We start from the raw sequence: 54,366 nt of genomic DNA, 5'->3' as shown, positions 1-54,366 counted from the left end.
CCCTTTTCAAGTGGTCCCCTGGCGCATGGGTATGCGGGGGGTGGATAAGTGCAAGTTTTGAGCTAGGGTACTTTGTGAGTACATGGGTTCGTGAATATGTGGCTTGTCCTGAAAAAGTTGCTTCTCCTGGGCTTCGTATTAGGAGAATGGGGAGTAGTTCCCCACTGCCAGGGTCCCTCTGCCCTTGGGTCCGGGTCTTTAGCCCCTAAAGCCCCCACTCCCGTCTGAGCCGCTCTACCCGGGCCAGGACCGCGGGGTGCCGGGGGTCCAAGGGGGAAAGGCGCTCCAGGAGGGCCTCCCAGAGTTCCAGGTCATCCCTAAGCCGCTCTGCCAAAGCGTAGAGGGCCTCGAGGCTTCCCTGGCTGAGGGCCGCCTTCCGCAGGCTTGCCTCCAGCTCCCACCGCAACTCCTCCACCCCCGGGGCCTGGCTGTTAGGCAGGAGGGGGCCCCGGTAGAGGCGGAGGGCGCGGGAAAGGTTTCCCTGGTGCAGGGCCTCCTTGACCTCCAGGAAGTCCGCCTTTAAGGGGGAAAGCAAGCGGTAGGGGCGGCTTCCCACCACCAGGCCCCGCTCCCGCAGGCGGTGGAGCTCCATGCGCAGGGCGGGGGTGTTCCCGTCCCCGTAGAGGGCTTGGGCCAGGGCCTCCCCGCTCCACCCCTCGGGCCGGGCCAGGAGGAGGACCAGAAGCTCCGCCTGCCGCAGGGGAAGGGGCCTCCCGAAGAGCCTGGCCTCTCCCAGGGTCAGGAGGTGGGGGTCGGGGCTCGCCCTGGAGGTGGGCCAGAGGAGCCACCCTCCCCTCCCGGAAACCTCCCCCAGGGAAGAGGGCTCCTCCCCCAGGAAGAGGCGGGCCCGGAAGACCTCCTCTCCGGTGCCTTCCCTTTCCAGCAAAGGGAGGAGCTCCCTCACCCCCTGGCTATCCTCCCGCACCAGGGCCTCCCCGAGGAGGAGCAGGGCCCTGGGATAGGGGTCTTGGGCCCAGGGCCGGGCGGCTTGCAGGAGGGGAAGGGCTCCTTGGCCCAAGAGGCGCACCCCTGCGGGGGCCAGATAGGGGAGGGCTGCGGGGGGCGCTTCCTCCAGGGCTTTCTGCCAGTAGGCCCGGGCGGCCCTTTCCTCCCCCTGGAGGAGGCGGAGGTGGGCCACGAGAAAGCGGGCGTAGAGGCCGGGCCCCGGCTCCAGGGCCAAGGGCTCCACCTCCCGGAGGAGGTCGGGGAGGGATGGCTCCTCTTCGGCCAGGAGGGTGAGCCAGGCCCACTCCAGGGTGGTAAAAGCCCCCGGGGCCTTGAGGCGGGCCAGGGCGGCGTGGGCCAAGGCCTCCCGCAGGCGGCCTAGGCGCCGTTTCGTGCGGGCCAGGGCCAGGGTGAGTAGGCCTTGGTCCTTAGGGCTTTGGGTGCGGTGGAGGGCCTCCTCCAGGGCCACCACCCCTTCCCGCGGGGGCAAGGCGAGGCCCAGATGGTAGAGGGTAAGGAAGGTCTGGGCCCTCCTGGCGGCCTCGAGGGCGAGCCTCCGGTACCCCTGGAGGTCCCCCCGGCGGGCCCTGGCGAAGCCCAAGAGGGCCAGGCGCTCGGCCTCCTCAGGGCCCTTTCCCTTCCAGGCCTTTAGGAGGGCCTCCGCTTCCCCCTCCCGCCCCGCCTCCAGGAGGGCCCGGGCCTGGGCCAGGGGAGCTTCCTTCCCCCAAGGGGCCAGGGTGCCCAGGCTTTCCCCTTCCACGGAAGCAGTATATAAGTACCCGCACGCAAAGCTCGCCCCCTCGGCCAAAGCCAAAGCGGCTTGTTCATGGCCTCTTTGGGGCCACCGTAGTGGCGCAAGCCACGACGGGGTACTTAGCCTCACTCCCTGGCCTCCGCCAGCACCCGCCCCGAGGGGTCGGCGAAGACCACCCGGTTCACCCTTTCCAGCTCCAAAAGCACGTAGGGGCTGGTGAGGGCCTGGGTGACGATGGCCCCGGGCCTCGGGCTTTGCAGGTTCAGGACCACCCGCGCGGTCCCAGCCGCGTAGGTCACTCCCACCACGCTCAGGCTGTACCCTCCGGTGGGCTTCAGGCCCCAGAAGAAGGCGGCCACGCTCCTGGTGCGGAAGTCCACGGTGGGGGCAGGGGGACGGGGGAGGCGGTTTCCCACAGCCAGGTTCCACACCTCGGCGAAGCGGGTGGGGTTGTTGGCCAAGTAGGCCTTGGCCTCCGTTTCCCCGTAGGCGGCGTTGGCGCCTTGGTCCAGGATGCGGTAGGTGGGAGGGGGTGGGGTCACCACCTCCACTCTAAGCCCGTACTGCACCTGCAGGGCCCCCACCCGGTAGCCGTCGGGGATGGGCTCCAAGGCCAGGGGCTTCAGGACGGGCTCGGAAAGCTCAAACAGCACCACTTGCCTCCCCCCCCGCCGGGCCAGGACCTCCCGGAGGAGCACCTGGGTTTCCGCAGAGGTGAAGGCGTAGAAGTCCGGGGTCAAGTAGCCCGTGGGCTGGACCAGGGCGCGGCGTTCCCCTTCCCGTAGGCTTCCCGTGAGCCTCACCCAACCCACCCCGTCGTAGAGCCAGGTAGCCCGGAGGGTGGCCTGGGCCCGGACCTCGAGGAGGCTCCCCTGGATTCCCCGCACCGCCTCGGCCAGGGGTCTTAAGGCCGGTCCCACTTCGCGCAAAACAGGGTTTCCGTCCACCCAAAGCGCTCCCGGCACCGCCCAGAGGCTTTCTCCAGCGGCTTTTTCCAGGCGCAGGGTTTTCTCCCCCAGCCGCACCTCCCGGGGCTCCCCGTAGAAGTAGGTCCAGCGCTCCCTGGCCTCGGGGAAGAGGAGCTGGGCCTCGGCTACCCGGTAACCCGTGCCTTCCAAAAGCTCGCAAGCGCTCAGGAGAGGAAGGAGCAAGAGGGGAAAGAGGAGGCCTTTTCTCATGGTTCCATGATACCCCTTTGGGACCTGCCCCCTTCTTAAGGCCACCTTTAGCCTTCACCGGCTTCTCGGGTCCAGGGCGTCCCTGAGTCCATCCCCCAGGAGGTTGAAGGCCAAAACGGTGAGCATGATGAAAAGCCCCGGGAAGATCATGGTCCAGGGGGCGTTTATGGCGTAGCCTCCCTTGAAGCTGTCGGCGATCATGGCCCCCCATTCGGGAGCAGGGGGCTGGGCCCCAAGGCCTAGGAAGCCCAAGGCAGCGGCCTCGAGGGTGGCGGTGCCGATGGACAAGGTGGCCTGCACCACCAGGGGGGCCAGGGTACCCGGGAGGATGTGGCGGAAGAGGATCCGCCCATTCCCCGCTCCCAGGGCGATGGCCGCCTGCACGAAGTCCAGCTCCCTTAAGGAGAGGACCATGGAGCGGGCCAGGCGGATGTAGACGGGCACCTGCACGATGCCGATGGCCAGCATGGCGTTTTGCAGGCTGGGGCCGGAAACCGCCACGATGGCGATGGCCAAAAGGGTTCCGGGAAAAGCCAGGAGCAGGTCGGCCAGCCAGCCTACGAGAAGCTCGGTCCTTCCCCGGTAGAACCCGGCCAAGAGGCCCAGGAGGGTACCCAGGAAAAGGCCGATGCTCACCGAGATCACGCCCACCTGCAAGGAGATGCGGCTACCGTGGAGGACCCGGGTGAAGACGTCCCGCCCCAGGTGGTCGGTGCCGAAGGGGTGTTCCAGGGTGGGGGGCTTGAGCCGGTTCAGGTAGTCCCGGTCCGTGGTGGGGTCATAGGGCTTCAGCAAGGGGATGAACAGGGCCAGGAGGACCAGGAAGAGGGTCAGGACCAGGCCCACCTTGCCGGAGGGGGATTTGAGAAAGCGCCTTAGGGCTTGACGGGTGGGGGTTTCCATGGGTTCACCTGTACTGGATGCGGGGGTCCAAAAGGGCATACGAGAGGTCCACCAGGAGGTTCACCAGGACGAAGACCGTGGCCACCACCAGCACCCCAGCCTGGACCACGGGGTAGTCGCGGTTGAGGATGCCCTCGTAGATGTAGGAGCCGATGCCCGGCCAGGAGAAGATGGTCTCGGTGAGGATGGCCCCGCCCAAAAGGGTGCCGAACTGGAGGCCGACGATGGTGACCACGGGCAGGAGGGCGTTCTTAAGGGCATGCTTTAGGATCACCTGCCGTTCCGCCAAACCCTTGGCCCTGGCGGTGCGCACGTAATCCTGGGAGAGCACCTCCAGCATGGCGCTACGGGTGATGCGGGTGAGGATGGCCAAGGGGATGGTGCCCAGGGTTAGGGCGGGGAGGATCAGGTGCCTGAGGGCATCCATCAGGACCTCGGGTTTCAGGGCCAGCATTCCGTCCAGGACCAGGAAACCGGTGATGGGCCGGAAATCGATGGCCAAGTCGGTGGAAAGCCTTCCCCCCGTGGGCAGCCAGTGCAGGTTCACCGCGAAGAGGTAGACCAGGAGGAGGCCCAGCCAGAAGACCGGCATGGACACCCCCACCAGGGAGAGGCTCATGGAAAGCGTGTCCAAAAGGCTGTTTTTCCTCACCGCCGCCAGGATGCCCACGGGGATTCCAAAGACCACCGCCACCAAGGTGGCCGCCAGGGCTAGCTCAAAGGTGGCGGGCCAGCGCCTTTTCAGCTCCTCAGCCACGGGGATGGTGGACACGGCGCTGGTGCCCAGGTCCCCGGTGAGGATGTTTCTCACGAAGGTGAGGTATTGGACGTATAGGGGCTTGTTGAGCCCGAGCTTTTCCCGAAGGGCGGCAAGCTGCTCCGGGGTGCCCCGCTCCCCCAGGATGGCCTGGGCAGGGTCGCCGGGGATGAGCTGCAGGAACAGGAAGACCAAAAGGGTGATCCCGAAGAGGACGGGAACCAGGCCCAGCAGGCGTCGCAAAACGTAGCTCCACATTTGTCCGCCTCAAAAAGCCCGGACCCCCCGCAGGGGGTCCGGGGCGGAAGCGCTTAGCGCTTCTCTATGCTCTCAAAGGACTCGGAGCCCAAGGGGCTCGGCACCCAGCCGGAGATGTTCTTGCGCTTGGCCAGGAGGGGCTGGGAGTGGACGATGGGGATGCGCAGGGCCAGGTTGAAGGTGATCTCGTCCGCCTGCTGGTAGAGGCGCTTGCGCTCCTCGAGGTTCGGCGTGGTGGCAGCCTTGGTGAGGATGTCGCCCAGCTCCTTCACGCAAAGGGGCTTGCCTGCGCCGTCGAAGAGGTCGGCGATGGGGCAGGCGAAGTGGGGGTCGAAGAAGTTCTGGGGATCGCCGTAGTCCCCGGTCCAGCCCAGCATGTAGGCCTGGAAGCCCGGGGCCTTCTTCCGGTCCGCCAGGTAGCTGGCCCAGTCCTTGGTCTGGAGCTTCACCCGGATACCGATGGCGGAAAGGTCGGCGGCCATGGCCTCGGCGATCTCCTTGGGGGTGGGGAAGTAGGGGCGGGAGACGGGCATGTACCAGAGCTCCAGGTCAAACCCGTTGGGGTAGCCCGCCTCGGCCAGAAGAGCCTTGGCCTTCTGCGGGTTGAACTCGTAGTCCGTGACCTTAGAGGATTGGAAGGCCTTCATGGAGGGCGGGGTGAAGTGGCCGTCGGTGACGCCCAGCTTGCCCCAGAAGGCCTGGACGATGGCCTTCTTGTTGATGGTCATGGCGATGGCCTGCCGCACCCTGGGGTCGGAGAGGGGTTTGTGGGCGGGGTTCAGGGCCAAATAGCCCACGTTGAAGGAGGGGCGGAAGACCGCGGCCAGGTTCTTGTCGGCCTCGAGGTCCTTCAGGTTGGCGGGCGGGATGTCGGTGGTGAAGTCGATGGTTCCCGCCTTAAGGGCCGCCAGGCGCGCGGCGGGGTCCTTGATGACCCGGAAGACCACCCGGTCCACCTTGGGGAAGCCCTTCTTCCAGTAGGTGGGGTTCTTTTCCAGGACCACCTGCTCCCCGGGGCGCCACTCCACCAGGCGGAAAGGCCCGGTGCCCACGGCGCTTCCCGTAGGGGAGCCGTACTTGGCCCCATCCTTCTTGATGGCGGCGGGGCTGGCGATGCCGAAGTAGCCCGAGCCGATGGCGGCAGGGAAGGCGGGGAAGGGCTGGTTAAGGACGAAGCGGATGGTGTACTTGTCCACCACCTGGATTTCCTTCAGGATGGAGCCGGGATCCCCCTTGAAGCCCCCAAAGAGCTCCGGCCAGATCTCGTACCGGGCGGCGGCGTCGATGCGGGTGGGGTTCTTGGGGTCCCACCAGCGCTCGATGTTGAACTTGACGGCCTCCGCATCCAGCTCGGTGCCGTCCTGGAACTTGACCCCTTGGCGCAGGCGGAAGGTCCAGACCTTGCCGTCTTGGGAGCTAAACCAGCTGGTGGCCAGCCCAGCGGTCACCTCGGTGGAGCCGGGCTTAAAGTCCACCAGGGTGTCGTAGATCTGCCGTTGCACGTAGATGGAGATGCCGTCGGTGATGTTGCCGGGCTCGAGGCTCACCGGCTCCCCGTTGGAGCCGAAGACCAGGGTCTTTTGGGCAAGCCCCAGGCCTAGGGCGACCACAAGACCGAGAAGGATTTTCCTCTTCATAGTACTCCTTTCTGGGGTATTCCCCTTTGATCCAGGCCAAGTATAAAGCGCTCCCATGAGGGAGCGCAAGCCCGGGTATAAGGAGGGGTCCAGGCTATCCCTCCCCCAGGTAGGCCTTCTGCACCTCGGGGTTTTGCGCCAGGTCGCGGGCCGGGCCTTCCAGGGTGATCTCCCCCGTGGCCAAGACGTAGCCCCGGTGGGCGATCTGCAGGGCCAGGCGGGCGTTTTGCTCCACCAAGAGGATGGTCTTGCCCTCCCGGTTCAGCTTCTGGATGGTTTCAAAGATGAAATCCACCAGCACCGGGGCCAAGCCCATGGAAGGCTCGTCCATGAGGAGGATCCTGGGGTTTTGCATCAGGGCCCGGCCGATGGCCAGCATCTGCTGCTCCCCGCCCGACAGGGTGCCCCCCTTCTGCGCCCGGCGCTCGTAGAGGCGGGGAAAGAGGCTGAAGACCTCCTCCTTGCGCTTCTGCACCACCTTGCGGTCGTTTTCCAGGTAGGCGCCGATCTCCAGGTTCTCCTCCACGGTGAGGCGGGGGAAGATCTTCCGCCCCTCGGGCACGTGGCCTACCCCCAGGGCCACGATCTGGTGGGCGGGGAGGCGGTGGATGGGTCTGCCCTGGAAGAGGACCTCCCCCTGCCGGGGCTTGACCAGGCCGCTGATGGTGCGCAGGGTGGTGCTCTTGCCCGCCCCGTTGGAGCCGATGAGGGTCACGATCTCCCCCTCCTCCACCCTTAAGGAGATGCCCTTGAGGGCGTGGATGTGGCCGTAGTAGGTGTGGACGTCCCTAAGTTCCAGAAGGCTCATGCCGCACCTCCCGCAGCCCCCTTGCCCAGGTAGGCCTCGATGACCCGGGGGTTGGTACGCACCTCTTCCGGGGAACCCTCGGCGATCTTGGAGCCGTACTCCAAGACGGCGATGCGGTCGGAGATGCGCATGACGAGGCGCATGTCGTGCTCGATGAGGACGATGGTGATGCCGAGCTCGTCCCTGAGCTTCTGGATGAAGGCCTGGAGTTCCTCCGTTTCCTTAGGGTTCATGCCCGCGGCGGGCTCGTCCAGGAGGAGGAGCCTGGGTTTTAGGGCCAGGGCCCGGGCGATCTCCAGCTTTCGTTGTTCCCCATAGGGCAGGTTCTTGGCCAGCTCGTCCTTGCGGTGGAGGAGGCTCACGTACTCCAATAGCCTCTTGGCCTCCTCCTCGGCCCTTTTTTCCTCCCTCCGGGCCAGGGGGGTGCGGAATACCGCATGGAAGTAGGGGACGTGGATGTGGATGTGCATGCCCACCAGGAGGTTTTCCAGCACGGTCATGGCCCCGAAGAGGCGGATGTTCTGGAAGGTGCGCCCTACCCCTTCCTTGGCGATCCGGTCCGGGGGTAGGCCGGTCACATCCTTCCCGAATAGGAGGATCCTTCCCTCATCGGGAGGGTAGATGCCGGTTAGGAGGTTGAAGAAGGTGGTCTTGCCTGCTCCGTTGGGGCCGATGACGGAGAAGATCTCCCCCTGGTTCACGCTGAGGCTCACGTCGTTCACCGCCACCAGACCGCCAAAGCGCTTGGTGGCTTGGGTGACCTCGAGGGCCTTCATGCTTCCTCCATCTCTGCCCGGTGCCGCTTCTCAGGGATGAGGCCTTCCGGGCGGAAGATCATCATCAGCACCAGGATAAGGCCGAAGACCAGCCGCTCGTACTTGGCGGGATCCACCTGGTTGGGGATCTGGGGCAGGCTGATGCGCACGAACTCGCTGAAGGTTTTGAGCACGTCCAGGTTGAGGATGGTGAGGGCCGCAGCGCCCAGGATGGCCCCGGGGATGGATCCCATCCCTCCCAGGATCACCATGCCCAGGATGGTGATGGAGGCTAAGAGGGTGAAGGACTCGGGGGATACGAAGGTGCGCTGGGCGGCGAAGATCACCCCCATTACCCCGGAGAAGGCGGCCCCGGTCATGAAGGCCAGGAGCTTGGTGGGTAGGAGGGGGATGCCCATGGAGCGAGCGGCCACCTCGTCCTCGCGGATGGCCACCCAGGCCCGGCCGAAGCGGGAGTTGGCCAGGTTTACGTTCACCAGCACCACCAGCCCGATCATGAGGAGGACCAGGAAGTAGAAGAAGAGCTGGTAATCCGTGGTCCGGTCCAGGTGCACCCCCAGGGTGGCCATCAGCTGCCGGAACCAGTCGATGGGGGGGCGTTGCACGGGGGTGATCCCCTGGGGGCCATTGGTAAAGTTGATGGGGTGGTCCAGGTTGTTAGCGAGGATCCGCACCACCTCCCCCAGGCCCAGGGTGACGATGGCCAGGTAATCCCCGCGAAGCCTAAGGGCGGGAAGGCCGATGAGAAGACCCGTAAGCGCCGTGGTGACGATGGCGATGCCCATGAAGAGGTACATGTACTCCCCGGGTAGGGGGAAGTTTCCCTGAAGGAAGTTCTTGGCCTGCTCGCTGCCGAAGATGGCCCAGGTGTAGGCCCCCACGGCGAAGAAAGCGGCGTAGCCCAGGTCCAGAAGCCCCGCCATCCCCACCACCACGTTGAGCCCCAGGGCCATGGCGGCGTAGATGCCGATCTGGATGCCGAGCTCAAAGACGAAGGTGTTGGCGAAGCCCGCCAGGGGCACGGAAAGGAGGAGGATGGCCAGGGCCAGGAGTACGCGGATTCCCGTGGGGATGCGGGGCAGGGTGGTGAGGGCCACCAGGATGCCCACCAGGCCGATGAGGCCCAGGGTGTTCCCCGAGCGCATGAGGCCCACGGTGAAGGCCAGGGTGAGAAGGGCCAGGCTCAGGGTCCGCCAGGTGGGGGAAAGCCTCAGGAAAGCGGTAACCCCTAAGGCCGCCAGGCCGAAGAGGTGGCTTACCGGGCTTGGAGCCAGGAAGGCGAGGCCTAGGTAGGCCAGGCTGAGAAGGGAGGAGAGGGCGTTCATACTTTCTCCTTGACCACCTGTCCCAGAAGGCCTTGGGGCCTGACCAGAAGGATGAAGATCAGGATGAGGAAGGCCACCACGTCCTTATACTCGGTGCCGAAGTTGCCGTTCGTGAGGATGGGAAGGTAGGTGCCGAAGAAGTTTTCCAGCTGCCCCAGCACGAGCCCGCCCAGCATGGCCCCCGGGATGTTGCCGATACCCCCCAGCACCGCTGCGGTGAAGGCCTTGATGCCGGGCAGGAACCCCACATAGGGGGTGATGGTGGTGTATTGCAGAGCGAAGAGCACCCCGGCCACACCCCCCAAGGATCCCCCGATGAGGAAGGTGCGGGAGATGATGCGGTCCGGGTCTATGCCCATGAGGCTTGCGGTGTGGAGGTCCTGGGCCACGGCGCGGATGGCCACTCCCAGCTTGGTGCGGTTCACCAGGTAGGTGAGGCCCACCAGCATGAGGATGGAAACCCCCATGAGGATGAAGGACTTGGTCTGGGCGAAGATGGCCCCCCCGAAGAGGCTTACCGAGCCCTCGAGGTCCTCCACGGTGCGCATGCGTAGGAAGAACTCGTTGTGCCAAAGGCCCTCGATGAGGCGCACCAGGTCCTGGAGGATGAAGGAAACCCCGATGGCGGTGATGAGGGGTACCAGGCGGTTGGTGGTGCCTCGGGCCCGCAAGGGGCGGTAGGCGAAGCGCTCCACCAGGATGGCGGTGATCCCTGCCACCACCCCGCCCAGGATTAGGGCGAGGAGGAGGAGCAGGAAGCCGCTTTCCACCTGGGGGGCCAAGTAGCGGAAGACCTCCACCCCTACCACCGCTCCAATCATGAAGATCTCGGAGTGGGCGAAGTTGATGAGCTCCAAGACGCCATAGACCATGGTGTACCCCAGGGCCACCATGGCGTAGACGAAGCCCAGGATGAACCCGTCGAAGATCACCTGGGGCAGTAGGGCTAGGATTTGCTCCAGCAAGGTGCCTCCTTTCTCCGGGCCAAGGGGGTGGCCTGAAGGCCACCCCCTTGGGTTGGAGTCCCAGTTTACTTGGCCCCTGGAGCGGCCATCTCGATGACGCGGATCAGCTTGTTGTCAGCCCAGTTGCCGGTGGAGGCCACCTGCATGACGAAGTACTTGGCCTTTTTGTTGTCGCCCTTGTCGTCAAACTCGATGGTGCCGGTGAGGCCCTCCATCTTCACCTGGCGCACCGCTTGAGCCACCTGCTCCCGGGTGGGCTTCTTGTTGCCCGCGGCCTTGATGGCATTTTCCAGAGCGGTCAAGATCACGTTGGCGGCGTCGTAGGCGTAGATGCCGAAGCCCTCCATGTCCTTGCCGTACTTCTGCTTGAAGCGCTGGGCCACGGCCCTGGCCTTGGGGAAGGCGGAAACCGGGCCGGCCACCGTGGTGTAGAAGGTGCCTGCGGCGTTCTCCTTACCCGCCAGGCGGACGAACTCGCTGGAGTCCAACCCGTCCCCGCCCATGAGCCGGGTCTTGACCCCCCGTTCGCGAAGCTGCTTCACAAAGGGGCCGATCTGGCTGTAGATGCCCCCGAAGTAGATGAGCTCGGGCACGGGCCGGGCCGCCCGGATCTGGTTGATAATGGGCACGAAGTTGGAGGTCTCCTCGGTGCCCACGAAGGCCACCGCCTTGCCACCCAGGGCCTCGAGGCGCTTCTTGAACTCCTCCGCCAGGCCCTGGCCGTAGGCGGTTTTGTCGTGGATGATGAAGACGTTCTTCACCTTCAGGTTGTTGAAGGCGTACTCCGCCCCCACAGGCCCCTGGACGTCGTCACGCCCGCAGATGCGGTTCACGTTGGGGAGTTTGCGGTCGGTGACCCGGGGGTTGGTGTTGGCGGGGGAGACCATGACCAGGTTCACCCTGGCGTACACCTCGCTGGAGGGGATGGCCACGCCGGAGTTCAGGTGGCCCACCACCCCCAGGATGTCGGGGTCGTTGATGATGCGGTTGGCGTTGGCCACGCCCACGTCGGGGTTAGCCTGGTCGTCGTAGGGCACCAGGACCAGATCAAAGCCCAGGGCCTTGAACTTGGCCTTGGCCTCCTCGATGGCCAGCTCCGCCCCCAGCTTGATCTGCTCCCCCAAGGCCGCCTGGGGGCCGGAGAGGGGGGACTGGGTGGCGATCTTGATGACGTTGGCCTGGCCCAGGGCCATGCCCAGGGCGGCTACACCTGCTACCAAAAAGCCGATTTTCCTCATAAGCACCTCCTTAAGCGCACGCGTTCACGTTGCGGCCCCATTCTAAGGGGGGGGTACCGGTTCTTGTCAATGCCCCCTCGTAAGTTTATGCCTGACCCATGGGTCAACCCCTCCCCCCGAAGGGGGAGGGACGCCATACCCACCCTCAGTACGTGGCCAGGTACTGGTCCAGCTCCCACTGGTGGACCGTGACCCGGTAGTCGTCCCACTCCATCTGCTTGGCCTGGAGGAAGTGGGTATACACGTGTTCGCCGAGGGCCTCGCGGATCACCGGGTCTTTCCTGAGGGCCTCGAGGGCCTCCCTTAGGGTTCCCGGGAGCTCGCGGATCTTGTGCTTGCGCCGTTCCCGCACGCTCATCTGGTAGATGTTGCGCTGGATGGGGGGCGGGGGGAGGAGCTTTCGCTCGATCCCATCCGCTGCCGCTGCAGCCATGACTGCCAGGGCCAGGTAGGGGTTGGAGGAGGGATCGGGCATCCGGAGCTCGGCCCGGGTGCCCACGCCCCGGCGGGCGGGGATGCGGATCATGGCGGAGCGGTTGGCTGCCGACCAGGCGATGTTGGTGGGGGCTTCGTACCCGGGGGTGAGGCGCTTGTAGGAGTTCACCAAGGGGTTGGTGATGGCCACCATGCCCTCCGCGTGTTCCAGAAGCCCAGCGATGAAGTGCAACGCCGTCTGGGAAAGCTGGTACTCGGCCTCGGGGTCAAAGAAGGCGTTCTCCCCGTTCTTGAAGAGGGAAAGGTGGGTGTGCATGCCGCTGCCGTTGATGCCCCGGATGGGCTTAGGGAGGAAGGTGGCGTGGAGGCCGTGGTTTAGGGCCACCTTCTTCACCACCCACTTGAAGGTGGCGATGTTGTCGGCGGTGGTGAGGGCATCGGCGTACTTGAAGTCGATCTCGTGCTGACCCGGGGCCACCTCGTGGTGGGAGGCCTCGATCTCAAAACCCATGGCCACCAGGACATTCACCATGTCCCGCCGGGCCTCCTCCCCCTTGTCGATGGGGGCCAGGTCGAAGTAGCCCGCCCGGTCGTGGGTTTCCACGGTGGGAAGGCCCTCGAGGGTCCTGAGGAAGAGGAAGAACTCCGGTTCGGGGCCCGCATACATGTTGTCAAAGCCAAGCTTTTGCAACCGTTCCACTTGGCGCTTCAGCACGTACCGGGGGTCCCCCTCGAAGGGACGGCCGTCGGGGTAGGTCACATCGCAGATGAGCCGGGCCACCCGGCCACGGGCGGGGTCTTCCAGGCCATCGGGGAGGATGACGAAGGTGTTGTAGTCAGGCTTGAGGAGCATGTCAGACTCCTCGATGCGGGTGAAGCCCTCGATGGAGGAGCCGTCGAACATGATCTCCCCGTCCAGGGCCTTCTCAAACTGGGACTCAGGGACCTCCACGTTCTTCACCACGCCCAGGATGTCGGTGATCTGGAGCCTGAGGAACCTGACCTTCTCCTCTCGGAGCGCCTTGAGGATTTCCGCCTTGGTGTACGCCATTTTTAACCTCCTTGACCTGCCGAGGTTGCGGATTCGCCCCTTTCCCCCCAGCAGATTGCGCAAAGTGTACAGCAAAGATATGCACACTGTCAAGTTGGTGCCTGTCACCCGTCAAGGAGGGCCTGGCCTCGAGGTCCTTGACCCTGAGCTGACCCGGCCTTGGGTAGACTGAAGCCTGGAGGTCGGGTATGTATAAGCGGCGCGAGATATTGAAGGCAGGAGCGGCTTTAGGTTTGGCGGGCCTGGGCTTGGGGCGGGCCCAGGGGGGGTTTACCCTCACCCTGGTGCACACCAACGACACCCACGCTCACCTGGAGCCCATGGAGCTCACCCTTTCCGGCAAGAAGGTGAGGGTGGGGGGTGTGGCCCAGCGGATTGCCTTTTTTGACCGGCTGAGGGCGGGCCGGAAGAACCTCCTCTTCTTGGATGCTGGGGACGTCTTCCAGGGCACCCTGTACTTCAACCAGTACCGGGGCCTGGCGGACCGGTACTTCATGCACCGGGCCCTTTACCGGGTGATGGCCCTGGGCAACCACGAGTTTGACCTGGGGCCGGGTCCCCTGGCGGAGTTTTTGAAGGGAGCCCGGTTTAAGGTGGTGTCCGCCAACGTGGGGGTGGAGCGGGAGCCCAGGCTCAAGGGGCTCTTTACCCCCTATGCCGTGGTTTTGGTGGGCGGGGAAAAGGTGGGGGTGATCGGCCTCACCACCCCGGACACCCGGGAGATCGCCAACCCCGGGCCCACCGTGGACTTCCTGGACCCCTACGAGACCGCCCAGAAAGCGGTATACGAGCTCCTGCAAAAGGGAGTGAACAAGATCATCGTCCTCTCCCACCTGGGCTACGCCGAGGACCTGAAGCTGGCCCGGAGGCTCGTGGGGGCCCAGGTGATCGTGGGCGGGCACTCCCACACCCTCTTGGGGAGCTTCCCCCACAAGGAGCTTAACCCGGCGGGCCCCTACCCCACGGTGGTGAAGAACCCCGAGGGCAAGGACGTCTTGGTGGTGCAGGCCTGGGAGTGGGGGAAGGTGGTGGGCCTCTTGGAGGTCACCTTTGACGCCAAGGGGGAGCTCCTTGCCTACAAGGGTGAGCCCTTCCTCATGACCCCTGAGGTGGCCCCTGAGGACTTCTTCGCCAAGGAGGCCCTCCTGGCCTACGCCCAGCCGGTCATGGCCCTGATGGGCCAGGTGATCGCCCAGGCCAAGGTGGACCTCATCGGCGAAAGGGCCATCGTGCGCAAGCGGGAGAGCAACCTGGGCAACCTCATCGCCGACGGCATGGTCTGGAAGACCCGGAATGCCGGGGTGCAGATCGCCCTGCAAAACGGCGGCGGCATCCGGGCCACCATCCCCAAGGGGCCCATCACCGTGGGCAAGGTCTACGAGGTCCTGCCCTTCGGCAACACCCTGGTGGTCATGGACCTGAAGGGCAAGGAGATCAAGGCCGCACTGGAAAACGGCGTGTCCCAGTGGGAGCAGGGGGCGGGCCGCTTCCTCCAGGTTTCCGGCCTGCGCTACGCCTTTGACCTTGCCCGCCCCGCAGGGGACCGGGTGGTGCGGGTGGAGGTGAGGACGGAGAAGGGCTATGTGCCCCTGGACCTCGAGGCCACCTACCGGGTGGCGGTGAACAACTTCATCGCCGCCGGGGGGGACGGCTTCACCGTTTTGAAGGAGGCCCAGGGTTACCGGGTGGACACCGGCTTCAGCGATGCGGAAAGCTTCATGGACTACCTCAAGGAGCTCAAGGAGGTGGAGGCGAGCCTCGAGGGGCGGATTGAGGTGCTGAACGAACCCAAAGGGGAAAAGCCTGCCTACTGGGCTTTTGGACTTCCCATAGGAGTGGGCGTTTAAACCGCTGTGGGCCCACTGGGAAAGCAAATGGGGCCCGGGGAACGCTTCCCCCGGGCCCCCTGGTTTCACGGTTAAACGGCTAAAAGCACCTGGACGGGGTCCCCCACCCGCACCAGCCCCCCCTCGAGGACCCGGGCGTAAAGCCCCCGGCCCCCATAGAGGAGCTTGGGAAGCCTCAGGTCAAACTGGGAAAGGCTGGAGCAGACCGTGCATACGTAGGAGAACTCCAAAAGGGCTTCCCCTACCCTTAGGCGGGTACCTGGGGGGAGGTCGTGGGGGTCGAGATCCAAAAGGAGGTTCTCCCCTAAGGCTCCAAAGGGAAGCTCGATGCCGGCCCCGTTGGCCTTTTCGTAGGAGGGAAGGCCGGCCACCAGGACCGCCCGGTCGGGGTCCTTACCCGCATGCCGGTCCCCTTTGGCCCCGAAGCCGGCCACCAGCTCCAAGACCTCCACCCGGGGCTTGGGTAACCCCGAGCCCAGCCCCAGGTGGAGGGAGACGACCTTCCCGCTCATGGCAGTTTAAGCCCCTGCCGAAGTTTCAGAACCTCCTCTGGGGTAAAGGGCTTGGCCCGGGCCGCCTTCACCTCGTCTGGTGTGAAGGGCCTGAACCCTTGAGGGGCCCCCCAGGCCGCCAGATGGTTGAGGACCAGGGCCAGCTCCTCGTCGGAAAGCCAGGCGAAGCCCGGCATGATGCCCGTGTACTTCTGGCCTTCGATCTGGACTTCCCCTTGCACGCCATAAAGCACGGCCAGGAGGAGATACTCCCGACCGCCTTCCGCCTTGAGCAGGCTTTCCACGTGCCCTTTGAGGGGGGGAAAGGTGGGCGGGTTGCCTTCGCCTTGGGGTCCGTGGCACCCCTGGCAGTTGGCGTAGACCTGGGCTCCGGTCTTTGGGGCGGCGGCCTGGGCTGGCGGCGGGGCAGGTGGGGGTTCGGTGCCCAGGTAGGTGGCCAGGTAGTCCAGGATTACGGCGCGTTCCTCTGGGGTCACCTGCAGGCCCCGCATGACCATCTCGTTGATGACGGCGTCCCAGCGTTCCCGCGAAAGCCGCTCGCGGGCCACGAAGCCGATGTCGTGGCAAGCCTGGCACTTGGCCAGCACCACTTCTTGGCCGGGACCCTCGGGTAGGGTGAACTGGCTCAAGGCCAGGTATCCCGTCAGGCCAAAAGCAGCGATTGTCAAGGTCGGGAGAAGTTTTCTCATGCTGTCACTTTAAGTCTCAGTCCTTGTAAGGTTTGGGGGTGACCCCACACATAGGCCCACGGATTCCCCCAGGGTCTTTCCCAAGCCTCAGGTCACGACGAACTTTACCCGCATCACCCCGCTGTACTCGTAGCCCCTCTCGTTCCAGGCGATGTTGCCGTCCAGGGGCTGGCTGCGGCCTGCAGCGTCCCAGGCCCGGGCCATGATCTCGTGCTCCCCGGGGCGGAGGTAGAGGGTGTTCCGCCAGCGGATCCAGCCGAAGCTCTTTTCCTGGCGTTCCAGTTGGGCTTGGTGCCAGGTGCGGCCGCCGTTGGTGGACACCTCCACGCTCACGATGGGGACGATGCCGTCGTTAAAGGCGACTCCCTCCACCCGCACGTAGGGGCCTTCTACCGTCTGGCCCTCGAGGGGGGCAAAGATGAAGCTGTTGAGGGTGACCAGCCAGTTGGGGCGGGAGTTTTGGAAGGTATAGGGGTAAGTTTTCCCAGGCTCTTGGGGCAGGAAGGGGATGGCGGCGTTGGGAATGGTGGGTACCCGGTAGCGGGGGATCTGTTCCGCGGTGGTGTTCTCAGCCTCAGTAAATTCGATCTTCTCCACCCACTTTACGTTGTTGACCCCGAAGTACCCGGGGAAGACCAGGCGAATGGGGCCTCCATGAACGGCGGGCAGCGGTTCCCCGTTCATGGAGAGGGCCAGAAGGGCATTTTCCAGGGCATGGATGGGCACGGAGCGCACGAACTCTGGGGCGTTGCCCTGACGGCTGGCGTGAGCGGTGATGTAATAGGCCTTTTCTCCCAGCTTGACCCCTTTGGCGGCCAGGAGGTCCTTAAGGCGCACGCCCCGGAAGGTGACGTTGCCCACACCCCCCCGCTTCCAGGGGTTGCCGGAGGCGCGCGGCTGGTAGAGGGAACGGCCGTTGCCCGAGCATTGCAGGACCATAGTGACCTCGTGCTGGGGCAAGGAGAGGAGTTCTTTGGCCTCAAAGCTGAAGGGTTTGTCTACCAGGCCGCCCACCTCCACCTTCCATCCCTCAAGGTTCCCCCCCTCCACGGTGTTGTAGCCAGGAAGGTCCACGTTGTTGCGGATGTAGAGGATTTCCTTGGGGGTGCGCTCGGGGTTGCTCACCAAGAGGTCATAGGGGGTTTCCAGAACAATGGGACGCTGGGAGAGGACAATCATCTTGGGGTTCTTGCCCTTCACCAGCTGGTCAGCGGTGGGAGCTTGCTGGGCCAGCCCCCGCCCCCCTGCGGCCAACAAGGCAGCTCCCATGCCCATGAGCTTCAACGTGGTGCGCCGGTTTAACTTCTCCATCCTGCTCCTCCTCGTTGGGAAATCTTGGACTTTTGTCCCTTGCGATTTGAGCCCTATACTAAGGGCTACACCTTACCCATGTCAAGTTCGGGTAGGGCCTGATTTATTGCGATATGGATGGGTATATTTGGTGTAGCTTATACGGGGGTATACGGGAGAATTATGATAGGGGCTATGCTCAAGGGCGAAGGTCCAGGTCCCCTCCCCCCTCTCCTGCAGCAGTACGTGGAGCTTAGGGACCGCTACCCGGACTACCTCCTCCTCTTCCAGGTGGGGGACTTTTACGAGTGCTTCGGCGAGGACGCGGAAAAGCTGGCCCGCGCCCTGGGCCTGGCCCTCACCCATAAGTCCAGCAAGGACTTCACCACCCCCATGGCGGGGATCCCCATCCGGGCGTTTGACGCCTACGCGGAAAGGCTTCTCAAGATGGGCTTCCGCCTGGCGGTGGCCGACCAGGTGGAACCGGCGGAGGAAGCCGAGGGCCTGGTGCGACGGGAGGTGACCCAGCTCCTTACCCCCGGCACCCTGGTGCAGGAAACCCTCCTTTCCAAGGAGGCTAACTACCTGGCGGCCATCGCCACAGGGGATGGGTTCGGGGTGGCCTTTCTGGACGTTTCCACAGGGGAGTTCAAGGGGACGCTTTTGAAGAGCAAGAGCGCCCTCTACGACGAGCTGTTCCGTCACCGTCCCGCCGAGGTGCTCCTGGCCCCGGAGCTCAGGGAAAACCAAGAATTTGTGGAAGAATTCCAGAAGCGATTCCCCGTTATGCTTTCGGAGGCTCCCTTTGAACCGGTAGGGGAGGGGCCCCTGGCCCTGCGCCGGGCCCAGGGAGCGCTTCTTTGGTACGCCCGCTGGACCCAAGGGGAGGGGTTCACCCCCAGGCCCTTCCGCCCCTATGACCCGGGGGCCTTCATGCACCTGCCCGAGGCCACCTTGAGGGCCCTCGAGGTCTTCGAGCCCATCCGGGGCCAGGACACCCTCTTCGGGGTTCTGGACGAAACCCGTACGGCTTTTGGCCGCAGGTTGTTGCAAAGCTGGCTGCGCCATCCCTTGCTGGAGGCGGGTCCCCTGGAAGCCAGGCTGGACCGGGTGGAGCGCTTTGTGCGGGAAGGGGCCCTAAGGGAGGGGGTGAGGCGGCTTCTTTTCCGCCTGGCGGACCTGGAAAGGCTGGCCACCCGGCTGGAGATGGGGCGGGCATCCCCGCGGGACCTGGGCTCCTTGCGCCGTAGCCTGGAGATCCTGCCCGAGCTCCGGGCCCTTTTGGGGGAGGAGGTGGCCCTGCCCGACCTGGGTTCCCTTCTGGAGGAGCTGAGGGCGGCCTTGGTGGAGGATCCCTCCCTAAAGCTTTCCGAAGGGGGGCTCATCCGTGAGGGGTACGATCCCCATCTGGATGCCCTGCGCCAGGCCCACCGGGAGGGGGTGGCCTACTTCCTGGAGCTGGAGGAGCGGGAGAAGGCCAGAACCGGCATCCCCACCCTGAAGGTGGGCTATAACGCCGTCTTCGGCTACTACCTGGAGGTTACCCGACCCTACTACGAGAGGGTGCCCTCGGAGTACAAGGCCATCCAGACCCTGAAGGACCGGCAACGCTACACCCTGCCGGAGATCAAGGAGAGGGAAAGGGAGCTCTACCGCCTCGAGGCCCAGATCCGCCGCCGGGAGGAGGAGGTCTTTCTGGAACTTAGGGAGAAGGCCAAAGGGGAGGCGGAGGCCCTCAGGGAGGCGGCCAGGGTCCTGGCGGAGCTGGACGTCTATGCCGCCTTGGCGGAGGTGGCGGTGCGCTACGGCTACGTGAGGCCCCGTTTTGGCGATCGGCTTCAGATCCGCGGGGGGCGCCACCCGGTGGTGGAGCGGCGCACCAGCTTTGTCCCCAACGACCTGGAGGCAGCCCACCACCTGGTGTTGGTCACCGGGCCCAACATGGCGGGGAAGAGCACCTACCTTCGCCAGACGGCCCTTATCGCCCTCCTGGCCCAGATCGGAAGCTTTGTGCCCGCGGAGGAGGCCATCCTTCCCCTCTTTGACCGCATCCTCACCCGCATCGGGGCCTCCGACGACCTGGCGGGGGGCAGGAGCACCTTCATGGTGGAGATGGAGGAGGTGGCCCTGATCCTCAAGGAGGCCACGGAGAGAAGTCTGGTCCTTCTGGACGAGGTGGGCCGCGGGACGAGTTCCTTGGACGGGGTGGCCATCGCCACCGCCGTGGCCGAAGCCCTTCACGAGAGGTGGTGCTACACCCTCTTCGCTACCCACTACTTCGAGCTCACCGCCCTGCCTCTTCCCCGGCTTAAAAACCTCCACGTGGCCGCCAAGGAGGAGGAAGGGGGTTTGGTGTTCTACCACCAGGTCCTGCCCGGTCCCGCCTCCAAGAGCTACGGGGTGGAGGTGGCCAGGATGGCGGGGCTTCCCAAGGAGGTGGTGGAACGGGCCAAGTCCCTCCTCCAGGTCCTCACCGCCCGCAGGGAGGGAGCGGCAGAGGCGGTTTTGGAGAAGCTCATCTCCCTGGATCCCAACACCCTGACCCCCCTCGAGGCCCTCCACCTCCTGCATGAGCTCAAGGCCTTGGCCCTGGGGGCTCCCCTGGATACCATAAAGGGGTGATCCGCGCCCTTCCTGAGGAGCTCCGGGGGCTTTTGGCCCGGGGGGAGGTGGTCTTTTCCCTCAGAGACGCGGTGCGGGAGCTTTTGGAAAACGCCTTGGACGCGGGGGCCAAAAGGGTGCGGGTGGAACTTTTCGGCGGGGGGCGGGAGAGGATCGTGGTGGAGGACGATGGCGAGGGAATCCCCTTTGCGGAGCTTCCCTTGGCGGTGGAACCCTTCGCCACCAGCAAGCTTCTGGACCCCAAGAGGATCACCACCCTGGGCTTCCGCGGCCAGGCCCTTTATGCGTTAAGGCAAGCCGCCCTCCTCAGGATCCGTTCCCGGCCCCGCAGGCAGGTGGGGGGAGGGCTCCTGGTGGCCAGGAAGGAAGGGGTGGAGCTCAAAGAGGTGCCCGCCCCCCCGGGGACCCGGGTGGAGGTGGTGGGGTGGGAAGGGGAAGGCTCGGAGCGGGAGGTGGCGGAGCTTTTAAGGCGCTACCTCCTCCACTACCCCTGGCTTTCCCTGGCCTTTTTCGCAGAGGGGGAGGCCCGGCTCCTCTTCCCGGGTGCGGGGCTTAAGGAAGCAGCCCGGCTGGCCTTTGGCCGGGTTTTGGCGGAAAGGCTTTTGCCCGTGGAGCGGGAGGCCAAGGGCATGCGGCTTCAGGGCTTGCTTTCCGGACCCCAGGCCTCCCGTACCCGGCCTGACCTCCTCTTCCTGGCCATCAACGGCCGTCCCGTGGCCTGGCCGGAGGGTTTGCTGAAAACCGTGCGCCGGGCCTACCGGGAGCTTCTTCCCGAGGGGCATTTTCCCGTGGGTGTCCTGAACCTTACCCTGCCCCTCGAGGCCTTCCGCCTCCGGCTGGATGCCCGGAAGGAGGAGGTGGCGGTCTTGGAGGAGGTGGAGGCCTTTGTGGAGGAAGGTCTGAGGGAGGCCTTCCAAAGGCATAACCTGGCCCGTAGCCTCCCTGAACCCAGGCCCCTCATGCCCTTAAGCCCGCCTAGCCCATCGGGGCTTCCCCCTTTGCGGTACCTGGGGCAGTTCCGGGGTAGCTATCTTCTGGCGGAGGCGGGGGATACCCTCTACCTGGTGGACCAGCATGCCGCCCACGAGCGGGTCCTCTACGAGGAGTTTCAAAGGCGCCTTAAGGAGGAGGGGTTAAGGAAGCTTCCCTATCCGGTTCTGGTGGAGCTTTCCCCTGCGGAGGAGGTCCTTTTGCCGGAAAGGCAGGAGGCCTTGGCCTCCCTCTTTGCCCTCGAGGCCTTTGGCCCAGGCAGGGTCAGGCTCCTGAAGGCTCCCCCCTTCCTCCATCCCTATCCCCTCCTCCTTCCGGAGATCTTCCGCGAGGCCCTTAGGGGAGAGGGGAAAAGCCTCACGGAGCTTCTGGCCCGCCTGGCCTGCCTGCCGGCGGTGAAGGCAGGGCACCCCCTGTCCTGGGCCGAGGGCCAGGCCCTCCTGGATGCCCTCCTCCAGTGCCAAACCCCCTGGGTCTGCCCTCACGGGCGGCCCACCCTGCTGGCCCTTAAGGAGGAGGACCTCATCCGGCGCTTTGGCCGCCGCTCTGGGGCGAGGGCAGGAGAAGAACCCCGTCCTCGTCGGCCAGAAGAAGGTCTCCCGGAAGAACTCTGGCCCAGGGGAGGTTAAGGGGTACGTCCACCTCTCCCGGGCCCTCCTTGGCGCTTTTCCTGGGAGTGGCCGCCAGGGCCAGGATGCCGATGGGCACTTCCCTGAGCTCCTCGGTATCCCGCACGGCCCCGTGGATCACCACCCCAGCCCAGCCCCGCTCCCAGGCCAGTCGGGCCAGGTTGCCCCCCAAAAGGGCGGTCTTCAGGGAGCCTCCCCCGTCCACCACCAGCACCTGGCCTCGGCCTTCCTCCTCCAGCACCCTTCGCACCAGGGCGTTATCCTGGAAGACCTTCAGGGTGCGCACCCACCCTTGGAAGCGGGTCTTGCCCCCGAAGCTCCTAAAGACCATGGGCAGGGTTTCCGCCTCGGGATGGGCGTCCGATAGGTCGGTGGTCCGCCAGTCCATGGGGATATAGTAGCGCCTATGGAAGAGGCGCGGCTCCTCATCACCTGCCCGGACCGGCCCGGGATCGTGGCTGCGGTTTCCGGGTTCCTGTACGCCCATGGGGCCAACATCACCGATCTGCAGCAGTATTCCACCGATCCCGAAGGGGGAACCTTTTTCATGCGCCTGGCCTTCACCACCCCCCACCTGGACCTTTCCCGCCCTGCCTTGGAAAGAGCCTTCCAGGACGTGGTGGCCAGCCGCTTCCAGATGGAGTGGCGCCTGGCCTATGCCTCGGAAAAGAAGCGGGTGGCCATTTTAGTCTCCAAGCCAGCCCATGCCCTTTTGGAACTCCTCTGGCGCTACCGGGTGGGGGAGCTTTCCATGGACCTCCGGATGGTGATCTCCAACCACCCCCACCACCAGGAGGAGGTGGAGCGCTTCGGTATCCCCTACCACCACGTGCCGGTGGAGAAGGGAAGGAAAGAGGAGGCGGAGGAAAGGATCCTGGCCCTTCTGGAGGAGGAAAGGGTGGAGCTGGTGGTTCTGGCCCGTTACATGCAGATCCTATCCCCTGGTTTCGTGGCCCGCTACCCCATGCGCATCATCAACATCCACCATTCCTTCCTGCCGGCCTTTGCCGGGGCCGACCCCTACCGCCAGGCTCACGAGCGGGGGGTAAAGCTGATCGGGGCCACCGCCCACTACGTCACCGAGGAGCTGGACCAGGGGCCCATCATCGAGCAGGATGTGGTGCGGGTATCCCACCGCCACACGGTGGCGGAGATGCGCAGGCTGGGGCAGGAGCTGGAGCGCACCGTTTTGGCCCGGGCGGTGCGCTGGCACCTCGAGGACCGCATCCTCGTCCACGGCAACAAGACCGTGGTCTTCGTCTAATCGGTGCCTAACCGGGAAAGCGTAAGGTGAGTTCGGGAGGTGGCGCATGAACCTGGGCCGTTCCTTCTTAGGTTTTCTGGTGCTTTCCCTGATGGCGGGGGCCGTGCTTTGGTGGGGTTTGAGCAACGGCCAGACCCAGCGTTCCCAACCCGCTCCTGCTCCTGCCGAGGCAGGGCTTTTGGAGTACGAGCGCAACACGGTGGAGATCGTGGAAAAGTACGGGGACGGGGTGGTCTACGTGGGGGTGGTGACCCGTCCCCAAAGTGTCCAGCTTCCCCCCGGATTTGAGTTCTTTGCTCCATTTTTGCAGATGCCCCCGCAAGAGGGCACGGGCTCGGGCTTCGTCATCGATAGGGAGGGGTACATCCTCACCAACTACCACGTGGTAGAGGGGGCGAGCCAGATCACCGTGAAGTTCCACAACGACCCCAAGGAGTATCGGGCCAAGCTGGTGGGGGCGGCCCCGCCTCTGGACCTGGCCCTCCTCAAGGTGGAGGCTCCCAAGGAGAAGCTGGTACCCTTGGTTCTGGGGGACTCGGACCGCATCCGCGTGGGCCAGAAGGCCATCGCCATGGGGAACCCCTTCGGCCTGGAGTTCACCGTGACCCAGGGGATCGTCTCCGCCATCCGGGAAAACCCCGGGGCCATCGGGGACGAGTCGGGTCTGGTGCCCCAGGTGATCCAGACGGATGCCGCCATCAACCCTGGAAACTCCGGCGGTCCTCTTCTCAACTCCCGCGGGGAGGTGATCGGCATCAACACCGCCATCTTCACCCCCACGGGCCAGTTCGGGGCCGCCCAGTTCGCCGGGGTGGGGTTTGCCCTGCCCATCAACCTGGTGAAGCAGTACTTGCCCGAGCTGAAGGCGGGAAAAACCCTGACCACGGAGGAGATCATAAGGAACCGCCCTCGTCTTGGCGTGTCCCTCATCCCTCTCTCCGTCTACCCGGACAGGCTCCGGCAGCAGTACAACCTACCCAGCACTGGCCTCATGGTGCAGGAGGTGGAGCGGAATAGCCCCGCCCAGCGGGCAGGTCTTCGCCCCCCAAGCCGCTTTGCCTACATCCAGCTTCCCACGGGGGAGGCCCTCCAGGTGGGGGTAGACGGGGATGTCCTCCTGAAGGCGGATGGGGTGCCCCTTGGCTCCATCGCCCAGCTCCGCCAGGTGCTCTACGGCAAGAAGCCGGGGGAGGCGGTGAGCCTCGAGGTCTGGCGCCAGGGCCGCACCCTCACCCTGAAGGTAGTCCCCCAGATCCTCCGTTAAGGGGGCCAGAGGAGGCGGAGGCGAAGGCATCCCTTTTCCACGCGGAACCAGGTGCTACCCAGCCTTAAGGCCAGTCCCACCTCGGAGCAGTAGGCCAGGGTTTTCCGCCTCTCCCTGGCCAGCGCCTGGTTCCACGGGTATTCACCTGCGGTGTAATAGGCTTCCGTTTCCGGGTCGGTGAAGGCCCGAAAGCCCTGGAAGGCCCAGGGCAGGTGGAACTCCAAGAGGACGGGCTTCCCCGTCACCGAGTTGACGAACTCCACCCGTCCTTGCTCCCAGGCGCTCAGGAAGAGATACCGCTTTTGCTGTCCGTCCTCCACCACCACCACCCGGACCAGGCCGAGAAGGGCCAGGGTCAGCCAAAAGGCCCAGCTCCTAGGGAGCTGGGCCAGCTTGTTGCGGAAAATGGTGGGCTTCACCGGCCTACTTCAGGGCCCCGGCTTCCCGGAAGTAGCGCAAGGCCCCCTCGTGGTAGGGGATGGTGCCCCCCACGAAGCGAACCGCGTTTTCCAGGGTGGTATCCCGGGCAGCGGCCACCGCCTGGCGCAGGGTGGCCAGGTTCTCAAAGGTGGCCTTGGTGAGGGCGTAGGCGGCCTCCTCCGGCAGGCTTTGCGGACAGACGAAGAGGTTCCAGAAGGTGAGGGTGGGGGTGTCGCTCCGGGCCCCGTAGACCGCCTTGGGGATCACCCCAGGGCCGGCGAGGCCGGGAAAGCGCTTCTGGAAGGTCTGCACCACGGTGCTCTTGGGATCCAGGGGCACCAGGTGGATCCTCTGCCCTTTCCGGGCCAGGGCGGCGGAAAGCTCGGTGATGGCCCCGGTGGGGAGGCCTCCCGACCAGAAGAAGGCATCGATGTTGCCCTCGGCCAGGGCGTTGGCGCTTTCCTGGGCCCCCAGGCGCTCCTGCTTGGCGAAGTCCTTGGGGGAAAGCCCTGCCGCCTGGAGCACCAAGAGCGCTTCCACCTCGGTACCCGAGCCCGGGGCTCCGGTGGACACCCGCTTCCCCTTCAGATCCTGCACCACCCGGATGCCCGTTCCCTCCCGGGTGACGATGTGCAGGAAGTTGGGGTACATGGCGAAGAGGATGCGGGTGTTCTTGGCGGGTTTGTCCTTAAAGCGATCGTGCTGACCGGTGTAGGCCAAATAGGCGGAATCGGGCAACACGGTGCCGCAGTAGTAGGTGCCCCCGCCTGTGCGGTTTTCCAGAAGGAGCAGGTTGTCAATGGAAGCCGCGGTCTGGATGGCCTGGGCCTCGGCTACCCCGGCTTTGCTCCAAATCTCCGCCAGGGTGGTGCCGTAGTAGAAGTAAACCCCCCCCACACCCCCGGTGGCGATCACCACCCTGGGCTTCTGGGCAAGACCCAAACCCGCCAAGGCCAAGAGGATCAACAGGGCTCTCTTCATAGCCTTACCCCCTTTCCTTCGGCCTTACCCTAAGGCTTCCCGCGTGCTCCCGTCAACCCTTTGCGGAAGAAGGGAAGCCCGAGCAGGAAAGCTGCCAGGTTCAGGGGTCCGTAGGGCGCGAAGAGGAAGACCGCCAGGATGCCCAAAGCCCAGGCCTCCCAACGGGCAAGGGGTCTTCGGGTGTAGCCCGCTGCGGAGGCCGAGAGGTAGACGATGCCAATGGCTACGGACAGGAAGCGTTCCAAGATCATGGGCCAAGCCTCAGCGGCGGGGGAGTTTTCCAGAACGGGGACGATGAGGAGAGCGGTGCCCGAATAGGAGAGGAGGAAGAAGAAGCCCACCAGGTACTTGGAAAGGGCCACCCGCGCCGCATAAACCCCGGTAACCAGGGGGTTGGTGCCAAAGACGCTGCTGGCGGCGTAAGCGGAGAGGGCTACGGGGGGCGTCACATCCGCCAGCACCGCGTAGTAGAAGAGGAACATGTGGGTGGCAAGGACGGCGGCGGAGTCGGGAATGCCGTTTTGCTTGGCTAGGGCGATGATGGCTGGGGCGGTGAGGGCCGAGGTGAGCACGTAGGTGGCCGTGGGGGGTACCCCCATGCCCAGGACCAGGCTGAAGAGGGCGGTGATGAGGGTGGCGAGGAGGAGGCTTTCCCCGGAGACCTGCTGGAGAAGCTGGCTGAACTTGGAGGGAAGCCCGCTGATGACCATCATGGCGAAGATGAGGTTGGCGGCGGTCACCGCGGTGCCGATGGGCAAGAGGGTGCGGAAGCCGTCCGCTAGCCCTTGGAAGATGGGGGCGATGCCCTTGGGCCTTAGGGTGGGGTCCAGGTAGGCGATGAGGATGAAGAAGAGGAGAGCCAGGCTGGCCGCGGTGCGCACCTCGTAGCCCAAGTAGAGCATCGCCACGATGAGGAGGATGGGAAGGAAGAGGATGGAGTAGCGGAGGGCGTAGCGCCTTCGGCTCATCCCGAGCTCTGCCCCAACTGGGGGCAGGCCCGCCTTGCGGGAGTAGAACTCGTTGAAGGCCAGCACCGTGGTTAGGTAAAGAAGGGCCGGCCCCAAGGCCATGACGATCACCTTCAGGTAGGGGATCTGCAGGATCTCCACCATGATGAAGGCGATGGAGCCCATGACCGGGGGGGTGATGAGGGCGATGGTACCCGCGGTGGCCACCAGGCCCGCGGCCACCAGACGGTCGTAGTTGGCCCTTTCAAAAAGCGGCTTGGTGAGGGCGGCCACGAACTGGGTGTCCGCGGCCCCGGAGCCGGAGAACATCCCCATGAAGACGCTGGCCAGGCCCGTGACCCGCCCGGGGGTGGCGGGGTGCTTGCCCACCAGGGCCAGGGCCAGGTTGGCCACCACCCGCCCTAAGCCCAGGGCCCCGATCATGCCGGAGAGCAGGGTGAAGTAAACCAGGTACTTGGCGGATACGCCGGTGATGAGGCCGTAGATTCCGGCCTCGGTTTCGTTGAAGGTTTTGCCCAGGAGGAGATCAATCCCCTGGCGGCTTCCCTTGAAGGCCCCGGGGAAGAGGTCGGCGTAGAGGTTGTAGCTGAAGAAGAAGAGGACCAGGACCGGCATCACCGGTCCCAGGAGGCGGTAGACCAAGCCCAGGACCAGCATGATGAGCCCAAAGGACATGGCCATGTCCCAGGGCTGGGGAAGCACCGCCCGGTAGACCAGTTCCTCAAAGTAGCGGAGCTGGTAAAGGGTGGGAAAGAGGGCGAGGAGGATGGCGAGAAGGTCGGCTGGGCGCTTCAGCCCTGGAAGGACCGCGGGTAAAACCGCCACCGCCCAGTAGAGGAGGCCCACCCCTTTGACCTCCCAGGACAGGTTCACCCCGGGGACGCTGGGGAAGAGGAAGTTGTAAAGGGGGATAAGGGTGAAGAAAAAGTAAATCCAGGCTCCGAGGGTGCGCTTCCGGGGGAGGTAGAAGGAAACCAGATAGCCTCCCAGGAGGAGGAAGAGGACGTGGGTGCTTCGCTGGAGCTGGACGATGTCCAGGATGGGGATCTCGGCCTTGGCCAAGGGGGTGAAGGGATGAAGGACCAGATACAGACTGTAAAGAGCTCCCAGGATCAAGATCCAGTCGGTCAGCCGGGCCAGAGGGGTGGATGGAGTCTTGGGATGTTCTAGCTCCATGGCTTCCTCCAAAAAAGCCCGGGGCCTGGAGGGTTCCAGGACACCCGGGCTAAGGCATGGCTTACTTGATGAGGCCCTTCTCCTTCAGGTACCGCTCGGCTCCCGGGTGGAAGGGGATGGGAAGTCTTCCATGCAGCCTGGCGGTAGCCTCGAGGCTGGTGTCCTTGGCGGCGGCCACGGCGGTGCGGAGGGTGTCCAGGTTCTCGAAGACGGCCTTCACGATGGCATAGCCGGCCTCCGCGGGCAGGGTGTCCGGGCAGACTACGATGTTGCCGGTGGCGAGCCCCGGCACATCGGTGCGGGTGTTGTAGATGTTCTTGGGCACCTTGTAGGGATCCACCAGGCCCGGGAACTTTTTCATGACCACCTGGGCGGTGGTGCTCTTGGGGTCGATGGGCACCAGGTAGATGCGGTCCCCCTTGCGGGCCAGGGTCTGGGAAAGCTCCACGATGGAGCTGGTGGGCACGCCTCCCACCCAGAAGAAGGCGTCCAGGGTGCCCTCGGCCAGGGCCTTGGCTCCTTCCGCCACCGGCAGGCGCTCCCGTTTGGCGAAGCTCTCGGGCTTCACACCTGCTCCCTGGAGCACCAGGAGGGCCAGGTTTTCCGTGCTGGAGCCGGGCTGGCCCGTGGAGACCCGCTTGCCCTTAAGGTCCTGCACCACCTTGATGCCGGTCTTTTCCGTGGTCACCAGGTGGATGAAGGAGGGGTACATGTAGAAGAGGACCCGCTGGTTCTTGGCGGGCTTTTCCTTGAAGCGGGGCTCCTCCCCGGTGTAGGCCACGTAGGCGGAGTCGGTGGTGGTGAGGGCGCAGTAGTAGGTGCCTCCCCCGGTGCGGTCCCGCAGGAGCTGGAGGTTGTCGTAGGAGCCGCCGGTCTGGACCGGCTGGGCTTCCACCGCCCCGGCCTTGTTGAGGATGTCGGCCATGGCGGTACCGTAATAGAAGAAGACCCCTCCGGTGCTTCCCGTGCCGATCACCACCTTGGGTTTCTGGGCTAGGGCCAGTCCTAGGGCTACCAAGCCGATAAGGATAAGGGTTCTCTTCATGGTCACCTCCCGTATACTTTTGCGCTCCTAACCTACCCTACCCTTGGGTACCTGTCAAGGTGAGGGTTGTCCCAGCATCCGCACCTGGAAGGCCCTTAGGAGATCGGTCTTGCTGAGGATGCCGAGAAGCTGCTCCCCTTCCATGACCAAGGCCCGGACATACCCCCGCTCGGCCATCCGCTCCAGGGCGGTGAGGGCGTCCTCCTCGGGGGAGAGGATCAGGGGTTCTTTTAGGTAGTGAACCACGGGGGCCAGGGGGTTGGCGCCCTCCAGCCCCTCGAGGCCCACTACCCCTACGACCCGCCCCTCCTCCACCACGGGAAAGCCGGAAACCTTGTGGGCCAGGGCCAGGCCCAAGACTTCCTGGACCGTAAGCTCTGGGGGGATGACCAGGGGGTTTGGGGTCATGAGGTCCTTGACCTTGAGCCCGCTTAGCGCCTGGGCCAGGAGGGTTGCCTCCACCTCGGCCCTCGAGGCCATGTACACGAAAAAGGCGATGAGGACCAAGAGGGGATTGAAGATCACAAGGCCGAATAGCCCCAAGGCCCAGGCCACCGCCTGGCTCAAGGCCAAGGCCTGCCGGGTGGCTTGGGGGTAGGGCTTGCGCATGGCCAAAAGGGCCCGGTAGACCCGGCCTCCATCCAAGGGCAGGGCGGGAAGGAGATTGAATAGCCCCAGCATCAGGTTGACCAGGGCCAAATAGTGGGTGAGAAACCCCAAGGCCCCGGATTCCGCCTGCACCAAACGGAAGAAGAGGGCCAGGGCAAAGCTCACCGCTGGGCCCGCCAAAGCAACCCAGAGTTCCTTTTTGGGTTCCCTGGGGATCCTTTCCATCTGGGCTACCCCGCCCAGGAGCCACAGGGTGATGCGTTTGGTTTCTATACCGAAGCGCCGGGCTACCAGGGCGTGCCCGAGCTCGTGCAAAAGCACGGAAGCGAAAAGGCCAAGGGCCGCGGAAAGTCCCAGGAGGAAGGGCAGGGTGCCCTGGAGCAGGGAGGGGTCCTGGGGAAGGTGAAATAGATCCAGATAAATGGGCAGGTTGCTGCCGATAAGGAAGGCCAGGAGGGGCAGCATCAGGAGAAAGGAGAAATCCAAGTAAAGGGGGATCCCCAAAACGCGGAACAGGGGAAAGCCGCGCTGGAGCATGCCTCAGTATACGCACAGGCTGGCGGTGGGGTTGGTAATGACCGGTCAGTCAGTCGTAGGATAAGGGGGTGCTGGCCTTGGCCCTCCTGAAAGACCCTCTTTATCGTTCTTACTGGCTCGCCCTTTTCACCTCTCAGATGGGTACTTGGATGCAGTCGGCGGCCCAGGGCTGGTTGGTCCTCCTCCTTACGGGTAGTGCGGAGAGGCTTGGGCTGGTGGTGGCCTTGCAGTTCCTGCCTTCCTTGCTCCTCTCCCTCCCCGCCGGGGTGTTGGCGGACCGTTACCCCAAGCGGAACCTTCTTATTTTTACCCAGGGGGGCATGATGGTTCTGGCCCTCTTCATGGCCTTTTTCATCCTTACCGGGCAGGTGCGCTACGGCCACGTGCTCCTCTTCGCCTTCCTCTATGGGGCCCTCAACGCCATGGACCTCCCGGTGCGCCAGAGCTTCACCGTGGAACTGGCGGGCAGGGACCGGTATCCGGGGGCCATCGCCCTTAACTCCTTTGGCTTCAACACCAGCAGGTTGTTGGGGCCGGCCCTAGCCGGGGTGTTGATCGCCCTTTTGGGCGTGGGAGTGGCCTATCTGGCCAATGCCCTCTCCTTTTTGCCCCTTCTCTTCGTCCTGCGCCGGGTACCTTTGGGGCCTAGGGGGGAGGAAGGGGATGGCCGCTGGTGGCGGGAGGCCCAGGAGGGGGTGCGGTTTGTCCTCGAGCATCCGGTGGTGCGCCGGGTGGTGGGGCTGGTGCTCTTCGCAAGCCTCTTGGGCATGAACTTCCAGACCCTGGTGCCCGCCTATTCCCGGCTGGTGCTGGGCCTTTCCGCCGCTGGCTATGGTGGCCTCCTTTCCAGCGTGGGGTTTGGGGCCCTGGGGGCCGCCTTGGTCATGGCCTTCACGGGCAGACCCAAGCCGGGCAGGCTTCTTCTTGGGGTCTTTTCCCTTTCCCTGGCCCACCTGGGCCTTTTCCTGCCCTACGCCTTCCTGGCCCCCTTCTTTTTGGCCCTGGGAGGATTCGGGATGATCTCCGTGCTCATCAACGCCAATACCTTGGTGCAACTTTCCGTGCCCGACCGGATCCGGGGCCGGGTGATGGCGGTGTACAGCCTGGTGATGATGGGAACCGGGCCTTTGGGGGCTTACCTCACCGGGCTCTTGTTTGAGCTTTTGGGTGGCCGCTTCGCGGCCTTGGCCCTAGGGAGTGCGGTGTTGCTCGTGGGCTTTTACCAGCTTCGCCCCTGGCCTAAGGGCGCCAGTCCTCGGGCCTAGGACCTAGGCCCAACCGCCAGGCCACGCCCCTCGCCACCCGCTCTCCCGCACGGCCATCCCCGTAGGGGTTCTTGGCCTGGCGCATGCGGGCCAGTTCCTCCGGGTTTCCCAAAAGCCCCGCCACCACCCGGTATACCCTTTCGGGGTCGGTGCCCGCCAGCTTGAGGATGCCCGCCTCGAGGCCTTCCGGCCTTTCCGTTACGTTCCTGAGCACCACCACGGGAACCCCCAGGGCCGCTCCTTCCTCCTGGAGCCCCCCGGAATCGGTAACGAGGAGGAGGCTTTCCCGCATCAAGGCGGCCATGGGCCCGTAGTCCAAGGGGTCCAGGAGGAGAAAGTTCTTCACCCCTTTGAGCACGGGGAAGACCGCCTCCCGCACCACGGGGTTCAGGTGCACGGGGTAGACGAAGGTGAGGTGGGGGAAGGCCTCGGCCACCCGCTTGAGGGCCCGGGCCAGCTCCCCCAGGATGGGCCAATTTTCCCGCCGGTGCATGGTAACGGTCACGTAAGGGCCAGGGGGAAGTCCCTCAGGGAGCCGGCCCAGCCGGGCGGCCAGGAGCACGGCATCCACCCCCGTCTGGCCGGTGACCAGGATGGTTTCCTCCTTCTTGCCCTCTCTTAGCAGGTTCTCCTTGGCCAGGGGGGTGGGGGCGAAGTCCAGGTCGGTGAGCGCATCGGTGAGGCGGCGGTTGGCCTCCTCGGGGAAGGGTTCTTTGAGGTTACCGCTTCTTAGGCCTGCCTCCACGTGCCCCACGGGAAGCCCCACCAGAAAGGCGGCCCAGGCCACGGCGAAGGTGGTGAGGGTGTCCCCGTGGACCAGCACGTAGTCCGCCCGCATCTCCTCGAGGGCCCTGGCCGCCTGGGGCAGGATGCGGGCCGCCAGGTCCGGCAGGGCCTGGCGCTCTTGCATCACGTCCAGGTTGCGGTCCTCTTGGATGCCAAAAAGCCCTAAGGCCTGCCTGAGTTGCTCCCGGTGCTGGCCGGTGAGGAGGACCAGGGGTTTGATATGGGGGTGCTCCTTCAGGGCCAGGTAGACCGGGGCCATCTTGGTGGCCTCGGGCCGGGTGCCGAAGGCTAGGACCACCCGCTTCATGCTATTCTGCCTCCCTCCAAAGGGCCCTGAGGCGGCGGTAGGTCACCCACCCCAGGCCGGAAACCGTGGCGAAAAGGCCTGCCAGGATGGCCTCCTTGGGCATGCCCAGGTAGGCCATGGCCAGAAGGTTGAAGAGGAGGGCGAGCCCCCACAGGAGGAAGGCCACCCGCCTTTGGGAAAGTCCCCGGGCGAGGAGGCGGTGGTGGATGTGGTCCTTGCCGGGGGTGGAAAGGGGGTTTTGCCCCCGCAATAGCCTACGCACCACCACCTGGGTGGTGTCCAGGATGGGAAGGAGGAGAAAGAGGGCCGGGGGCAGGAGGCCCAAAAAGGTGGTGAGCTTTAGGTTGCCAAGAAGGGAGGTGGCCGCCAGGGTGAAGCCCAGGAAGTAAGCCCCCGCATCCCCCAGGATGATGCGGCTTGGGTGGAGGTTGTGCCGCAGGAAGCCCAGGGCTGCCCCGGCCAGGGCCGCCAGGACCAGGGTGCCTGCCGCCCAGTAGGGAAACTGGGCGCTCACGAAGAGGAGGCTCATGGCGCTGATGTACGCCACCCCGCCCGCCAGCCCATCCAGGCCGTCCATGAGGTTCAGGGCGTTGGTGATTCCCACCACCCAGAGCCAGGTGAGGAAAAACCCTAAGACGGGATCCAGGGGGGTGCCGAAGGCGGCCTCGAACCGCACCCCCACCGCCATGAGGAGGAGGGCGGCCAGGGTTTGCACGAAGAGGCGGAAGAGGGGTGGGAGGCCGAACTGGTCGTCGATGAAGCCCACCAGCACCAGCCAAGCTCCTCCCAAGAGGATGGCGAGGATTTGGATAAGCACCTGTTCCACCAGGATGGGCCTTAGGAAGGCGGCCACCACCAGGGCCAGCACCACCCCGGCGTACACCGCCAAGCCTCCGGCGTTGGGCAGGGGTTCCCGGTTGAGGCGCCTTTCGTTGGGCATGTCCGCCCAGCCCACCTTGAGGGCGAAGCGGCGCACATGGGGCAGGAAGCGCCAGGTGAAGAAAAGGGCCACCAGGAAGGCGAAGACCACGGTGAGCCAGCCTGTGCCCGTGGGCTCGGCGATGCCTATCTTCTTCAGAAGCTCGGTCATTTGGTCCCGTAGATCCGGTCCCCGGCGTCCCCCAGGCCGGGAACGATGTAACCGTGGTCGTTCAGGCGCTCGTCGATGGCCGCCACCACCACCTCGGTGTCAGGGTGGTCTTGGGCGATGCGCTCCAGGCCCTCGGGGGCGGCGATGAGGCACATGAGCTTGATTCCCGTGGCCCCTTTCTCCTTGAGGAGGGTGAGGGCGCGGCTGGCGCTACCCCCTGTGGCCAGCATGGGGTCCAGGAGGAAGACCCGGCGCTCGTGGATATCTGGGGGTAGCTTGGCGTAGTACTGAACGGGCTTTAAGGACTCGGGGTCCCGGTAGAGGCCGATGTGCCCCACGCGGGCATGGGGCACCAGCTTGAGGATGCCCTCCACCATGACCAATCCAGCCCGCAAGATCGCCACCAGGGCCAACTTCTTGCCGGAAAGCACCTTGACCCGGGCGGGGGCCACGGGGGTTTCCACGGTGGTTTCCGTAAGCTCCAGGTCCCTCATGGCCTCGTAGGCCATGAGGAGGGATACCTCCTCCGCTAGCTCGCGAAAGTCCTTGGCACCCGTGCGCTTATCCCGGAGGTGAGCCAGCTTGTGCTGGACTAAGGGATGGTCCACCAGGGTGATCCTCATCCCCCAAAGCCTAACACGCCGGGTTTCTTAGGGGAAAGCAGTCTTGAAAGAAGCTCAGGGCCCGGGGGAGCTTGTCCGCCAAGGCCTCGAGGAATCCCTCGGGCTTTTTCGTGCGGAACCAGTGGAGGTCGTGGAGGTAGGTGAGGGGCACGTAAAAGGCCAGGCGCTCCCGCACCTCTTCGGGGTAGAACCGCACCAGGCGGAAAAGGGCCTCCCGGGCCCTTTCTTCCCCCAGAAGGTCCAGGCTTCCCGTCTTGAGGAGGGCCAGGTCCCGGGCGGGATCGTCGCCTCCGGAGCGGACCCAGTCCACCAGGATCACCTCGGGGTCGTCGTGGGAGGGGTTTTCCTGGGTCTTAAGCAGGAGGTTCCCCGCCCAGGCGTCCCGATGGCAGAAGCGCTTCTCCACCCCCGCCACCCAGGTGACCTCCCGCATAAGGGCCTTGATGAGGCTTAAGGCCTCGGGCACGGAGCCCAGGCTTTCAGCGAAGCGCTCTAGCCTCCCCAAAAGCTCTTCCTCCCCCACATACCCCGGCTCGGGGAGGCGGTGGAGGGAGAGGAAGAGGTGGGAGAGGGCGGCGAGGGCCTTGGGGGTGAAGGCTTCGGGGCTGAAGGGTTTTCCGGGAAAACGGCGGATGACCAGGACCCCTTGTCCCTCCACCTGGGCCACCCCCAGGACGAAGCTTCCCAAGCCGGCGCGGGCCATCCTCTCGGCCTCGAGGCCCGCCAGGTGGGCCTCGCCAGGCCGGTATACCTTGTAGACCCTTTCCCCATCCGTGTACACCCGGGCTTCGAAGCCGCCCAGGGGGGTAAGGCGAGAGAGGGTATCGGGGGAGAGGAGGCCCTTCAGGGCCGAGAGCACCACGGGGCTTATTCTAAGGGCCTCGAGGGGGGATGAAATGCCCCGTGAGGATGGCTCTGAACAGGCCTTCCTCAACCCCATCCCCGGCAGCGCGTAACCTAAGGGCGTGGAGCTTTTGCGCCCGGAGGCCACGGTCCTCTCCCTGGGGGACAGGGTCCTCTCCTTTGACCGGGAGGGCCGGCCTTACCACTACTTCCGCCAGGGGCTCACCTACAAGCGGGCCCTGGACGGAAGCCTGCACCTGCGCTACCGGGAGGGGGAGAGGAGGAGGCGACGCCTGGAGGAGGCAGAGGCCCTGGAGGTCTACCGCGAGATCCTGGGTATAGCGGAGGCCCATCTCAGGGATCCTGGACGCCGGGAAGAGGTGCTTCGCTGGACCCCGGAGGCCCTTTCCGACCCCACCCCTTATCGCTGGGCCTACGCCTGGCCCGTGAGCATTCTCCCTCCGGATGCCTACCTTTCCGTGGTCCTCCAGGCCACCACGGGCTGCACCTGGAACCGGTGCGCCTTCTGCTCCTTCTACCAGGACCGCCCCTTTCAGAAGCGCAGTCCCGACGCCTTCTGGGAGCATGTGGGACGGGTTTTGGAGCTTTTGGGAAGGGGAAGGCTCTTAAGGAAGGGGGTTTTCCTGGGAGATGGCAATGCCTTGGCCCTGGGCGAGCCCCTTCTTCCCCTTCTGGAGGAGGTCCGGCGGGCCTTTCCCGGGGAGCCCATCCTGGGCTTTTTGGACCTCTTTACCGGGTTGAAGAAGGAGGCTGCTTGGTGGGAAAGGCTTAGGGCCTTGGGGCTTAGACGGGTTTACATTGGCCTCGAGACCGGGCATGCTCCGTTGCTTGCCCTCCTTAACAAGCCCGGGCATCCCCGGGAGGCCTTACCCCTGGTGAAGGCTTTGAAGGGAGCGGGGCTTTCCTTGGGGGTAATCCTCATGGTGGGGGCTGGGGGCCTAGCCTACGCTGAGGCCCACCGCCGGGAGAGCCTGGCCCTTTTGGCCGAGCTCCCCTTGGGGAAAGAGGATGTGGTTTACCTATCCCCTTTCCAGGAGGAGCTGGGTACCCCCTACGCTCTCCTGGGCCTAAAGCCTCTTCCCGATTTGGAGGCGGAGCTTGCCGCTTGGGCCAGGGAGCTCCGCCGCTTGGGCCTGCGGGTAGCCCGGTACGACATCCGGGAATTCCTCTATTAGGGCCAGCGCGCCCTAAGTGCTCACGCAGGAAGGTTGCTTCATCGGCAAGGGTGGATACAGCGTGCCCATGGCCTNCGTGGCGCAAGCCACGAGGGGGTACTTAGCCTCTTGGTATACTCGGGCCATGAGCGCCTCGCACGAACGGGAACTCTATGAGGCCTGGGTGGAGCTCCTTTCCTGGATGCGGGAATACGCTGGAGATAAGGGGGTCCGGTTCGAGAAGGAGGCGGACTTCCCCGATTTCATCTACCGCATGGAGCGCCCCTACGACTTTCCCACCACCATCATGACCGCTTCCCTTTCCGATGCCTTGGGGGAACCTTTTCTCTTGGCAGATGTCTCTCCCCGGCACGCCAAGTTGAAGCGCATCGGCATCCGCCTTCCCCGGGCCCACATCCACCTGCACGCCCACTTCGAGCCAGGGAAAGGCTTGGTGACGGGAAAAATCCCCCTTACCAAGGAGCGCTTCTTCGCCCTGGCCGACCGGGCGCGGGCGGCCTTGGCCTTCGCCTAAACCTTGGCGATGGTTCCCTGGCCCAGGGCCACCAGCCTGGGCTCGGGTTCCTCGCTGTAGATCTCGCCCTGGACCACCGCCAGGCGTTTACCCGCCTGCACCACCTTACCGCGGGCCAAAAGCCTTTCCCCCTTGGCGGGGCGGAGAAAGTTCAGCTTGAACTCCACGGTGAGCACCTCGGGTCCTAAGACCAGGCCTCCGGCGAAGGTGAGGGTGTTGTCCATCAGCGCGGCGATGACCCCTCCGTGGACCACCCCCAGGTGCTGGTAGAACTCCGGACGGACTTTTAGGGCCAGTTCCACTCCCTCCTCCCCTGCGGAAAGGAGCTCCATCCCCAGGTCCTGGCTGAAGGGCTGGGCCTTCAGCACCTCTTTGCCCAGCTGGTTCGGGTCCACGATCCCCTCCTTTGACTGGGTCAAATTTTATCACATCCGGCGGCTGGAGGAGGCCTCGAGGGCCTCCCATAACTTCAGGACCACCGGATGGAGGAGGGGGAAAGCCCGGCGGGTGGGCTTGAGGCGGAGGCCTTCCACTTCCAAAAAGCCTGCTTCCGCCAGGGATATAGCAGCAGGCTCTAGCCTAAGCCAAAGGCTTAAGCCCGTTCTCCTCTCCACGGCCTCCACATCCACGCCCTCCTTCAGGCGCAGGCCCAGCATCAGGCTTTCCTTGGCGTGTTCTAGGGGGGAGATGGCTTCCTCCTGGGGGGGTTCCCCCAGGAGCCAGCGGGGAAGGGGAGGGTTGGTGCGGCGGAAGGCGTAAACCGGCCCCGTGCCCGGGTACTGGCCTGCGGCGCTGGGACCCAGGGCCAGCCAAAAGCCATTCCGCCAGTAGGCCAGGTTGTGGCGGGCCTCCTCGCCGGGCCTTGCGAAGTTGGATATCTCGTAGCGCACAAAGCCGGCACCCTCCAGGATCTCCTCCGCCTTCCCCATGGCCCAGGCTTCCCCTTCCGGATCTTCCTTCAGGCCCGAGAGGGTGAAGGGGGTACCCTTTTCCACCTGCAGGGTGTAGGCGGATACGTGCCCCACCCCTAGGGAGGCGGCCTCCTTTAGATCCTTCTCCACCTCCTGCATAGGCAGGCCCAGGATGAGATCCAGGGAAACCCGAAAACCCCCCTCCAAGGCCATCTCCACGGCTTTCAAGGCTCCCTTGCGCCCATGGGCCCGGCCCAGGAACCGCAGCACTGCCTCCTGGAAGCTCTGGACCCCTAAGGAGAGGCGGTTTACCCCGAGGTCCTTGAGAAGGGCCATCCGTTGCCGGTTCAAGGTGCCGGGGTTGGCCTCGAGGGTCACCTCCGCATCCGCTTCCAGCTTCCAGGGAAGGGCCTGGAAGAGGGCGATGAGTTCCCGGTCCCGGAGAAAGCTCGGGGTACCCCCGCCCAGGTAGAGGGTCTTTAGGGGCTCAGGGTGGATCTCGTAAAGCCTTTGGGCTTCCTCCTTAAGGCGTTTCAGGTAGGCTTCCACCCACCCTGGGCCCCGGCGCACCACGTGGAAGTCGCAGTAGGGGCAGAGGGTGGGGCAGAAGGGGACGTGGAGGTAGAGGCTAGCCATGGCCTTCGGACAAGAGGGATTCCACCCAGGCCACCACCCGCCTTGCCAGCTCTAAGGCTTCCTCTCCTTCCTCCTGGGTGAGCTTGGGAAGCCCCGCAGGGTAGCGGCCCCTGAGGGTGTACTCCATGAGGAGGGTGGCCTCTTTGCTTACGAGAAGGGCCTTTATGGCCTTTTCTGCGGCTTGTTCTGCTAAGAAGGCGGAGGGTTCGAAAAGGGCTTCTTGGGGTGTTTGGGCAGCGTAGGCTAGGTCGCTTTTGGTAAGGCGTAACCAGGACCAGGGGTCCGTGGGTTCAAGCGGCATAAAGGGTCTTCCCTTCCCTTAGGGCCTTTGGGTAGATGGTCATCCAGGCGTCCTTGTACTTTTCCAGATCCTCGGGATGGGCTACCACCAGGTCCACGGGGAAACCCTTGCGTACCTTAGCTAAGGAAAGGTAAAGGGACCGCGCCGCTATCCGTTTGTCCACTTCCTTAGGCACCACGATGAGGAGGTCGTAGTCGCTTTCCGGGTGGGCCTCTCCCCGGGCCCGGATGCCGAAGAGGATGATCTTCTGGGCCGGGACGGTTTTGAGGATGACCTCGAGGACCGGGACCAGCTCCGGGTACTCCACCTTTTCAGTCTACAAAGAGGAGGCGGAAGTCGTTGAGGTTGGTGCCGGTAGGCCCGGTTTTTAGGAGGGTTCCCGCCTGTTCAAAGAAGCCGTAGCTGTCGTTGGCTTCCAGGGAGGGCCTTGGATCCAAGCCCAACTCCCAGACCTCTGGGGTGAGCAAAGCCCCCGCTACCCCCGAGGGCCCATCCAGCCCGTCGGAGTCGGCGGCCAGGGCGTAAAGGGGGACTTGGAGGTGGGCGTAGAGGGCGAGGAGGAACTCCAGGTTCCGGCCCCCCCTACCCTTTCCCCTCACCTGTACCTGGGCTTCACCCCCGGAGAGGAGGAAAAGGGGCTTTTTGAAGGGAAAGCCATGGGCGCGGAGGGTTTCCACCAGCTCCGCATGGAAGCGGGCCAGGGCCCGGGCCTCGCCGCCGAAGCGGTCCGAGAGGATCACCGCCCGGTAGCCTTGCCGCCTTAAGAACCCTTGGGCGGCCTTTAGGAGGTCCAGGTTGCGCCCGACGATCCGGTAGGAAAGCCGTTTTAGGGCGGGGTCTTGGGGCTTCAGGGTTTCGGGGATCCGGCCTCTTCGTCCCTCTTCCAACACCTGCCCGGCTTCGGGAAAGGCCAGGCCATACCGGTCCAGGACGGCCAGGGCCTCGAGGTAGGTGCTGGGATCGGGATGGAAGGGTCCCGAGGCGATAACCCCAGGGTCATCCCCCGGCACGTCGGAGAGGAGAAGCACGTGAAGCCGGGCTTGGGTGGCCTTTAGAAGCCTTCCCCCCTTCACCTGGGAAAGATGCTTGCGCACGGCGTTGATTTCCCTAATGCTGGCCCCGCTTTTCAGGAGGGCCTCCGTGAGGGCCCGCTTCGCCTCCAGGGAGATCCCCAGGGGCAGGCACCAAAGGGCGCTTCCCCCGCCCGAAACCAGGGCTAAAACCCGCGCCTTGGGGGAAAGCCCCTTGAGGAGTTCCAGGACCTCCTGGGCCGCCCTTAGGCTTTCCCCATCGGGCAAGGGATGGCCGGCGAAAACCGCTCGTAGTCCCAGGGCATCCTGCCCCTTGGGCAGGGTGAGGTGGTAGGGTACCTCCCCGTAGCGATCCAAGGCCGCCTTTAGCATCCAAGAGGCTCCCTTGCCCACCGCCAGAATCAGGTCCGGCTTCCAGGGGGGAAGGGCCTTTAGCGTGAGGCGGTAGGGGTGAGCAGCCCGCAAGGCCTCGAGGAAGGTGGCTTTCAGAAGCTCCTTCATCCGTTCCCCAGGTCGGTTTTGCGGAAGCCCTCCGCTTTGTAGAGCAGAGGTTCCCCCTCGGCCCGAGCCACGGCGTAACTCAGGCAGTCCCCCAGGTTGAGCCCGGCGGGGTGGCGGCCCTTGCCGTAGCGGGCGTAGGCCCTCACCGCTTCCCGGTAGTGCTCCTTGGTGAAGGGCAGGACCTCGAGGCCTAGCTCCTCCACCAGCCTCTCCACACCTCCTCCTCCAGAAAGCGAAGCACCCGATCAGGGCGCCGCTTACGGGTCAGCTCGGCCAGGCGGAACTCCGAGGCCTTGCGCACCGCCTCGGTCTTGGTTTCGCCCGTCAGGCGGGCCACCTCGCTGGCCAAACGTTCTACTTCCCGGTTGCGGATGGTGAGGGGCATGGTTTCATGCATAGATGCACACTTTTCATTACGTCAATCCACGGAGTCCTTTCCTTCGTAGAGCAACTCCAGGAGCTCCGCGGTGTGCAGCACGGGGATGCCCTGGTCCAAGTAGGCCCGGATCTGGGTAAGGCAGCCGATGTTGCCCGTGACCACCAGGTCCGGCTCGGTGGCCTTCAGGTTCTCCGCTTTTCTCCGGCCCAGGACCTCGGCGATCTCTGGCTGGAAGAGGTTGTAGGTGCCCGCGCTGCCGCAGCAGATCTCCCACTCCCTTGGCTCCAGCACCTCAACCCCGGCCGCCTTGAGGAGGCGCCTGGGGGGCTCGCGCACCCCCTGGGCGTGGGCCAGGTGGCAGGCGTCGTGGTAGGCCACCCGAAGGGGCTTCTTGGGGGGCGGTGGCGGGATGAATCCCAGCTCGTCTAGGATGACGGTGAAGTCCTTGACCTTGGCGGCCAGGGCCTTAGCCTCCTCCTCCTCAGGTTCACCCAGGAAGAGAAGGGGGTATTCCTTCATCCCCGAGCCGCACCCGGCGGCGTTGGTGACCACGAAGTCCACATCCCGGAAGACCAGCATGTTTTGCCGGGCAAGGCGTTTCGCCCCTTTCTTGTCCCCCGCGTGCAGGTTTAAGGCTCCGCAGCAGACCTGTTCCTGGGCTACCCATACCTCCACCCCGTTTTCCCGGAGGACCCGGATGGTGGCCCGGTTGATGGAAGGCCTCAGGACCTGCTGGGCGCATCCTAGGAGGATGCCTACCCGGGCCCGTCTCTCCCCCTTGGCGGGATAGACTTCTTGATGGAACTCCTTTTCGGGCAAGCGGTCGGGGAGAAGGGCCAGGGGAGCCTTCAGGGGTTTGGGCAGGGGCAGGGGTTTCAAGAGGGGCTTGAAGCGCACCCCGAGCTCCAAAAGGGGCCGGAAGCGCTCCGGGTAGGGCAGGGTGCGGAGGAGCCCCAGGCGGTAGGCCCGCTCCAGGGGGTAGCGGTGGCGCTCCTTCTCGGTGTGGAGGCGGAAGGTGGCGATGAGTTCTCCGTAGGGGACGCCGCTAGGGCAGGCGGTGACGCAGGCCTGGCAGGCTAGGCAGCGGTCCAGGTAGGGGAGGGCCTCCTCCAAGTCAAGGTTTCCCTCCAACACCTCCTTCATGAGGAAGATGCGCCCCCGGGGGGAGTCCATCTCCTCCTGCAGGACCAAATAGGTGGGGCAGGTGGGGAGGCAGAAGCCGCAGTGGACGCAAGCCTCTATGGCGTGGGCCATCACCTCCCCTTCCTTGCCCAGGGTTTCCACGGGTATGCGGTGCTGCATGCTCTCACCCTAAGGGAAAACGACCCTTTGGGTCCAGGGCCCTTTTGATGGGGGCGAAGAAGGCTTCCGGTGGAGGAGGGTAAAGGGGTTGATCCGCCTTGCCTCTCAACACCAGGTGGGGGATGGCCCTTTCCCTAAGGGCCTGGAGTCCTTCGGGGTCTAGGCCCGCATAGAGAAGCTCTCCCCCAGCCAGGTAGCGCCTGGGTCCTAAGGGAAGGCCTTCCAGTAGGGGGATGAGGTCCGGACGGGAAGGCACCTTTACCCAGATGGGGCTTTCCTTCAGGAAGGCCAGGTTCTTTACCCCTTCCCAATGGGCCTCGTCCTCCCGGAGCACCTCCCCTTCCCTTTGCAGGAGGTCTTGGAGCCGCTGGATCCGTTTTTCCAGGCTCTCGGGGAATCCCCCCAGCCGTATTTCCAAGGTGGCTGGAGGCACCAGGTCTAAGGCGAGGAGATCCAAGGGCAGGGTCCTGAGGCCCTCGAGGGCCGCCAGGGCTTCTTCCGCCTTGGCAAAGCCCACCTTCAGGCTTCGGGTGGCCCGGGGATAGGGAAAGACCTTAAAGGAAAGCTCCACCATGACCCCGAAGGCTCCCAGGGAACCCACCATAAGGCGGTGGAAAGGGAAGCCAGCGGCGTTTTTCACCACCTTGCCTCCGCCCCGCACCACCCTTCCTTCCCCGTCCACGAAGCGCACCCCCAGGATGAAGTCCCTCAGGCCCCCAAACCGCTCCCGCATGGGTCCGGAAAGCCCTGCCGCCACCGTGCCGCCTAAGGTGGCCCCCTGCTCTACCAGGGGTGGGTGGAAGGGCAGGTACTGGCCGTGGGCCCGTAGGGTTTCCTCTATCTCCTTAAGGGGTGTGCCGGCATAGGCGGTGAAGACGAACTCCTCAGGGGCATACTCCAGGATGCCCCTGAGGCCCGAAAGATCCAGGAGGGTCTCCCCGTCCTTGGGGGTGGAGAGGGCCGGCTTGCTCCCGCCCCCCTTGGGGCGCAGGCGGGGATAGGTGCGCACGGCTTCCCGTACTTCTTCCAGAGAGTTGGCGCGAACCTCAGGCATGCACCTCTCCTAGATGCGGGCCTTGCCCGTGGCCGGGTAGCACCTTGCCCCGGTTGGCGAGGCCTTTAGAGTCCAGGGCCTCCTTTACCCGCTCCATGGCCAGGAGGTCTTCCGGGGCAAACATCTTGGGCATGTACTCCTTCTTCTCCACCCCGATGCCGTGTTCCCCGGTCAAGGACCCCCCCAGGCGCACGCAAAGCTTGAGGATTTCCCCCGCCAGCTCCTCGGCCCGCTCCAGCTCCCCGGGTTTTTTGCCGTCGTAGAGGACCAAGGGGTGAAGGTTTCCGTCCCCGGCGTGGAAGACGTTGGCCACCCTGAGGCCGTATTCCTGGGAAAGCCTTCCGATCTCCTTCAGGGCCTCCCCCAGGCGGCTTCGGGGCACTACCCCATCCTGAACGATGTAATCGGGGGAAAGCCTTCCCACGGCGCTGAAGGCAGCCTTGCGCCCCTTCCAGATGGCCTGGCGCTGGGCCTCGCTTTGGGCGATGCGCACCTCCAAGGCCCTGCTTTCTTTAATCACCTGGGCCAGGAGTTTGGCTTCCTCCTCCACCTCCTCCTTGGGGCCTTCCAGCTCCACGATGAGGAGGGCCTCCACCCGGGGGTAGCCGGCCTTCACCGCTGCCTCGGCGGCCTCTATGGCCAAGCGGTCCATGATCTCCATGGCCCCGGGGAGGAGCCCGCTTCGGATCACCTGGCTCACGGCGTTGCCGGCGGCCTCGAGGCTCTCGTAGGCGGCCAGAAGGGTGTGGTAGGCCTCGGGTTTGGGGAGGAGCCTTAAGGTGATCTCCAGGGCTACCCCCAAAAGCCCCTCGGTGCCCACAAAAAAGCCGTGGAGGTCGGGGCCTACACTCTCCAGGCCTTCCCCGCCCAGGCGCACCACCTCCCCTTGAGGGGTGACCACCTCGAGGGCCAGCACGTGGCCTGCCGTCATCCCGTACTTCAGGCAGTGGGCCCCGCCGGAGTTGAAGGCCACGTTCCCGCCAATGGTGGAGATGGGCTGGCTGGAGGGATCGGGGGCGTAATAGAGGCCAAAAGGGGCTGCCTGCCGGGAAACCTCCAGGTTCACCACCCCAGGCTCCACCACCGCGATCCGGGCCTTGGGGTCCAGGCGCAGGATGCGGTTCATGCGGTTGAGGGCGATGACCAAGCCCCCCTCCACGGGCAAGGAGCCCCCCGAGAGGCTGGTGCCGCTTCCCCGGGCCACAAAGGGCACCCCGTGGCGGTAGCACAGGCGCACCGCTTCCACCACCTCCTCCTTCCGCTCGGGAAGCACCACAGCTAGGGGACGCTTGCGGTAGGCGGTGAGGGCGTCGGACTCGTAAGGGGCTAGCTCCGCCTCCTTGGTGAGGAGCCTTCCCGGGGGGAAGAGGGCCCTAAGCTCTTCCAGGAACCCCATTGCCACCTCCTATCCCACTTTACCGGAAGGGGTGGGTGGCCTGCCCCACCCCTTCCTAAGTACCCCGTCGTGGCTTGCGCCACAACGGGGACCCCAAAAAGGCCACGGGCAAGCCGCTTCTGCTTTTGCCAATGGAGCACCCTTCGTGCACGAGCACTTAGCCCGGATTTTTTGGTTTCAGTCCAGGTAATCGTAGGCCACCAGGGTCAGGAACTCGATGAACTCCTCCGAGAGGACCAGCTTGTCCAGGATCTCCTCGGCCTCCTTATAGCGGCCAACCTCCCGTCCTCCCAGCTTGGCGAGCTCCTCTTCCTTGATCTTTTGGTAAAGCTCGGCACTGACCGTGCGGCCGTCCTCCAAGGTGGCCTGCCGGTGCACCCATTGCCAAAGCTGCGCCCGGCTGATCTCCGCGGTGGCGGCATCCTCCATGAGGTTGAAGATGGCGGCGGCCCCGTTGCCGAGAAGCCACTGGTTCAGGTACTGGAGGGCCACGGAGATGTTGTTGCGAAGGCCTACCTCCGTCACCTTGCCCCCCGGGACCTCAAAGTTCAGGAGGTCCTCCGCCCTCACCTGCACGTCCTCCCGCTTCACGTGCTTCTGGTGGGGCCTCTCCCCCAGGTGGCGGTCGAAGACCTCCATGGCCACGGGCACCAGGTCGGGGTGGGCCACCCAGGTGCCGTCAAAGCCCTGGGAGGCTTCCCTCTCCTTGTCGGCCCGCACCTGCTCCAGTGCCCTTTCGTTCACCTCGGGGTCCTTGCGGCTTGGGATGAAGGCGGACATGCCGCCGATGGCGTGGGCCCCGTGGAGGTGGCAGGACCGGACCAAAAGCTCGGTGTAGGCCTTCATGAAGGGCACGGTCATGGTCACCTGGGCCCGGTCGGGGAAGATGGGGGCGGTGGTGGCGAACTTCTTGATGCAGCTGAAGATGTAGTCCCAGCGGCCGGCATTTAGCCCGGCGGCGTGCTCCTTAAGCTCGTAGAGGATCTCCTCCATTTCGAAGGCCGCCAGGATGGTTTCGATGAGCACCGTGGCTCGGATGGTGCCTCGGGGGATGCCCAGGTAGTCCTGGGCGAAGTGGAAGACCTCGTTCCAAAGCCGGGCTTCCAGGTGGCTTTCCAGCTTGGGCAGGTAGAAGTAGGGCCCGCTACCCCGCCTTACGAGCTCGTGGGCGTTGTGGAAGAAGTAGAGGCCGAAGTCGAAGAGGCTTGCGGAGATGGGCTCCCCGTCCACCAGGACGTGCTTCTCCACCAGGTGCCAGCCCCGGGGCCGGACCACCAGGGTAGCCACCTTTTCCTTCAGCTTGTACTCCTTCCCCTCGGGGCTTACAAAGTCGATCTGGCGGCGGACGGCGTCATAGAGGTTCTTCTGCCCCTGGATCACGTTGTCCCAGGTGGGGGAGAGGGCGTCTTCAAAATCCGCCATGAAGACCTTGGCCCCGGAGTTCAGGGCGTTGATGATCATCTTTCGGTCCACAGGGCCGGTGATCTCCACCCGGCGGTCCAAAAGGTCGGGTGGGGCCTCCGCCACCTGCCAGGACCCGCCCCTCACGAAGGCGGTTTCCTCGGGAAAGTCCGGCTTTTCCCCGGCCTTGTACCTTTCCCAGAGGGTTTTCCTGCGCTCCAAAAGTGCCTTGCGCACGGGGTTGAACTCCCGGTGCAGGGCCACCACGAACCTCAGGGCCTCTTCCGTGAGCACCTCCCCTAAGAGGGGATGGTCTTTGAGGATTTCCACGCCCTTCATGGTGGTTTGAGCCTAAGGGAAGGGGTGAGGATTTGTCAAGAAGCAAAATGATTTTTTGTTACTTGAAAAACAACCCAGCGGGTGCTAGCCTGAGGCCTATGCCACGCCCCAGGAGGAAAGGAGCCGGGGAGGTGAAGACCTTGGAGCGGGGCCTGAGCGTCCTCGAGGCCCTGGCGGAGCTTAAGGAGGCGGGGCTTTCCCCCCTGGCAGAGCGGACGGGGCTTACCAAGAGCACCCTTTACCGCCTTCTCCAGACTTTGGTCCGCCACGGCTTCGTGGAGGAGGAAAGGGGAGTGTACCGGGTGGGGCCCAAGGCCTTTGCCGTGGGCCAGGTTTATCCCAGGCAGAACCTGCTTCTTGCGGCGCATCCGGAGATGGAGGCCCTGGCGGCGGAAACGGGGGAGAGCGTGAACCTGGCGGTGCTGGCGGGAAGGGAGGCCCTTTATCTGGACCAAGCGGAGGGGGCCAGATTGGTCCGGCTCTTCACCGCCCCAGGCTCCCGGGCTCCCCTGCACGCCACGGGGGTGGGGAAGGTGCTTCTTGCCTTCCGGGGCATTCCCGAGGGGCTTTCCCTGGTGCCCTATACTCCCTTTACCCTGACCCGTCTCGAGGACCTGAAGCGGGAGCTGGAAACCGTGCGCCGGAAGGGCTACGCCCTGGACAACGAGGAGAGGGAGCTAGGGGTGCGCTGTGTGGCCGCTCCCGTCTTCGGCCCCGGGGGAGAGGTGGTGGCCGCCCTGTCCCTCTCCGCTCCCGCCAGCCGCCTTTCCCTGGAGGAGGCCCACCGCCTGGCTCCCCGGGTGGTGGAGGCGGCCAGGAAAGCTTCCTTGCGCCTAGGTTTTGTGCCCGCTTTATAATAGTATTGGTTAGGAGGGTTTAGCGGAGGGAGCTAAAGGCCATGGACAAGGACCGTCCCGTGTACGTGATCTCGGTGGCGGCGGAGCTATTGGAGATGCACCCCCAGACCCTTAGGCTTTATGAGCGGAAGGGTTTGATCAAGCCGAAGCGGTCGGGTGGGAAGACCCGGCTTTACTCGGAGCGGGACATTGAGAGGCTCCGGGAGATCCGCCGCCTGACGCAGGAGCTGGGGGTGAACCTGGCGGGGGTGGAGGAGATCATGCGGCTTCGCTCGGAGCTGGAGGCCCTGCAGGCCCGCTTTGAGGCCGAGGTGGCCCGGCTGAAGGAGGAGATCGGGGCCCGCTTTGAGGAGCTGGAACGCCCGGCCCTTCCCCCTCCTGGGGCCACGGCCAAGCCCTCCCCCAAGGACCGTCCCGTGTACGGGATCTCGGTGGCGGCGGAGCTATTGGAGATGCACCCCCAGACCCTTAGGCTTTATGAGCGGAAGGGTTTGATCAAGCCGAAGCGGTCGGGTGGGAAGACCCGGCTTTACTCGGAGCGGGACATTGAGAGGCTCCGGGAGATCCGCCGCCTGACGCAGGAGCTGGGGGTGAACCTGGCGGGGGTGGAGGAGATCATGCGGCTTCGCTCGGAGCTGGAGGCCCTGCAGGCCCGCTTTGAGGCCGAGGTGGCCCGGCTGAGGCTCCTTCTTCTGGAGGAGGGCAAGACCCTGCCCGAGGGGAGTAGCATGGGGGCGTGAGTGCGCTAGAGCCCCTTTTGGAGTTCCTGTCCATCCCCTCCGTATCCACCGACCCGGCCCACAAGGAAGACGTTCGCAAGGCGGCCCTCTGGCTTGCGGAGAGGCTAAGGGAGCGGGGTTTCCGCACGGAGCTCCACGAGACTCCGCGGCATCCCATCCTCTACGCCGAGCGCCTCCTGGATCCCAAGGCCCCCACCGTCCTGGTCTACGGGCACTACGACGTCCAGCCCCCGGATCCCCTGGAGCTGTGGGAAACCCCCCCTTTCGCCCCCACGGTGCGGGAGGGAAGGGTCTACGCCCGAGGGGCCTCCGACGACAAGGGGCAGGTTTGGGCCCATGTGGCGGCCCTCGAGGACCTGCCCGCCCGGGTGAACGTGAAGTTCCTGGTGGAGGGGGAGGAGGAGATCGGAAGCCCGAGCCTTCTGCCCTTCGTGCGGGAGCACCGGGAGAAGCTCCAAGCCGACGTGGTCCTCATCTCCGATGGCGCCATGTTCGCTCCCCTCACCCCCACCCTCACCTATGGCCTAAGGGGCCTGGCCTATTTGGAGGTGCGCCTGAAGGGGGCCCGGCGGGACCTCCACTCCGGAAGTTTCGGCGGCGTGGCTCCGAACCCCATCCAGGCCGTGGGGTGGATTCTTTCCAAGCTAAAGGACGAGAAAACCGGGAGGATCCTGGTTCCCGGCCTTTACGACCGGGTGCGACCGGTTTCGGAGGAGGAGAAAAGGCTTTGGCCCCCCTTGGACGAGGAGGCCTTGAGACGGGAGCTCGGGGTGGAGGTGCTGCCCGGGGAGGAGGGCTATAGCCCCCTGGAGAGGCTTTGGACCCGGCCCACCCTGGACCTCAACGGCATCTGGGGAGGGTATCAGGGGGAGGGCTCCAAGACGGTGATCCCTGCCGAGGCGGGCTTCAAGGTTTCCCTGCGCCTAGTGCCGGACCAGGATCCTGAGGAGGTGGCCAGCCAAGTGGAGGCCTACCTGCGGGGGATCTGCCCGCCCGGTTACACCATGGAAATCCTTCGCCTCCACGGGGGCAGGCCGGTCCTCACCGATCCCTTCAGCCCCCCTATGCGCCTTATGGCCAAGGCCCTCGAGGAGGTCTGGGGCAGGCCCCCCGTGTACACCCGGGAGGGAGGGACCATCCCGGTGGTGGCGGAGCTTCAGGATGCCCTTCGTGCGCCCGTGGTCCTCCTGGGCCTGGGGCTTCCCGACGACAACCTCCACGCTCCCAACGAGAAGTTTGACCTGGTGAACCTGGAGAAGGGCATCGCTACCCTAAGGCGCTTCTACCAGCTTTTGGCCCAAGGGGGCTAGGCGCGGGTGGAAAGCCTCTGGGAACGGCACCAGCTTCCCCTCTACCTGGGGGCGGCCTTGTTGGGGGCGGGGCTGGGGTTTGGGCTTCCCGGCCTTGCCCCCTGGGGAGAGGGCTTTCTTTGGCCTGCCCTGGCGGTTCTCCTCTTCTTCACCTTCCTCCAGGTGCCCTTCCGTATCCTGCGCCAGGCCTTCCGCGACCGGACCTTTTTCCTAGCGGCGGTGGTGGGAAACTTCCTTCTGGTACCCCTTTTGGTCTACGGCCTCCTCCCGCTTCTGCCCCAGGACCCGGGGCTCCGCCTGGGGGTGGCCTTGGTTCTCCTGGTGCCCTGCACCGATTGGTTTCTGGCCTTTAGCTACCTGGGCCGGGGGGATATGGCCAGAGCCCTGGTCCTGACGCCCCTGAACCTCCTCCTGCAACTCGCCCTTCTGCCCCTTTACCTTCTCTTGTTCTTCGGGGAGGCGCTATCGGCCTACCACCCGGACCCAGCCACCCTGGTGGGGGCGGGGTTGGTGGTCCTCCTGCCCCTTTTCCTGGCCTTCTGGGTTCAGGGCCGCCCCTGGGGAAAGGCGCTGGCGTCCCGGACCGCCTACTGGCCCGTGCCCCTTCTCACCCTGGTGGTCTTCCTGGTGGCCCTGGGGCATGCGGGCCTTCTACCGGGGCTTTGGGGGCATCTTCTCCTCTTGTTTGGGGTTTTCCTCCTCTACTTGGCGTGGGCCTTGGGGCTCTCCCTTTTCCTGGCCCGGATTTTCCGCCTTCCCGCCAAGGCGGGAAGAACCTTGGCCTTCAGCCTGGGCACCCGGAACTCCTTTTTGGTGCTCCCCTTAAGCCTGGCCGTACCCGAGGCGGACCTCGCTCCCTTGGTCATCGTGTTCCAGTCCCTGATGGAGCTACTGGGGATGGTCTTTTTCGTGCGCCTGGTTCCCCGGCTCCTTTAGGGTTCCTGGGAGGGCCCGCTTGAAGATGAGGGCCTCCCCCACCCGGCCCGTGAGGATGGGGACCACGGCGCTTTTGGCCACCTGGGCGCAGAAGGGCACATCGGCCTCGAGGCCCACACCCTTCAGGGCGGTGGCGGCGGCGGAGAGGGAAAGGGCCTCCAAGGGGTCCTGGTAGTTCCGCTTCACCGCCAAAGCGATCCTGGCCCCATCCTCAGGCTCCACCTCCCCCAGGAGGCCCAGGTACTCCGCCAGGACCCCGGCGGTGTAGAGGTCGTCCAGGCCCACCCGCCCCTCCTTGCCGGCGGCCAGAATGGCCACCTCCTCCGTGGCCAGCTCCCGGGCCAGGCGGGCTGCGGCGTGGGCGTTGAAGAGGGAGGCCAGAAGCACGTGCTTGGCGGTCCTGGCGGCCACATGGGCGGCCTTGGTGCCGTTGGTGGTGCTCATCACCACGGTCTTGCCGCCCACGGGGGCCTCGAGGGCCTCCCGGGGGGAGTTCCCCAGGTCAAACCCCGGGGGCTTTAACCCCCCCACCTCCCCCGCCAGGAGGACGTCGGCATCCTTGAAGGCCCGGGCGGCCTCGAGGCTTGGGACCCAGTACAGGGCCTCTGCCCCCGCCTCCAGGAAGGCGACGGCCGTGGTGGTGGAGCGGATCACGTCCACCACCAACACCACATCGGGGTAGACCAGCTCCTCCGTGGGGAGAACATCCACCTTCAAGCGCATGGAAGGTCCTCCGACTCGGTTTCTTCAAACCAGGCCAAAGGCCACCTCCTCCAAAAGCCTGGGGTCCACCACCTCCACCACCCCTGAAAAAAGCCGCAGGACGCCTTGGTCTTTGAGCTCGTGGAGGACCCGGGTGGTGGTTTCCCGACTCACCCCGGCCAGGGCCGCCAGGTCCTGGTGGCGCAGCTGGAACTGAGGCCCATATCCTTGGCGAAGGAGCTTTAAGAGGGCGTAGGCTACCCGGCTTCTCGCCTCCTCAAAAGCCAGAAGGTCCAGCTCCAGGTTGAGTTCCCGCAGGCGGCGGGCCAGGATGCGGGCCAGGTTGTGGGCGAAGAGGGGCAGGCGGCGGATGAGTCCGAGGTAGGCTTCCCGGTAGAGGGCGAGAAGCAGGGTTTCCTCCTCCGCCAGGGCGCTGGCGCTCCGTTCCCCCCCGTCCAAAAGGCTCATCTCCCCAAAGACCTCCCCGGGCCCCAGGAACCCCAGGATCTTCTCCTGGCCCCCCAGGTGGGTGCGGTAGAGGCGCACCCGGCCCTCCTCCACCAGGTAAAGGGCCTGGCCTAGATCCCCCTGGTGGAAGATGGCTTTGCCCTTGGGGTAGGTCAGGGGCTGGAAGTAGGAGCGGGCCAGGCGGGTTTCCTCCGGGCCCATATCCTGGAAAAGAGGGGATGCCGACATCGGCCTTACTCTAACCGAGGCTTCATCTTTTGCCTAGAGGATGAGAGGGTGAACCCGGTCTTGGAGGCCATAGACCTGGGATTCTCCTACGGGAACGGCTATCTTTTCCGGGGGGTTTCCTTTAGGCTTTGCCCTGGGGAGTCCCTGGCCATCCTGGGGCCCTCGGGAAGCGGCAAGACCACCCTCCTCCACCTCCTGGCGGGCCTTCTTTCCCTGCAGGAGGGCGAGGTGTACTGGGAGGGAATCCCCATCCGGGGCCTTCCCGAGGGGGTTTTGGCCAGGAGGCGGCTTCGCTTTATGGGCCTTGTCTTCCAGCACCACTTTCTTTTCCCCGAGCTCACCGCCTTGGAAAACGTCCTAGCCCCCGGCTACCTGGCGGGTCGGGTGGACCGGGCCTTTGCCCTTGGGCTCCTTGCCCGGCTGGGCCTTAGGGAAAGGGCGGACTTCCTGCCCCAGAGGCTTTCGGGTGGGGAGCGGCAGCGGGTGGCGGTGGCCCGGGCCCTGTACCTCCGCCCCAGGCTTCTTTTGGCCGATGAGCCCACGGCCAGCCTGGACCGCACCCAGGCCAGGGAGGTGCTCAGGCTCATGCGGGAGTTGGCCAGGGAGGTGGGGGCGGCCCTTCTTTTCTCCACCCACGACGAGGCCCTGGTGGAAGGGCTTCCCGCCTTGCGGCTTTAAAATGGGGCGGTATGAGTCCCATCCACGTGCGGGGCAAGAAGGGAGAGGTGGCGGAGAGGGTGCTTCTGCCCGGGGATCCGGGCCGGGCGGAGTGGATCGCCACCACCTTCCTCGAGGAACCCAGGCTCTACACCTCCTACCGGGGCCTTCTGGGCTTCACCGGCCGGTACCGGGGGGTGCCGGTTTCCGTGCAGACCACGGGCATGGGAGCCCCTTCGGCCAGCATCGTGGCCGAGGAGCTGGTGAGCCTGGGGGCCAGGGTTCTTCTCCGGGTGGGCACCTGTGGGGCGGTGGACGAGGGCCTTTCCCCCGGGGACCTGGTGATCGCCCAAGGGGCGGTGCCCCTGGACGGGGCTACCCGGCAGTACCTGGAAGGCCGTCCCTATGCTCCCGTGCCCGACGCCGAGCTCTTCCGTGCCCTTTGGAAGCAGGCGGAGCAAAGAGGCTACCCCCACCATGTGGGCCTGGTGGCCACCGAGGATGCCTTCTACGCCACCACCCCCGAGGGGGCGAGGGCCTGGGCTCAGTTTGGCCTGCTGGCCTTTGAGATGGAGGCCAGCGCCCTCTTCCTCCTGGGTAAGATGCGGAAGGTGCGGGCGGGGGCCATCCTCACGGTTTCCAACCGCATCGGCGACCCGGAGCTTGCTCCGCCTGAGGTTTTGCAAGAGGGCGTAAGGCGGATGGTGGAGGTGGCCCTCGAGGCCCTTTTGGAGGTGTAGCATGGCCCACGAGCACGAACACGAGCACGAGTTCATCCTGGAGATCCCCGAGTTTGAGCACCTCTCCTACGAGGTGGAGGAGGGCATCGCCCTGGTTACCCTAAGGCGTCCTGAAGCCTTAAACGCCCTTTCCCAGGACCTCCTCAGGGAGCTGGCCGAGGTGGCCGAGGTGATCCATCAGGATCCCGAGGTCCGGGTGGCCATCTTCACCGGGGAGGGCAAGGCCTTCGCCGCCGGGGCGGATCTCAAGGAGATCGCCGCCCTGAAGGATCCCTTCATGGCCCGGGAGTATGCCCTTTTGGGGCAGCAGGTCTTCGCCGAGATCGCCGCCTTGCCCCTTCCCACCATCGCCGCCATCAACGGGTATGCCCTGGGAGGAGGGCTGGAGCTGGCCTTGGCCTGCGACCTGAGGGTGGCCTCCAAGGAGGCCAAGCTGGGCCTGCCCGAGGTGGGGCTGGGCTTGATCCCGGGCTTTGGCGGCACCCAGAGGCTTCCCCGCCTCATCGGGCGGGGCCGGGCCTTGGACCTCATCTTCACCGGGCGGCATGTGTCCGCCGAGGAGGCCTTAAGCCTGGGCCTGGTGAACCGGGTGGGGGAGGATGCCCTGGAGGAGGCCAAGAAGCTGGCCCAGAAGATCATGAAGAATGCGCCCATCGCCCTGGCCCTGGCCAAGGAAAGCGTGGTGCGGGGCGAGGGGCTGGACCTGGCGGAGGCCCTGGAGATCGAGGCCGACCTTTTCGGCTATGCCTCCGCCACGGAGGACATGAAGGAGGGGGTTCGGGCTTTCCTGGAAAAGCGGGCACCTAATTTCAAGGGGGAGTAATACCACCCCACCCTGGCTTGCGCCAGGGTGGGGACCCCGGAAAACGCCTTGGGGTGGCCGAGAACTCGGTGTAGCTCAGGAAAGGATATACGGAAAGTTATAAGAGCGAGCCCTTTCCCTTGGGGAGGGGGCTTGGCCGGACCCTCTGCCTTCTTTTAGGGCATGGGGGTGTGGGTGGGCGTGGCCATCCGGGGTGTGGTGTAATGTAGAGGTGCCCATGACGGGAGAGCGCGTTGTCCACGTTGCCAGCCCCAAGGCCAAGCTGTACGCCGAGGCTGACCAGTCCATTCGCGAGCGCCTAAGGGCCTTTCCCAAGGCCCTTAAGGCCTACGAGCTCCTCATCCAAGACCCCGAGGCCAGGGCTGGGTGGAACATGGCCAATTACATCACCATGCGCAAGCTGGGCTACAACGACCACGGCCGGGTCCACGCCCTCCTCACCGGGGCGGCCAGCGTGGCCATCCTGGCCCTCTTGGCCGAGGCAGGGGTGCGCCTGGACACGGTGGAGTCAGGGGCCGGGGAGCTGGAGGATGCCTACGTGGTGGTCCTCCTTTCCACCATGCTCCACGACCTGGGCAACCAGGTGCACCGGGACCATCACGAGGCCTTTGGCGTTACCCTGTCCCTGCCCATCCTGAACCGGATCCTGGAGAAGATCTACCCGGATCCCGAGCAACGCACCGCCCTTAGGGCCCTCATCCTCCACGGCATCTATAGCCATGACCTTTCCCCGGAGCCCTTAACCATTGAGGCAGGGGTCACCGCCGTGGCCGACGGCACCGACATCACCAAGGGCCGGGGGCGGAAGGCCTTCGCCCTGGGGAGCATCGACATCCACTCCATAAGCGCCCTGGCGGTGGACGAGGTGCGCATCCTGAAAGGGGAAAAGGTGCCCGTGGAGATCCAGGTGACCATGAACAACTCCGCGGGCATCTTCCAGGTGGAGGAAACCCTCACCAAGAAGGTGCTCCGTAGCCCCTTAAGGCCCTACGTGAGCGTGGTGGCCATGACCGAGGGGAACGGGGGCCAGGACCAGCGCATCGTCCACCGGGTGCGCCTTCACGAAAGCGAGGACCGCTTCGTGCTGGACTGACTCAAAACTTGCACCTCCCGAATACCCTGCATAAACACCCCCTTCCCCCCGCAGGCGGGGGCCA

53 protein-coding genes are annotated in these 54,366 nt (G+C 65.1%); 16 read left to right on the top strand and 37 right to left on the bottom strand.

Features of this window, described 5'->3' with window-relative positions:
- Nucleotides 1–205 precede the first annotated feature (205 nt).
- The 11 genes from C2847_RS02615 to C2847_RS02565 all read right to left on the bottom strand — a co-directional run bounded on the left by C2847_RS02615 (nucleotide 206) and on the right by C2847_RS02565 (nucleotide 13,030).
- Nucleotides 206–1,705, bottom strand: a complete 1,500-nt coding sequence (locus C2847_RS02615; protein WP_244187335.1) for an ATP-binding protein — start codon at nucleotides 1,703–1,705, stop codon at nucleotides 206–208.
- 119 nt (nucleotides 1,706–1,824) lie between these two features.
- A complete protein-coding gene (locus tag C2847_RS02610) occupies nucleotides 1,825–2,877 on the bottom strand; it encodes a protease complex subunit PrcB family protein (RefSeq protein WP_105316938.1) in 1,053 nt (350 codons plus the stop codon).
- Nucleotides 2,878–2,931: 54 nt separating this feature from the next.
- On the bottom strand, nucleotides 2,932–3,780 hold the full coding sequence (locus C2847_RS02605; protein WP_105316937.1) for an ABC transporter permease: 849 nt from the start codon (nucleotides 3,778–3,780) through the stop codon (nucleotides 2,932–2,934).
- A 4-nt stretch (nucleotides 3,781–3,784) separates the two neighbouring features.
- Complete coding sequence (locus tag C2847_RS02600) at nucleotides 3,785–4,795, bottom strand: ABC transporter permease (protein ID WP_105316936.1); 1,011 nt, start codon at nucleotides 4,793–4,795, stop codon at nucleotides 3,785–3,787.
- A 53-nt stretch (nucleotides 4,796–4,848) separates the two neighbouring features.
- On the bottom strand, nucleotides 4,849–6,432 hold the full coding sequence (locus C2847_RS02595) for an ABC transporter substrate-binding protein (protein WP_105316935.1): 1,584 nt from the start codon (nucleotides 6,430–6,432) through the stop codon (nucleotides 4,849–4,851).
- Between the two features lie 94 nt (nucleotides 6,433–6,526).
- On the bottom strand, nucleotides 6,527–7,240 hold the full coding sequence (locus C2847_RS02590; RefSeq protein WP_105316934.1) for an ABC transporter ATP-binding protein: 714 nt from the start codon (nucleotides 7,238–7,240) through the stop codon (nucleotides 6,527–6,529).
- Complete coding sequence (locus tag C2847_RS02585) at nucleotides 7,237–8,016, bottom strand: ABC transporter ATP-binding protein (protein ID WP_105316933.1); 780 nt, start codon at nucleotides 8,014–8,016, stop codon at nucleotides 7,237–7,239. Before C2847_RS02585 ends, C2847_RS02590 begins: the two co-directional genes overlap by 4 nt.
- Nucleotides 8,013–9,341, bottom strand: coding sequence for a branched-chain amino acid ABC transporter permease (locus C2847_RS02580; protein ID WP_105316932.1), 1,329 nt, complete (start codon nucleotides 9,339–9,341; stop codon nucleotides 8,013–8,015). The genes C2847_RS02585 and C2847_RS02580 overlap by 4 nt, the downstream gene beginning before the upstream one ends.
- Nucleotides 9,338–10,306, bottom strand: coding sequence for a branched-chain amino acid ABC transporter permease (locus C2847_RS02575; RefSeq protein ID WP_105316931.1), 969 nt, complete (start codon nucleotides 10,304–10,306; stop codon nucleotides 9,338–9,340). The genes C2847_RS02580 and C2847_RS02575 overlap by 4 nt, the downstream gene beginning before the upstream one ends.
- A 65-nt stretch (nucleotides 10,307–10,371) precedes the next feature.
- Nucleotides 10,372–11,544, bottom strand: coding sequence for a branched-chain amino acid ABC transporter substrate-binding protein (locus C2847_RS02570; protein ID WP_105316930.1), 1,173 nt, complete (start codon nucleotides 11,542–11,544; stop codon nucleotides 10,372–10,374).
- 145 nt (nucleotides 11,545–11,689) lie between these two features.
- On the bottom strand, nucleotides 11,690–13,030 hold the full coding sequence (locus C2847_RS02565) for a glutamine synthetase family protein (RefSeq protein WP_105316929.1): 1,341 nt from the start codon (nucleotides 13,028–13,030) through the stop codon (nucleotides 11,690–11,692).
- Between the two features lie 188 nt (nucleotides 13,031–13,218).
- Between C2847_RS02565 and C2847_RS02560 the strand changes: the two genes are divergently transcribed.
- Nucleotides 13,219–14,877, top strand: a complete 1,659-nt coding sequence (locus C2847_RS02560) for a bifunctional metallophosphatase/5'-nucleotidase (RefSeq protein ID WP_105316928.1) — start codon at nucleotides 13,219–13,221, stop codon at nucleotides 14,875–14,877.
- Nucleotides 14,878–14,948: 71 nt separating this feature from the next.
- Here the strand turns inward: C2847_RS02560 and C2847_RS02555 are convergent, their stop codons facing one another.
- From C2847_RS02555 to C2847_RS02545, 3 genes are all read right to left on the bottom strand, one after another.
- Nucleotides 14,949–15,389 (bottom strand): MOSC domain-containing protein, encoded by a 441-nt coding sequence (locus C2847_RS02555; RefSeq protein WP_105316927.1) that lies wholly within the window; start codon nucleotides 15,387–15,389, stop codon nucleotides 14,949–14,951.
- The gene (locus C2847_RS02550; RefSeq protein WP_105316926.1) at nucleotides 15,386–16,078 is read right to left on the bottom strand and encodes a c-type cytochrome; all 693 of its coding nucleotides are present in this window, start codon (nucleotides 16,076–16,078) and stop codon (nucleotides 15,386–15,388) included. The genes C2847_RS02555 and C2847_RS02550 overlap by 4 nt, the downstream gene beginning before the upstream one ends.
- Nucleotides 16,079–16,165: 87 nt before the next feature.
- A complete protein-coding gene (locus tag C2847_RS02545; RefSeq protein ID WP_105316925.1) occupies nucleotides 16,166–17,389 on the bottom strand; it encodes a sulfite oxidase in 1,224 nt (407 codons plus the stop codon).
- A 174-nt stretch (nucleotides 17,390–17,563) separates the two neighbouring features.
- On the opposite strand from C2847_RS02545, the gene mutS reads away from it, so the two are divergent.
- Both mutS and C2847_RS02535 read left to right on the top strand, forming a co-directional pair.
- A complete protein-coding gene (gene mutS / locus C2847_RS02540; protein ID WP_105316924.1) occupies nucleotides 17,564–19,990 on the top strand; it encodes a DNA mismatch repair protein MutS in 2,427 nt (808 codons plus the stop codon).
- Entirely contained in the window at nucleotides 19,987–21,609 is a 1,623-nt protein-coding gene (locus C2847_RS02535) for an ATP-binding protein (RefSeq protein WP_105316923.1), read from the top strand. Before mutS ends, C2847_RS02535 begins: the two co-directional genes overlap by 4 nt.
- Here the strand turns inward: C2847_RS02535 and rraA are convergent.
- A complete protein-coding gene (gene rraA / locus C2847_RS02530) occupies nucleotides 21,503–21,997 on the bottom strand; it encodes a ribonuclease E activity regulator RraA (RefSeq protein WP_105316922.1) in 495 nt (164 codons plus the stop codon). The two genes, C2847_RS02535 and rraA, sit on opposite strands and share 107 nt — an antisense overlap.
- An 18-nt stretch (nucleotides 21,998–22,015) precedes the next feature.
- On the opposite strand from rraA, the gene purU reads away from it, so the two are divergent.
- The gene (purU, locus tag C2847_RS02525; RefSeq protein WP_105316921.1) at nucleotides 22,016–22,873 is read left to right on the top strand and encodes a formyltetrahydrofolate deformylase; all 858 of its coding nucleotides are present in this window, start codon (nucleotides 22,016–22,018) and stop codon (nucleotides 22,871–22,873) included.
- A gap of 46 nt (nucleotides 22,874–22,919) precedes the next feature.
- The gene (locus C2847_RS02520; protein ID WP_105316920.1) at nucleotides 22,920–24,137 is read left to right on the top strand and encodes a S1C family serine protease; all 1,218 of its coding nucleotides are present in this window, start codon (nucleotides 22,920–22,922) and stop codon (nucleotides 24,135–24,137) included.
- On the opposite strand, the gene C2847_RS02515 is transcribed toward C2847_RS02520, so the two are convergent.
- From C2847_RS02515 to C2847_RS02495, 5 genes are all read right to left on the bottom strand, one after another.
- The gene (locus C2847_RS02515) at nucleotides 24,134–24,556 is read right to left on the bottom strand and encodes a hypothetical protein (RefSeq protein WP_105316919.1); all 423 of its coding nucleotides are present in this window, start codon (nucleotides 24,554–24,556) and stop codon (nucleotides 24,134–24,136) included. The genes C2847_RS02520 and C2847_RS02515 overlap by 4 nt on opposite strands.
- A gap of 4 nt (nucleotides 24,557–24,560) precedes the next feature.
- Nucleotides 24,561–25,538, bottom strand: coding sequence for a TAXI family TRAP transporter solute-binding subunit (locus C2847_RS02510; RefSeq protein WP_105316918.1), 978 nt, complete (start codon nucleotides 25,536–25,538; stop codon nucleotides 24,561–24,563).
- A gap of 29 nt (nucleotides 25,539–25,567) precedes the next feature.
- Nucleotides 25,568–27,682, bottom strand: a complete 2,115-nt coding sequence (locus tag C2847_RS02505) for a TRAP transporter permease (protein WP_105316917.1) — start codon at nucleotides 27,680–27,682, stop codon at nucleotides 25,568–25,570.
- Between the two features lie 61 nt (nucleotides 27,683–27,743).
- Nucleotides 27,744–28,727: a TAXI family TRAP transporter solute-binding subunit gene (locus tag C2847_RS02500; protein WP_105316916.1), complete on the bottom strand. Its 984-nt coding sequence runs from the start codon at nucleotides 28,725–28,727 to the stop codon at nucleotides 27,744–27,746.
- Between the two features lie 54 nt (nucleotides 28,728–28,781).
- Nucleotides 28,782–29,873, bottom strand: a complete 1,092-nt coding sequence (locus C2847_RS02495; protein WP_105316915.1) for a site-2 protease family protein — start codon at nucleotides 29,871–29,873, stop codon at nucleotides 28,782–28,784.
- Nucleotides 29,874–29,941: 68 nt separating this feature from the next.
- Here C2847_RS02495 and C2847_RS02490 point away from each other — a divergent pair, with 68 nt between their 5' ends.
- Nucleotides 29,942–31,138: an MFS transporter gene (locus tag C2847_RS02490; protein ID WP_105316914.1), complete on the top strand. Its 1,197-nt coding sequence runs from the start codon at nucleotides 29,942–29,944 to the stop codon at nucleotides 31,136–31,138.
- On the opposite strand, the gene wecB is transcribed toward C2847_RS02490, so the two are convergent.
- From wecB to C2847_RS02470, 4 genes are read right to left on the bottom strand one after another with little or no spacing between them, the layout of a single operon-like run.
- On the bottom strand, nucleotides 31,113–32,231 hold the full coding sequence (wecB, locus tag C2847_RS02485) for a non-hydrolyzing UDP-N-acetylglucosamine 2-epimerase (protein WP_105316913.1): 1,119 nt from the start codon (nucleotides 32,229–32,231) through the stop codon (nucleotides 31,113–31,115). The two genes, C2847_RS02490 and wecB, sit on opposite strands and share 26 nt — an antisense overlap.
- A 1-nt stretch (nucleotide 32,232) precedes the next feature.
- Nucleotides 32,233–33,321, bottom strand: a complete 1,089-nt coding sequence (locus C2847_RS02480; RefSeq protein ID WP_105316912.1) for an MraY family glycosyltransferase — start codon at nucleotides 33,319–33,321, stop codon at nucleotides 32,233–32,235.
- The gene (upp, locus tag C2847_RS02475; RefSeq protein ID WP_105316911.1) at nucleotides 33,318–33,944 is read right to left on the bottom strand and encodes a uracil phosphoribosyltransferase; all 627 of its coding nucleotides are present in this window, start codon (nucleotides 33,942–33,944) and stop codon (nucleotides 33,318–33,320) included. The genes C2847_RS02480 and upp overlap by 4 nt, the downstream gene beginning before the upstream one ends.
- 10 nt (nucleotides 33,945–33,954) lie before the next feature.
- The gene (locus C2847_RS02470) at nucleotides 33,955–34,806 is read right to left on the bottom strand and encodes a phosphotransferase family protein (RefSeq protein ID WP_105316910.1); all 852 of its coding nucleotides are present in this window, start codon (nucleotides 34,804–34,806) and stop codon (nucleotides 33,955–33,957) included.
- Nucleotides 34,807–34,909: 103 nt separating this feature from the next.
- Here C2847_RS02470 and C2847_RS02465 point away from each other — a divergent pair, with 103 nt between their 5' ends.
- Entirely contained in the window at nucleotides 34,910–35,983 is a 1,074-nt protein-coding gene (locus C2847_RS02465; protein WP_105316909.1) for a radical SAM protein, read from the top strand.
- A 124-nt stretch (nucleotides 35,984–36,107) separates the two neighbouring features.
- Nucleotides 36,108–36,497, top strand: coding sequence for an NADH-quinone oxidoreductase subunit 15 (locus C2847_RS02460; RefSeq protein WP_105316908.1), 390 nt, complete (start codon nucleotides 36,108–36,110; stop codon nucleotides 36,495–36,497).
- Here the strand turns inward: C2847_RS02460 and C2847_RS02455 are convergent.
- From C2847_RS02455 to aceB, 11 genes are all read right to left on the bottom strand, one after another.
- Nucleotides 36,494–36,892, bottom strand: coding sequence for a PaaI family thioesterase (locus C2847_RS02455; RefSeq protein WP_105316907.1), 399 nt, complete (start codon nucleotides 36,890–36,892; stop codon nucleotides 36,494–36,496). The genes C2847_RS02460 and C2847_RS02455 overlap by 4 nt on opposite strands.
- A 30-nt stretch (nucleotides 36,893–36,922) precedes the next feature.
- Complete coding sequence (hemW, locus tag C2847_RS02450; protein WP_105316906.1) at nucleotides 36,923–38,044, bottom strand: radical SAM family heme chaperone HemW; 1,122 nt, start codon at nucleotides 38,042–38,044, stop codon at nucleotides 36,923–36,925.
- The gene (locus C2847_RS02445; protein WP_105316905.1) at nucleotides 38,037–38,345 is read right to left on the bottom strand and encodes a HEPN domain-containing protein; all 309 of its coding nucleotides are present in this window, start codon (nucleotides 38,343–38,345) and stop codon (nucleotides 38,037–38,039) included. Before C2847_RS02445 ends, hemW begins: the two co-directional genes overlap by 8 nt.
- Complete coding sequence (locus tag C2847_RS02440) at nucleotides 38,335–38,652, bottom strand: nucleotidyltransferase domain-containing protein (protein WP_105316904.1); 318 nt, start codon at nucleotides 38,650–38,652, stop codon at nucleotides 38,335–38,337. Before C2847_RS02440 ends, C2847_RS02445 begins: the two co-directional genes overlap by 11 nt.
- 4 nt (nucleotides 38,653–38,656) lie before the next feature.
- Nucleotides 38,657–39,877, bottom strand: coding sequence for a glycerate kinase type-2 family protein (locus C2847_RS02435; protein ID WP_105316903.1), 1,221 nt, complete (start codon nucleotides 39,875–39,877; stop codon nucleotides 38,657–38,659).
- A complete protein-coding gene (locus tag C2847_RS12240; protein WP_164835612.1) occupies nucleotides 39,874–40,092 on the bottom strand; it encodes a type II toxin-antitoxin system VapC family toxin in 219 nt (72 codons plus the stop codon). Before C2847_RS12240 ends, C2847_RS02435 begins: the two co-directional genes overlap by 4 nt.
- Entirely contained in the window at nucleotides 40,068–40,274 is a 207-nt protein-coding gene (locus C2847_RS12235; protein WP_244187334.1) for a type II toxin-antitoxin system VapB family antitoxin, read from the bottom strand. Before C2847_RS12235 ends, C2847_RS12240 begins: the two co-directional genes overlap by 25 nt.
- A 21-nt stretch (nucleotides 40,275–40,295) precedes the next feature.
- The gene (locus C2847_RS02425; RefSeq protein WP_105316902.1) at nucleotides 40,296–41,558 is read right to left on the bottom strand and encodes a (Fe-S)-binding protein; all 1,263 of its coding nucleotides are present in this window, start codon (nucleotides 41,556–41,558) and stop codon (nucleotides 40,296–40,298) included.
- Nucleotides 41,559–41,562: 4 nt separating this feature from the next.
- Complete coding sequence (locus tag C2847_RS02420; protein WP_105316901.1) at nucleotides 41,563–42,612, bottom strand: FAD-binding oxidoreductase; 1,050 nt, start codon at nucleotides 42,610–42,612, stop codon at nucleotides 41,563–41,565.
- On the bottom strand, nucleotides 42,605–44,008 hold the full coding sequence (locus C2847_RS02415; protein WP_105316900.1) for an FAD-linked oxidase C-terminal domain-containing protein: 1,404 nt from the start codon (nucleotides 44,006–44,008) through the stop codon (nucleotides 42,605–42,607). The genes C2847_RS02420 and C2847_RS02415 overlap by 8 nt, the downstream gene beginning before the upstream one ends.
- A gap of 177 nt (nucleotides 44,009–44,185) precedes the next feature.
- Nucleotides 44,186–45,748 carry a malate synthase A gene (gene aceB, locus C2847_RS02410; RefSeq protein WP_105316899.1) on the bottom strand — a complete coding sequence of 521 codons (1,563 nt, stop codon included), beginning with the start codon at nucleotides 45,746–45,748 and terminating at the stop codon, nucleotides 44,186–44,188.
- Nucleotides 45,749–45,846: 98 nt separating this feature from the next.
- Here aceB and C2847_RS02405 point away from each other — a divergent pair, with 98 nt between their 5' ends.
- The 4 genes from C2847_RS02405 to C2847_RS02390 are packed head-to-tail and all read left to right on the top strand — an operon-like array spanning nucleotide 45,847 to nucleotide 49,591.
- A complete protein-coding gene (locus C2847_RS02405) occupies nucleotides 45,847–46,605 on the top strand; it encodes an IclR family transcriptional regulator (protein WP_164835611.1) in 759 nt (252 codons plus the stop codon).
- A 41-nt stretch (nucleotides 46,606–46,646) separates the two neighbouring features.
- Nucleotides 46,647–47,345: a heat shock protein transcriptional repressor HspR, fused homodimer type gene (gene hspR, locus C2847_RS02400; protein ID WP_105316897.1), complete on the top strand. Its 699-nt coding sequence runs from the start codon at nucleotides 46,647–46,649 to the stop codon at nucleotides 47,343–47,345.
- Nucleotides 47,342–48,655: a dipeptidase gene (locus C2847_RS02395; protein WP_105316896.1), complete on the top strand. Its 1,314-nt coding sequence runs from the start codon at nucleotides 47,342–47,344 to the stop codon at nucleotides 48,653–48,655. The genes hspR and C2847_RS02395 overlap by 4 nt, the downstream gene beginning before the upstream one ends.
- A gap of 6 nt (nucleotides 48,656–48,661) precedes the next feature.
- On the top strand, nucleotides 48,662–49,591 hold the full coding sequence (locus tag C2847_RS02390) for a bile acid:sodium symporter (protein ID WP_105316895.1): 930 nt from the start codon (nucleotides 48,662–48,664) through the stop codon (nucleotides 49,589–49,591).
- On the opposite strand, the gene C2847_RS02385 is transcribed toward C2847_RS02390, so the two are convergent.
- Complete coding sequence (locus tag C2847_RS02385; RefSeq protein ID WP_105316894.1) at nucleotides 49,544–50,314, bottom strand: 2-phosphosulfolactate phosphatase; 771 nt, start codon at nucleotides 50,312–50,314, stop codon at nucleotides 49,544–49,546. The genes C2847_RS02390 and C2847_RS02385 overlap by 48 nt on opposite strands.
- 24 nt (nucleotides 50,315–50,338) lie before the next feature.
- On the bottom strand, nucleotides 50,339–50,989 hold the full coding sequence (locus tag C2847_RS02375; RefSeq protein WP_105316893.1) for a Crp/Fnr family transcriptional regulator: 651 nt from the start codon (nucleotides 50,987–50,989) through the stop codon (nucleotides 50,339–50,341).
- Between the two features lie 48 nt (nucleotides 50,990–51,037).
- Here C2847_RS02375 and C2847_RS02370 point away from each other — a divergent pair, with 48 nt between their 5' ends.
- The 4 genes from C2847_RS02370 to C2847_RS02355 all read left to right on the top strand — a co-directional run bounded on the left by C2847_RS02370 (nucleotide 51,038) and on the right by C2847_RS02355 (nucleotide 54,302).
- The gene (locus C2847_RS02370) at nucleotides 51,038–51,667 is read left to right on the top strand and encodes an ABC transporter ATP-binding protein (protein WP_105316892.1); all 630 of its coding nucleotides are present in this window, start codon (nucleotides 51,038–51,040) and stop codon (nucleotides 51,665–51,667) included.
- A gap of 11 nt (nucleotides 51,668–51,678) precedes the next feature.
- A complete protein-coding gene (locus C2847_RS02365; protein ID WP_105316891.1) occupies nucleotides 51,679–52,386 on the top strand; it encodes a phosphorylase family protein in 708 nt (235 codons plus the stop codon).
- Between the two features lies 1 nt (nucleotide 52,387).
- On the top strand, nucleotides 52,388–53,209 hold the full coding sequence (locus C2847_RS02360) for an enoyl-CoA hydratase/isomerase family protein (protein ID WP_105316890.1): 822 nt from the start codon (nucleotides 52,388–52,390) through the stop codon (nucleotides 53,207–53,209).
- Between the two features lie 217 nt (nucleotides 53,210–53,426).
- Complete coding sequence (locus C2847_RS02355) at nucleotides 53,427–54,302, top strand: phosphohydrolase (protein ID WP_105316889.1); 876 nt, start codon at nucleotides 53,427–53,429, stop codon at nucleotides 54,300–54,302.
- The last annotated feature ends 64 nt before the right edge of the window (nucleotides 54,303–54,366 follow it).

Origin of the sequence: Thermus tenuipuniceus, assembly GCF_002964845.1 — a bacterium.
GTDB classification, from domain to species: domain Bacteria; phylum Deinococcota; class Deinococci; order Deinococcales; family Thermaceae; genus Thermus; species Thermus tenuipuniceus.
The sequence above is the reverse complement of the archived record's forward strand: the minus strand, read 5'-3'. Positions and strand labels throughout refer to the sequence as shown.

What these genes read in the sequence shown, in the direction of transcription:
- C2847_RS02500 (WP_105316916.1), bottom strand. Translation starts at nt 28,727, where the DNA reads ATGAAGAGAACCCTTATCCTTATCGGCTTGGTAGCCCTAGGACTGGCC.
- C2847_RS02505 (WP_105316917.1), bottom strand. Translation starts at nt 27,682, where the DNA reads ATGGAGCTAGAACATCCCAAGACTCCATCCACCCCTCTGGCCCGGCTG.
- C2847_RS02480 (WP_105316912.1), bottom strand. Translation starts at nt 33,321, where the DNA reads ATGACCGAGCTTCTGAAGAAGATAGGCATCGCCGAGCCCACGGGCACA.
- C2847_RS02585 (WP_105316933.1), bottom strand. Translation starts at nt 8,016, where the DNA reads ATGAAGGCCCTCGAGGTCACCCAAGCCACCAAGCGCTTTGGCGGTCTG.
- C2847_RS02510 (WP_105316918.1), bottom strand. Translation starts at nt 25,538, where the DNA reads ATGAAGAGAGCCCTGTTGATCCTCTTGGCCTTGGCGGGTTTGGGTCTT.
- C2847_RS02560 (WP_105316928.1), top strand. Translation starts at nt 13,219, where the DNA reads ATGTATAAGCGGCGCGAGATATTGAAGGCAGGAGCGGCTTTAGGTTTG.
- C2847_RS02555 (WP_105316927.1), bottom strand. Translation starts at nt 15,389, where the DNA reads ATGAGCGGGAAGGTCGTCTCCCTCCACCTGGGGCTGGGCTCGGGGTTA.
- C2847_RS02595 (WP_105316935.1), bottom strand. Translation starts at nt 6,432, where the DNA reads ATGAAGAGGAAAATCCTTCTCGGTCTTGTGGTCGCCCTAGGCCTGGGG.
- C2847_RS02610 (WP_105316938.1), bottom strand. Translation starts at nt 2,877, where the DNA reads ATGAGAAAAGGCCTCCTCTTTCCCCTCTTGCTCCTTCCTCTCCTGAGC.
- C2847_RS02385 (WP_105316894.1), bottom strand. Translation starts at nt 50,314, where the DNA reads ATGCGCTTGAAGGTGGATGTTCTCCCCACGGAGGAGCTGGTCTACCCC.
- C2847_RS02545 (WP_105316925.1), bottom strand. Translation starts at nt 17,389, where the DNA reads ATGGAGAAGTTAAACCGGCGCACCACGTTGAAGCTCATGGGCATGGGA.
- C2847_RS02445 (WP_105316905.1), bottom strand. Translation starts at nt 38,345, where the DNA reads ATGCCGCTTGAACCCACGGACCCCTGGTCCTGGTTACGCCTTACCAAA.
- C2847_RS02355 (WP_105316889.1), top strand. Translation starts at nt 53,427, where the DNA reads ATGACGGGAGAGCGCGTTGTCCACGTTGCCAGCCCCAAGGCCAAGCTG.
- C2847_RS02420 (WP_105316901.1), bottom strand. Translation starts at nt 42,612, where the DNA reads ATGCCTGAGGTTCGCGCCAACTCTCTGGAAGAAGTACGGGAAGCCGTG.
- C2847_RS02580 (WP_105316932.1), bottom strand. Translation starts at nt 9,341, where the DNA reads ATGAACGCCCTCTCCTCCCTTCTCAGCCTGGCCTACCTAGGCCTCGCC.
- C2847_RS12235 (WP_244187334.1), bottom strand. Translation starts at nt 40,274, where the DNA reads ATGCATGAAACCATGCCCCTCACCATCCGCAACCGGGAAGTAGAACGT.
- C2847_RS02360 (WP_105316890.1), top strand. Translation starts at nt 52,388, where the DNA reads ATGGCCCACGAGCACGAACACGAGCACGAGTTCATCCTGGAGATCCCC.
- wecB (WP_105316913.1), bottom strand. Translation starts at nt 32,231, where the DNA reads ATGAAGCGGGTGGTCCTAGCCTTCGGCACCCGGCCCGAGGCCACCAAG.
- C2847_RS02495 (WP_105316915.1), bottom strand. Translation starts at nt 29,873, where the DNA reads ATGCTCCAGCGCGGCTTTCCCCTGTTCCGCGTTTTGGGGATCCCCCTT.
- C2847_RS02520 (WP_105316920.1), top strand. Translation starts at nt 22,920, where the DNA reads ATGAACCTGGGCCGTTCCTTCTTAGGTTTTCTGGTGCTTTCCCTGATG.
- C2847_RS02415 (WP_105316900.1), bottom strand. Translation starts at nt 44,008, where the DNA reads ATGGGGTTCCTGGAAGAGCTTAGGGCCCTCTTCCCCCCGGGAAGGCTC.
- rraA (WP_105316922.1), bottom strand. Translation starts at nt 21,997, where the DNA reads ATGGACTGGCGGACCACCGACCTATCGGACGCCCATCCCGAGGCGGAA.
- purU (WP_105316921.1), top strand. Translation starts at nt 22,016, where the DNA reads ATGGAAGAGGCGCGGCTCCTCATCACCTGCCCGGACCGGCCCGGGATC.
- C2847_RS02605 (WP_105316937.1), bottom strand. Translation starts at nt 3,780, where the DNA reads ATGGAAACCCCCACCCGTCAAGCCCTAAGGCGCTTTCTCAAATCCCCC.
- C2847_RS02590 (WP_105316934.1), bottom strand. Translation starts at nt 7,240, where the DNA reads ATGAGCCTTCTGGAACTTAGGGACGTCCACACCTACTACGGCCACATC.
- C2847_RS02425 (WP_105316902.1), bottom strand. Translation starts at nt 41,558, where the DNA reads ATGCAGCACCGCATACCCGTGGAAACCCTGGGCAAGGAAGGGGAGGTG.
- hspR (WP_105316897.1), top strand. Translation starts at nt 46,647, where the DNA reads ATGGACAAGGACCGTCCCGTGTACGTGATCTCGGTGGCGGCGGAGCTA.
- upp (WP_105316911.1), bottom strand. Translation starts at nt 33,944, where the DNA reads ATGAGGATCACCCTGGTGGACCATCCCTTAGTCCAGCACAAGCTGGCT.
- C2847_RS02550 (WP_105316926.1), bottom strand. Translation starts at nt 16,078, where the DNA reads ATGAGAAAACTTCTCCCGACCTTGACAATCGCTGCTTTTGGCCTGACG.
- C2847_RS02600 (WP_105316936.1), bottom strand. Translation starts at nt 4,795, where the DNA reads ATGTGGAGCTACGTTTTGCGACGCCTGCTGGGCCTGGTTCCCGTCCTC.
- aceB (WP_105316899.1), bottom strand. Translation starts at nt 45,748, where the DNA reads ATGAAGGGCGTGGAAATCCTCAAAGACCATCCCCTCTTAGGGGAGGTG.
- C2847_RS02460 (WP_105316908.1), top strand. Translation starts at nt 36,108, where the DNA reads ATGAGCGCCTCGCACGAACGGGAACTCTATGAGGCCTGGGTGGAGCTC.
- C2847_RS02375 (WP_105316893.1), bottom strand. Translation starts at nt 50,989, where the DNA reads ATGTCGGCATCCCCTCTTTTCCAGGATATGGGCCCGGAGGAAACCCGC.
- C2847_RS02405 (WP_164835611.1), top strand. Translation starts at nt 45,847, where the DNA reads ATGCCACGCCCCAGGAGGAAAGGAGCCGGGGAGGTGAAGACCTTGGAG.
- C2847_RS02365 (WP_105316891.1), top strand. Translation starts at nt 51,679, where the DNA reads ATGAGTCCCATCCACGTGCGGGGCAAGAAGGGAGAGGTGGCGGAGAGG.
- C2847_RS02565 (WP_105316929.1), bottom strand. Translation starts at nt 13,030, where the DNA reads ATGGCGTACACCAAGGCGGAAATCCTCAAGGCGCTCCGAGAGGAGAAG.
- hemW (WP_105316906.1), bottom strand. Translation starts at nt 38,044, where the DNA reads ATGGCTAGCCTCTACCTCCACGTCCCCTTCTGCCCCACCCTCTGCCCC.
- mutS (WP_105316924.1), top strand. Translation starts at nt 17,564, where the DNA reads ATGCTCAAGGGCGAAGGTCCAGGTCCCCTCCCCCCTCTCCTGCAGCAG.
- C2847_RS02435 (WP_105316903.1), bottom strand. Translation starts at nt 39,877, where the DNA reads ATGAAGGAGCTTCTGAAAGCCACCTTCCTCGAGGCCTTGCGGGCTGCT.
- C2847_RS02570 (WP_105316930.1), bottom strand. Translation starts at nt 11,544, where the DNA reads ATGAGGAAAATCGGCTTTTTGGTAGCAGGTGTAGCCGCCCTGGGCATG.